Source organism: Streptomyces sp. WMMB 714, from assembly GCF_900090125.1.
Taxonomy (GTDB): Bacteria; Actinomycetota; Actinomycetes; order Streptomycetales; family Streptomycetaceae; genus Streptomyces; species Streptomyces daqingensis.
The window spans coordinates 1-54204 of sequence record NZ_FMHJ01000019.1; the positions used below are offsets into that span (position 1 = coordinate 1).

Here is a 54204-nt window from a genome sequence, read left to right on the forward strand (position 1 = left end):
ACTCAGAAGCATCTCGTCGCGGCGGCGGCGTACGGACTCTCGCGCCCAGTTGGGTCTCTACCTGAAGGCATGGAACGCGTGGGTCTCCGGGAAACCCATCAAGAGTCTGCGATTTCAGGAGGGAGAGCAGCTTCCCCGCCCGGTCGTTGGCCAGCGATTGGCATGAGATGGACGTCTGGGCGGTCCGGTGGGGCTCCTGTGGGGCAGAGGCTCCGTGCACCGGACAATCCCCAGGTCAGCGTACGTCTCCGCAACAGACTGTAAATCTGCCGGCTCAGCCTTCCCAGGTTCGAATCCTGGCGCCGCCACAGCCCAGAAGAGGCCAGTGACCAGCAAGTATGCGGTCACTGGCCTCTTCTGCTGCTCGCGGCAGCATGACTCGTGCTGCAGCGCGGTCAGACCAGCACGCGGCAGTAGAGCCTGTGGGCGAGGGGCCGAGCCCGTCCGGCCACTGCTGCAAGCTCGTTGAGGAAGTCCGCGAGTGAGCCGGGATCGGTGGCACCGTGGAACTCCTCCGCCTGCGCCCACGGTATGCAGATCTCCGCCAGCCGTTCGCAGGGTGCCGCCGCCAAGGCGTCGCGCATCTCGTCGGGAAGAGTAAGGACGCAGATGTTCTCTGCCTCTGGGCTCGTCACCAGGTCACAGAACCGGGGATATTCGATGACCCGCGAGAAGGGTTCACGAACCAGCAGTGCCACCGCCTGACTGAGCAGGACAGCGGGGTCGATCGCCTTGACGCAGACCGTGTCGAAACCGGCGTCCTCAGGCCCCTCCGCAAAGGCTGATGCCGCTGCTCGGTCATCGGGCGCGCTGAAGTAGTCGTAGAAGACGGCCATGCTGAGGAGTCTGGCAGCGCGATCTGACAGCCGGTGGCTACGTCGATGCGGCGGTCGTCGTTCCTGAGCGTGCACGCACCTTTGACCGGACGCCGAGCAACTCCGCATGCTGCACGGCGAATCAGCAGGGCCACGGGACGTCGGTTCTGTCGCACTGCCACGAACTAGCCGTGTTCGCAATCCCGCTGTCGAGTTCGCAGCTCCTGCTCGTGCGACGGTGAATCCCGCGCGCCCCGTTGTGTAGAAAATCGAACATACGATCTACTCGACGGCATGGATGCCAACGCCTTCCCTCGTGATCTCCTGGAGGCCCAGACGGCCTGGTACGCCACGTACTGGCGGCTCGCGAACGCCGCGTCCGACCAAGGCACGACCGGGCACCGACGGCGGCTGCAGCAGCTCTCCCGCCTCATCGCCGACCACCCCTACTGGCAGACCCCCGCCGGTACGCCCGCGGCCCGGATGGCGCTCAAGGAACTCGCCCGCACCCATGTGCGCCCATGAGGAAGACCGCTCCCGCCGCCCCGCCCGGACGCGCCCCTCAACAGCCCGTGGCCGCCCGCGAGTTACCGCGAGCGGCCACGGAGCGGAACGGTCCCGGGCCGGCACGTCCGGCCCGGGACCGTCGCTCGGGTTGCTAGGTGGACGCCTGTGATCGTGTGTTCATTCCCGCGCACAGAGCCCAGATGATGAACACGTCTATCGCCAGCGTGATCACTGCCCAGAGCGGGAAGTAGGGCAGCCACATGAAGCTCGCGATCATGCCGAGACCGGCCAGCACAATGCCGATCCACCGTGCCCACGTGGCCCCCGTCATCATCACGGCGAGGCCCGCCACCGCTATGGCGGCGCCGAGGAAGAGATGGACCCATCCCCAGCCCGTGAGGCTGTAGTCGAATGCGTAGTTGCTCGTCGAGGCGAATACGGCGTCCTCGCGCAGGGCTGCGACACCGGAGGAAACGGCGAGCAATCCGCCGAAGAACATCAGAGCACCGGCCAGCCTCGTCCAGCCGCTGAACATCGTCGTCGGTTTGCCGGTATGGCGCACCGCGGTGCCCGAATGCGCTCCACCACTGGCGGCATGAGTTGCCATGTCGAGACCCTCCTCCTGCAAGGTCTGCCTTCACCTGTTCAGGTGCTTATGTCCTAGTCTGACATAGTGTCGGCAGCCTGCTACCCGAGACGTTCTCGCAGGTCAGGACGGCATTCCGAAGCTCAGCGCAGCGAACCGTCCGCCGCCACCGAAGGCCGTGCCGCCGCTCAAGGACGCGGCCTCCCGCCGGGCGGCGGACCCCGCGCTCCCCGCCGGTACGTGACGCACCACCGGACATCCACGTGCGGGACGTGGCACGCCGGCGGCCGTCCGGATGTTTCCCGCCCGTCGCGGGCGGCCAGACGCGTACCAGCCGCAACCCGCACCAGGGCGGACGCGAGTCCGCGAGTCGAGCCGTCCGCAGCGCCTTCCGTCAGGTGCACAGCAGGCAGGGCGAGGAGGAGCAGAGTGACCACAGACGCGTCCGATGGAGCGTCCGGCGGAGAGGTGCGAAACGCCGCGCGTGCGTTTCTGCCGGGAGCCGCCGACTGCCGTCGTGCGCTGCGCCGCACGCCCGTGTCCATCTGGAATGACGACGTGACCGACTGGGCCGCGGCGCTCACCTACTACGCCGTCCTCGCGATCTTCCCGGCGCTGCTCGTCACCGTCTCGGCGACGGGCCTCGCCGGCGCAGACGCGACGCAGCAGCTCATCACCCGCGTGACCACCGTCCTGCCCGCCGAGTCCGGGGAACTCATGGCCGGCGCGCTGAAGGACATGGCGGGACGCCGCGGCGCCGCCTGGCTGCTGGCCGTCTTCGGGACGGCCGCGTCGCTGTGGTCCGCCTCCAGCTATCTCAGCGTCTTCCGCCGCGCGCTGCACGCCATGCACGGCGTGCAGGACCACCGGCCGGTGTGGCGGACGGTGCCGCGCATCGTCCTCACGGCGCTCGCGCTCCTGGCGCTGCTCGTCTCCAGCGTCTTCGTGCTGGTTCTCAGTGGCGAGCTCGCACGTACGGCGGGCAGCCTGCTCGGCATGGACGAGGTGGCCGCGGACGCCTGGAACACCGCGAAGTGGCCCTTGCTGCTGTGCCTCGCCGCGGTTCTCGTGCTGGTCCTCTTCCGCACCGGCCCGCCCGGCACCCGGGGCGTCCGCAACAGGGTGCCGGGCGGCGCGCTCGCCGTGCTTCTGTGGCTGGTCGCCTCGCTCGGGTTCGCTCTGTACGCGACGCGCGTGGGCACCTACCACCGGATGTACGGGTCCCTGGCGGGGATCGTCGTCTTCCTCATCTGGCTGTGGATGTCGAACCTCGCACTGCTGACCGGCGCCCAGTTCAACGCCGAGCTGCTCAAACTACGTGCGGGACGGAGGAGTTGAGCACTCCACTCCGCGCATGCGCCCGCCCCGGGCGCCCCGCGCTCAGCCGCCCGCGACGGACGCGACGGCCTCCTCGACGAGGGTGTCACCGCTGATCATCTCGAGTGTGAGCCCCGCCGTTCCCGGCGCGTGCAGCAGCGCGCCCAGGACCGCGGCAACGTCGTCGCGCGGCACCTCGTCCCGTCCGGTCTTCTCCGCCAGCCGGACGCGGCCCGTGCCGGGGCCGTCGGTCAGGCGCCCCGGGCGCAGCACCGTCCAGTCGAGACCGTTCCTGGCCCGCACGGCGTCGTCCGCGGCGCCCTTTGCCCGCAGATACACGGCGAAGACGGGGTCCATCTCCGGAGGCGGCTCGGTGAGTCCGGCGTCGGCGCCCATGGCCGAGATCATCAAGTACCGCCGTACGCCCGCGCGTTCGGCGGCGTCGGCGAGCAGCACCGCCGCCGCGCGGTCCACGGTCTCCTTCCGCCCGGCGCCGCTCCCGGGGCCCGCTCCGGCGGCGAAGACGACGGCGTCGGCGCCCTCCAGGTGCGAGGCGACCTCGTCCGGCGAGGCCGATTCCAGGTCGCACACGACGGGTTCGGCGCCCGCCGCGCGCAGATCCTCGGCGTGATCAGGGTTGCGGATCAGTCCCGCGACTTCTTCTCCCCGCCCGGCGAGCAGCCGCTCCAGCCGCAGCGCGATCTGACCGTGTCCTCCAGCGATGACTGTGCGCATGCCCTCGACCGTACGCCTCCGAGCCCCGGCGGCGTCGCGCGACGTGACGGCGGCCCGTGAGCCGCGGCCGAGAGCCGCCACCGCCGTATGACCGCGCGTCAGCCCTGCGACTGACGAGGCAGATCGAACTCGGACGTCCCCGTGAAGTCGCAGAACTCCCGCACCGCGCTCGTCCGCGACACCACACGCCCCCGGTGCACCACGATCCGGCTGTACGCGAGGGACAGCGCTCCGGAGAGCTCCGTCCCGCGCACGGCCAGCAGTTCCGCGGGGAAGCCCGCCTCCACCCGTACCTCCGGCAGTCCCATCGCGGCACGCGCCTGCCCGCAGACCATGTCGTAGGCGGCTTCCGGACGTGCCTCGCCGTGCGACGCGAGCAGGTACGCCGCCTCCAGCGGGTCGCCCCTGCCGACGGGGTTCGCGGCGTCCCGAAGCGCTCCGCTCCCCGCCGCCACCGGGACGCCCGCCGAGGTGAGCAGCCGTACGGGCGCAGTACGGGACGGGAGCGCGGGCGAGGGGCGCTCCATCACGCCGCAGCCGCCCTGCGGCAGGCAGACGACCGTGACGCCCGCGGCCGCCAGCCGCTCCGCGATCCGGGCGGCCTGCTTGTGCGGCAGCCTGGCCAGCCCCGCGCACGGTCCGACCGCCACCCCCGGGCGCAGCCCGCCGGCAGCGGCGGCCAGCCTCGACAGCCGGGCCGGGTCGTCGCCGTCCGTGTGCAGGTCGACGCCGCAGCCGTGCTCGGCGGCGACCTCGAGGACGGCGTCCACGTAGCCGGCCGGGTCGGGGTCCAGGTCGGGGCAGCCGCCGATGACGGTCGCACCCATCTTCACCGCGTCCCGCAGCATCGACAGGTTGTCGGCCCCGGCCACGCCCGTCAGCAGCCGCGGCACCGCCACCGTGCTCAGCTCCACGAGCCCGCGGAGCGCACGCCGTGCCTGCAGTACGGCCTCCAGCGAGCGGAGTCCGGCGACGTCGCCGATGTGCACGTGCGTCCGGGTGGCGGTCGCGCCCTGGCCGAGCTGGAGCAGCGCGGCCTCGGTCGTACGGCGCTGCACGTCCTCGGGGGCGCTGCGCGGCGGCCCGTCGGAGTGCGGCGGGACGGCGGTGAGCGCCGTGTCGTAGTGCGCGTGGGGGTCGGCGGGCGCGGGCAGGAGCAGGTAGCCGGAGAGGTCGACGCGCGTGCCGCCGGGCGGTTGCGGTCCTGCGGCGAGGCTGCCCGCCGTACCGACCGCTTCGATGCGGCCGTCGCCGAGGCGGACGTCGACGGTGCGGCCGTCGGCGAGCCGGGCGCTGCAGAGCATCACCGTCCGGGTGCCGGGTGCGCTATCGGTGCCGCCTTCGCGCTGGCCGCCCGCCCCGGAACCGGTGCCGCGTGCGGCCTTCCGGCGGGGTGCCTTCCCCGCGCCGCTCCGGCCGCCGGGCTTGCCGGCCGCGTCCTTCCCCGCGCCGCCGGTACGGCCGTCTCCGGAGGAGCCGTTGCTCCCGCCGGTGTCACGAGGTTCCTCGCGGGGGCCGTCGCCGTCCCTTGGCTCCTGTGGCTGGCTGTCGGCCATCGCACTCCCCACGTAGGCGGATGATCATGATCACGCAGCGTGAGTCGAGAGTAGGGCTCGCGTAGTGCACCGGCGAGGAAGAGGGGAATAGTCGTACTGACGTGGTGCGAGCGGGTGTTGGCCCCTCGCCCGGCCTCCGGAGACGTTCCGCGGGCGGCGCGCGGAGGGCTCCGGACGGGGCCTGGGCGGGTCCTGTACGGATTTCACCTTTGGCTGTCAGGCGTGTAATGTCTTCACCGCTCGCCCCAATAGCTCAGTCGGCAGAGCGTCTCCATGGTAAGGAGAAGGTCAACGGTTCGATTCCGTTTTGGGGCTCTGATGTGTGGGATCTCCCGTCGGGAAGATGGGGGTTCGCACATCTTGGCGGTGTAGCTCAGTCGGTAGAGCAAGCGGCTCATAATCGCTGTGTCACCGGTTCAAGTCCGGTCACCGCTACTTCACCGAATGTAGCCGATTGTGGGTTCGGTCCTTCGATCGGCTACTCTTCCTGCGTTCTAGCCCATCTGTCCGTCAAGGAGCACTCACGTGGCTGCCACCGACGTCCGCCCGAAGATCACGCTGGCCTGCGTGGAGTGCAAGGAGCGGAACTACATCACCAAGAAGAACCGGCGCAACAACCCGGACCGTCTTGAGATGAAGAAGCACTGCCCGCGCTGCAACGCCCACACGGCGCACCGCGAGACGCGCTGAACCAGGCCCTTCGACGAGGCCGTCCCCGGCTCAGGGGGCGGCCTCGCGTCGTTCCCCGTGCCCGCCCCGCCCGGCCCCGGCACACGGTTCACCCATCGCCTTCAGGAGGTGCCGCGCCCATGGCGCTCGACCAGTCCTTCGTCGGACGGACCTATCCGCCCACCCCTCCTTACGAGGTGGGCCGCGAGAAGATCCGCGAGTTCGCCGAGGCCGTCGGCGACACCAATCCGGCCTACACGGACCCGGAGGCCGCAGCGGCGCTGGGCCACCCCGATGTGATCGCCCCGCCCACCTTCGTCTTCGCGATCACCTTCAAGGCCGCCCGGCAGGTGACCGAGGACCCTCAACTGGGCCTCGACTACGACCGGGTCGTCCACGGCGACCAGAAGTTCGTCCACGTGCGCCCCGTGCGCCCGGGGGACCGGCTCACGGTCTCGACCACCATCCAGGCGATCAGGTCGATGGCGGGCAACGACATCCTCGACGTCCGGGGGGACGTGCACGACGAGGCGGGCGAACTCGTCGTCACCGCGTACACGAAGCTGGTGGCGCGCGGCCCCGAGGCCGATGCGCCAGCGGCGGAGACAAAGGGAGCGTGACCTGATGTCAGCGAAGATCGCGTACGCCGACGTCGAGGTCGGCACCGAACTGCCCGCGCGTACCTTCCCCGTCGACCGCGAGCGCCTCGTCCGCTATGCGGGAGCGTCGGGAGACTTCAACCCCATTCACTGGAACGAGCGGTTCGCCAAAGAGGTCGGCCTGCCGGACGTCATCGCGCACGGCATGTTCACGATGGCGGAGGCGATCCGCGTCGTGACGGACTGGACGGGCGATCCGGCCGCGGTGGTGGAGTACGGCGTGCGCTTCACCCGGCCCGTGGTCGTGCCGGACGACGAGAAGGGCGCCGAGATCGAGGTGCACGGCAAGGTCGCGGCCAAGCTCGACGACGAGCAGCGCACCGTGCGCGTGGATCTGACGGTGAGCAGCGCCGGACAGAAGGTCCTGGGCATGTCCCGCGCGGTGGTGCGGCTCGCGTGACGGGGCGCGCGCCGTCCGGCCAGGACGGCGCCCCCGTACGGGCTCTCGTACGCTGGAGCGCGTGCAGGAACTCCATGACGCCCCCCTGGCCCCGCTGACCACCTTCCGCCTGGGCGGCCCCGCTGCCCGCCTCCGTACGGCCGCCACCGACGAGCAGGTGATCGCGGCCGTGCGGGAGGCCGACGCCGAAGGCACCCCGCTGCTGATCGTGGGAGGCGGCAGCAACCTCGTCATCGCCGACGAAGGCTTCCCCGGCACCGCCCTGCTCATCGCGACCACCGGTTTCTCGCTCTCCGGCACGGACCTGGAACTCGCCGCGGGGGAGAACTGGTCGGACGCCGTCGCCCGCACTGTCGAAGCCGGCCTCGCCGGTGTCGAGTGCCTGGCGGGCATCCCGGGATCGGCGGGCGCGACGCCCATCCAGAACGTGGGGGCGTACGGGCAGGAGGTGTCCTCCACCATCACCGAGGTCGTCGCGTACGACCGCCGCGCCGGCGAGACCGTCACCCTCTCCAACGAGGAGTGCGGGTTCTCCTACCGGCACAGCCGCTTCAAGGCGGACCCGTCCCGCTACGTGGTGCTCCGCGTCCGCTTCTCGCTGGAGGACGCGGACGGGCTCTCCTCGCCGCTGAAGTACGCCGAGACCGCCCGGGTGCTCGGAGTCGAGCCCGGCGACCGGGTCTCCGCGCAGACGGCCCGGGAGACGGTGCTCAAGCTCCGGGCCGGCAAGGGCATGGTGCTCGACCCCGAGGACCACGACACCTGGTCCGCCGGGTCCTTCTTCACCAACCCGGTGCTGGACGAAGCCGAGTTCACCGCCTTCAAGGCCCGTGTCGCGGAACGCCTCGGCGGCGATGTCGCCGCTCCCGCCTTCCCGGCTGACGATGGGCGCACGAAGACCTCCGCGGCCTGGCTCATCGACCGTGCCGGGTTCGGCAAGGGGTACGGAAAGGGCCGCGCCCGCATCTCCACCAAGCACACCCTGGCGCTCACCAACCGGGGCGACGCCACGACTGCCGATCTGCTGGCACTGGCCCGTGAGGTACGCGACGGCGTCCGTGAGACCTTCGGCGTCACGCTGGTCAACGAACCGGTCACGGTCGGCTGCGAGTTGTGAACGGACGGGCACCCGGCACGCGGCCCCTCATGCCGGGTGCCCTGGCGGCCTCTCCGCGTGCGCGGGGGCGCCGGGCGATGCACCAATCCGCCCCCTGACTTCCGTCGGCGCCCGCCCGCACATGGCCTCCCCGCCTCCGCACGCCGCAGATCAGCCTGCGGCCAGCCACTTGTCGATGTCGCTGAGCACCTCCTCGCGGACCCGGTCCGGCATCGCCGCCGCGCGGACCGACTGCCGTGCCAGCTCCGCCAGTTCGCTGTCCGTGAAGCCGTGGGTGTCCCGCGCGATGCCGTACTGCGCCGCGAGGCGCGACCCGAACAGCAGCGGGTCGTCGGCGCCCAGCGCCATCGGCACCCCCGCGTCCCAGAGCTTGCGCAGCGGTACGTCCTGGAGCTTGTCGTACACCCCGAGCGCGACGTTCGACGCGGGGCAGACCTCGCACGTCACGTTCCGTTCGGCCAGCTGCGCCATCAGCCGGGGGTCCTCCGCCGCCCGCACGCCGTGTCCCAGGCGCGAGGCGTGCAGGTCGTCCAGGCAGTCGCGGACGCTGCTCGGGCCGGACAGCTCGCCGCCGTGCGGTGCGGCGAGCAGTCCGCCGTCCCGCGCGATGGCGAAGGCGCGGTCGAAGTCCCGGGCGAAGCCGCGCCGTTCGTCGTTGGAGAGCCCGAAACCGACGATGCCGCGGTCCCGGTAGCGCACGGCGAGCCGGGCGAGCGTACGGGCGTCCAGAGGGTGCTTCATGCGGTTCGCGGCGATCACGATCCGCATGCCCAGCCCTGTCTCGCGGACGGCGGCGTCGACCGCCTCGACGATCGTCTCCAGGGCGGGGATCAGGCCGCCCAGCCTGGGCGCGTACGACGTCGGGTCCACCTGGATCTCAAGCCACCGCGACCCGTCCCGCACGTCCTCCTCGGCGGCCTCGCGCACGAGCCGGTGGATGTCCTCCGGCGAGCGCAGGCAGGAGCGTGCGATGTCGTAGAGGCGCTGGAACCGGAACCAGCCGCGTTCGTCGGTCGCCCGCAGTTTCGGGGGCTCACCGCCGCTGAGCGCCGCCGGAAGGTGGACGCCGTACTTGTCGGCGAGCTCCAGCAGCGTCGAGGAACGCATCGAACCGGTGAAGTGCAGGTGCAGATGAGCCTTGGGGAGGGCGTGCAGATCTCGGACAGCCATCCGCAGATTTTGCCGTACGCGCACTCGGCCCGGAAGCCGCACATCCCTGAACGAGCGCTTGCCCGAACATGAGGACGGTCCCCCGGCGACGCCGGAGGACCGTCCTCGGAATGTGCCTGCCGTCCGCCGCGTCAGTCGCGGGCCTCGCCGAGCAGCTTCTGCATGCGGGAGACGCCCTCGGCCAGGTCCTCGTCGCCGAGCGCGTACGACAGCCGCAGGTAGCCCGGGGTGCCGAAGGCCTCACCGGGAACCACCGCGACCTCCGCCTCCTCGAGGACGACCTCCGCGAGCTCCACGCTGGTGGCGGGCCGCCTGCCGCGGATCTCCTTGCCCAGCAGGCCCTTCACGGACGGGTACACGTAGAAGGCGCCCTCCGGCTCGGGGCAGAAGAGACCGTCGATCTCGTTCAGCATGCGCACGATGGTGCGGCGCCGGCGGTCGAAGGCCGTGCGCATCGCGGACACCGCCTCCAGATCGCCGGAGACGGCCGCGAGCGCGGCGACCTGCGCGACATTGCTCACGTTGGAGGTGGCGTGGGACTGCAGGTTCCCCGCCGCCTTGATCACGTCCTTCGGCCCGACGATCCAGCCCACGCGCCAGCCGGTCATGGCGTAGGTCTTGGCCACGCCGTTGACGACGACGCACTTGTCACGCAGGGCGGGGACGACGGCGGGGAGTGAAGTGAACTCCGCGTCGCCGTAGACGAGATGCTCGTAGATCTCGTCCGTCATCACCCACAGCCCGTGCTCGACGGCCCACTGCCCCACGGCTTCCACCGCGGCCCGCGGATACACCGCGCCGGTCGGGTTGGAGGGCGAGACGAAGACGACCATCTTCGTACGTTCCGTGCGGGCCGCCTCCAACTGCTCCACGGTGACCTGGTAGTTGGAGGTCTCGTCGGCCACGACGGGCACCGGGACGCCGCCGGCCAGCCGGATGGACTCGGGGTACGTCGTCCAGTACGGCGCCGGCACGATGACCTCGTCGCCCGGGTCGAGGAGGGCAGCGAAGGACTCGTAGATGGCCTGCTTGCCGCCGTTGGTGACCAGCACCTGGGCCGGCTCGATCTCGTAGCCGGAGTCGCGCAGCGTCTTCTCGGCGATCGCGGCCTTCAGCTCGGGCAGGCCCCCGGCGGGCGTGTACCGGTGGTTCCTGGTGTCACGGCAGGCCTCGGCCGCGGCGTCCACGATGTATCCGGGCGTCGGGAAGTCCGGCTCTCCCGCGCCGAAGCCGATCACCGGCCGTCCGGAGGCCTTGAGGGCCTTCGCCTTCGCGTCGACGGCGAGCGTCGCGGATTCGGAGATCGACCCGATGCGGGCCGAGACGCGTCGTTCGGTAGGGGACTGTGCAGGTGGCGTTGCAGCGCTCATAGGGGCATGTTCCCAGACGCCCCCTGCCCCCGGCACCGGGGACGGCGCTGTGTGTGCAGCATTACGTGTTCGACGCCCGGCCGTGGAGGACGTACACTCCTACGTCGTTGGCCCCGACCGCCTCTCGGCTCGCGAACACCGAGCAGTCGTTCCGATGCGGTAAGTTGGGGAATCGCAAAGGGTCGTAGCTCAATTGGAAGAGCACTGGTCTCCAAAACCAGCGGTTGGGGGTTCGAGTCCCTCCGGCCCTGCTCCACACACCGTCAAAAGGGCGTGTGTGCGCGTACGTACTGAATTGCACCGCCGTGTGGCCGGGCCGGACGCCGCATGGCAACGACCCGGATCAGGTGAGGACGAGTGACGGAGATCACGGATACCACCGAGGTCCCCGAGCCCGGCGGCTCGTCGGAGGGCGACAGGCCCCGTCGCGGGGGCAAGCGTGGAAAGAAGGGCCCCCTGGGCCGCCTCGCTCTGTTCTACCGGCAGATCGTCGCCGAACTCCGCAAGGTCGTCTGGCCCACCCGGCAGCAGCTGACGACGTACACCTCCGTGGTGATCGTCTTCGTGGTCATCATCATCGGTTTCGTGAGCGTGATTGACTACGGGTTCACCGAGGCCATCAAGTACGTTTTCGGCTGAGCCCGCCAGGCCCCGCTGCGCGGCGCTTTCCGTACGTTGGAATCCACGAAGCCAGGAAGAAGCAGCCACGTGTCTGATCCGAACCTGAACGATGCCGTCGAGCCTGCAGAGGGCGACGACACCGCGCGCGACATCGTCGAGGCGGCGGACGACAGCGCGGACCAGGCGGACGCCGGCGTAGCCGGAGCGGGCGTGGAAGAGGCCGCAGCCGATCTCGAGAAGGACGAGGCCGACGAGGCCGGGTCCGCCGAGGAGGGCGCGGCGGCCGAGGGCGAGGCCGAGGAGGCCGAGATCGCCGACCCCGTCGCGGAACTCCGCGACGAGCTGCGCCATCTTCCCGGCGAGTGGTACGTGATCCACACCTACGCGGGCTACGAGAACCGCGTGAAGACGAACCTCGAGCAGCGCGCCGTCTCCCTGAACGTCGAGGACTACATCTTCCAGGCAGAGGTGCCGCAGGAAGAGGTCGTCCAGATCAAGAACGGCGACCGCCGCACCGTCCGGCAGAACAAGCTTCCGGGCTACGTCCTCGTTCGGATGGACCTCACGAACGAGTCCTGGGGCGTCGTACGCAACACCCCCGGTGTCACCGGTTTCGTCGGCAACGCCTACGACCCGTACCCGCTGACCCTCGACGAGATCGTCAAGATGCTCGCCCCCGAAGCCGAGGAGAAGGCCGCCAAGGCCGCCGCGGCCGACGAGGAGGGCAAGCCGGCGGGCGGCCCGGGCCGGAAGGTCGAGGTCCAGGTGCTGGACTTCGAGGTGGGCGACTCCGTCACGGTCACGGACGGTCCGTTCGCGACGCTGCAGGCGACGATCAACGAGATCAACGCGGACTCGAAGAAGGTCAAGGGCCTCGTCGAGATCTTCGGCCGCGAGACCCCGGTCGAGCTCAGCTTCGACCAGATCCAGAAGAACTGAGTCGCACCGACCGCTTCCGGCAGCTCCTGTGCGGCCTCCTGGCCGTCTGAGCTGCCGGTTTCAGTGCGCACCACGGTACGGGCTATCGTGGTGCGGTATGCCTCCATGCGGATGACGGATGGAGGCGAATCACCTCTCACTAAAGACCCGGAGAGAGCATGCCTCCCAAGAAGAAGAAGGTCGCGGGGCTGATCAAGCTCCAGATCCAGGCCGGCGCCGCCAACCCGGCCCCGCCGGTTGGCCCGGCGCTGGGTCAGCACGGCGTCAACATCATGGAGTTCTGCAAGGCCTACAACGCGGCGACCGAGTCGCAGCGCGGCTGGGTCATCCCCGTGGAGATCACGGTCTACGAGGACCGCTCCTTCACGTTCATCACGAAGACGCCGCCGGCGTCGAAGATGATCCTGAAGGCCGCGGGCGTGGACAAGGGCTCCGGCACCCCGCACACCACCAAGGTCGCCAAGATCACCCGTGACCAGGTGCGCGAGATCGCCACCACGAAGATGCCCGACCTGAACGCCAACGACCTGGACCAGGCGGAGAAGATCATCGCCGGTACCGCTCGTTCGATGGGCGTGACGGTCGAGGGCTGACCGGCCCCAGACCTGTGGGAGGGCCCGCGCAGGCCCGGACCACGACTCCGTACCCGTCGTGAGGCGAGCGCCGCACGACGCCACTGTCAGGAGCAGAAGTGAAGCGCAGCAAGTACTTCCGCGAAGCGGACGCGAAGATCGACCGGGAGCGTCTCTACGCCCCGCTCGAGGCCGTCCGTCTCGCCAAGGAGACCTCCACGAAGAAGTTCGATGCGACCGTCGAGGTGGCCATGCGTCTGGGCGTCGACCCGCGCAAGGCCGACCAGATGGTCCGCGGCACCGTGAACCTGCCGCACGGCACCGGCAAGACCGCCCGGGTCCTGGTCTTCGCGACCGGTGACCGTGCAGCCGCCGCGGAGGCCGCCGGCGCCGACATCGTCGGCGCCGACGAGTTGATCGACGAGGTCGCCAAAGGCCGTCTGGACTTCGACGCCGTCGTCGCCACGCCGGACCTGATGGGCAAGGTCGGCCGCCTCGGCCGCGTGCTCGGTCCGCGTGGTCTCATGCCGAACCCGAAGACCGGAACCGTCACCCCGGATGTCACGAAGGCTGTCAACGACATCAAGGGCGGCAAGATCGAGTTCCGGGTGGACAAGCACTCGAACCTCCACTTCATCATCGGCAAGGCCTCCTTCGACGACACGCAGCTCGTCGAGAACTACGCCGCGGCCCTCGAAGAGGTGCAGCGGCTGAAGCCGTCGGCCGCCAAGGGCCGTTACGTCAAGAAGGCCTCCATCACCACGACGATGGGCCCCGGCATCCCGGTCGACCCCAACCGCACCCGCAACCTCCTCACCGAGGAGGACCCGGCCGCCGTCTGAGCCGAGCTCGGCGCCACGGGCGTGATCCGAACCCACTGGGCCCTGTCCTCCGCGGAGGACAGGGCCCAGTGGCGTTGTACGTCCTGACTACGGGCGGGATAGGCTCGTGCGCCGACAGTGCAAGTTCACACCAGGGGGATCTGATGCGTCAGGCTCGAATCGCCGCTGCTGCGGCCTCAGTTGCTCTGATGGCCGGGCTCACGGCCTGCGGCGGCTCCGACAGCGCCGGAGGCGGCGGGTCGGACAAGGACGACCTCTCGCCGGCCCAGGCGGTGCTCGCCGAGCTGAAGCAGGCGTCGAAGAACACCGATGAGCAGGATTCGGCCAAGGTCGAGTCCGAGCAGACGCAGCACACGCCGCAGGGCGAGATGTCCACGAAGTCGGAGGGCGCGCTCGACTGGTCTGGCGGCGGCACCACCGCCGAGATGACGGTCACGCAGCAGGGCGCCGCGGCCAAGAAGCTGCCGACGAGCGGCAAGCCCATGCCGGCGAAGTACACCGAGGACGCCATGTACCTCAACATGGGCGACGACTTCGCGTCCACGGCGGGCAAGGGCAAGCACTGGCTGAAGTACGACTACGACAAGCTCGCCGAGCAGGCGGGACCGTCGGGCGCGCTCATCAAGGACCAGATGCAGAACAACAACCCCGCCCGCTCCGTGGAGCTGCTGCTGGCCAGCGGCAAGGTGAAGAAGATCGGGGCCGAGAAGGTCAAGGGCAAGGAGACCGACCACTACCGCGGCACGCTCAAGGTCGACGAGCTGGCGCGGATGCAGTCCAAGAAGTTGACCGAGAAGGAGCTGGACCAGCTGTCCGACCAGCTGAAGCAGCAGGGTTTCAAGACCCAGACGGTCGACCTGTGGATCGACGGTGACGACCTGCTCGTGAAGAAGCAGGAAACGGCCAAGGGCACGAACGGCGACCTGGACTCGACGGCCTACTACTCGGACTACGGCACCGAGGTCGACGTCGAGCCTCCGGCGGCGTCCGACACGCTCTCCTTCGAGGACGTGCTCGGCTCGGGGAGCTGACACGGGCCGGGGAGTCCCGGCAGGCAGAAGCAGTACGCGGGCGGCCCGGCAGCGGATTTGGAGCTGGCGGGACGTTCGCGTAATCTCATACGAAGCCAAAGACCGCTGGTCGTCATCTTGCTCAATCGGGAGCACGGTGACCGAAGGATCCGCTAGCTGCGGACGACCCGCGTAGGTGAATGAGGAAGCTCCCGTGGCATGCACGTCGCCATGGTCGAGCCACGCCCCATGCGCCTGCGCTGGGGCGTTTCGTCGTTCCAGCCCCTTCCGAGCGGTCCTCATCACCCGGAAGGAGGCCGAGGCTCATGGCGAGGGACCAGGTCGCTCCCGACAAGATCGCCGCCGTTGAGGAGATCACGAACAAGTTCCGTGACTCCAACGCCGCAGTGGTCACCGCGTACACCGGGCTTTCGGTGGCTCAGCTCAAGGAGCTGCGCCGCTCGCTCGGTGAGAACGCCCAGTACCGCGTGGTGAAGAACACGCTGACCAAGATCGCGGCGAACGAGGCCGGGATCAACGAGCTCGACGAGTTCTTCCAGGGCTCGTCGGCCGTCGCCTTCGTCACCGGTGACCCGGTCGCGGCGGCGAAGGGTCTCCGTGACTTCGCCAAGGACAACCCCGCCCTGGTCATCAAGGGCGGGATCGTCGACGGCGCGCTGTACAGCGCCGACGACCTCAACAAGCTCGCGGCGCTCGAATCCCGCGAGGTGCTGCTCGCCAAGCTGGCCGGGGGCATGAAGGCGTCCATGGCGAAGGCCGCGGCCACCTTCGAGGCTCCGCTGACGAAGTTCGCCCGCACCGCGGACGCGCTGCGCAGCAAGGTCGAGCAGGGCGGTGCCGAGTAATTCGGCTCCCGTCGAGGCCGGGTAGGCAACCGCGTCCGGCCGCAGCGGGCCGAAAGCCCGCCGATACATACACACGGCACCAGCCGAACTAGTGGAAGGACCGCCATCATGGCGAAGCTCAGCCAGGACGAGCTGCTCGAGCAGTTCAGCGAGATGACCCTCCTCGAGCTCTCCGAGTTCGTGAAGAAGTTCGAGGAGAAGTTCGACGTCGAGGCCGCCGCTCCGGCCGCCGTCGCCGTCGCCGCTCCGGGTCAGGGTGGTGGCGATGCCGCCGCCGCCGAGGAGCAGGACGAGTTCGACGTCATCCTCACCGGTGCCGGCGACAAGAAGATCCAGGTCATCAAGGTCGTGCGTGAGCTGACCTCGCTGGGTCTGAAGGAGGCCAAGGAGCTCGTGGACGGCACCCCGAAGCCGGTCCTCGAGAAGGTCGCCAAGGACGCCGCCGAGAAGGCCAAGGAGTCCCTCGAGGGCGCCGGCGCCTCCGTCGAGGTCAAGTGACCTGCCGAGTCGTATGACTCTCCAGCCAGGGGCGATCACCCAGCCGGGTGGTCGCCCTTCGGCGTCCCTGGAAGGCTCGCGGGCCTCCCGGAACGGGCGGGTATGGTGATCTTCGGGCTCGTGGGGCCCTTGACGAACCGCACTCGGCGCGCGATTCTCTGGGACGCGCCACACATCGATCTGTGTTCCGAGGCATGGATCGAAGGCGAAGCGGGAAGTGTTGCGGCAAGCACGTTCCGCCCCGACGATCCGAGGCCGTCGGGACGGGCCGCGGCGGAGATGAACAACTAGGGGGCCCTCCCGGAGGGAACGAGGGACGGGGTCCCCCCGGAGGAGAGATTGCCACCGGCTGGAGGCGGAGACCGGGAAGTTACCCGGTCCCCGGAAATCTGCTCTGGACATCAGTGGGCCTTGTGGCTACACTGACCCTTTGCGCTGCCTGTTAGCTGCTCCCTGCCCGTCACCAGGGGCCACCGGTATGCGCGTAGAGAGTCCGAGCCCTCGGAAGGACCCCCTCTTGGCCGCCTCGCGCACTGCCTCGACTGCCAATTCGAACAACGGCGCCAGCACCGCCCCGCTGCGTATCTCTTTTGCAAAGATCAAGGAGCCCCTCGAGGTTCCGAACCTCCTCGCGCTCCAGACCGAGAGTTTTGACTGGCTGCTCGGTAACGAAGCCTGGAAGTCCCGGGTCGAGGCGGCGCTGGAAAGCGGAAACGACGTCCCGACCAAGTCCGGTCTGGAGGAGATTTTCGAGGAGATCTCCCCGATCGAGGACTTCTCCGGGTCGATGTCGCTGACGTTCCGCGACCACCGTTTCGAGCCGCCGAAGAACTCGATCGACGAGTGCAAGGAGCGTGACTTCACTTACGCCGCTCCGCTCTTCGTCACCGCTGAATTCACCAACAACGAGACCGGTGAGATCAAGTCCCAGACGGTCTTCATGGGCGACTTCCCGCTCATGACCGGCAAGGGCACCTTCGTGATCAACGGCACCGAGCGTGTCGTCGTCACGCAGCTCGTCCGCTCGCCGGGTGCTTACTTCGACAGCTCCATCGACAAGACGTCCGACAAGGACATCTACTCCGCCAAGATCATTCCTTCCCGGGGTGCCTGGCTGGAGATGGAGGTCGACAAGCGCGACATGGTCGGTGTGCGCATCGACCGCAAGCGCAAGCAGTCCGTGACCGTGCTGCTCAAGGCCCTCGGCTGGACGAACGAGCAGATCCTCGAGGAGTTCGGCCAGTACGAGTCGATGCGGGCCACCCTGGAGAAGGACCACACCCAGGGCCAGGACGACGCGCTTCTCGACATCTACCGCAAGCTGCGTCCGGGCGAGCCCCCGACGCGTGAGGCCGCGCAGACGCTGCTCGAGAACCTGTACTTCAACCCGAAGCGGTACGACCTGGCCAAGGTCGGCCGGTACAAGATCAACAAGAAGCTCGGCGGGCACGAGTCGCTGGACTCCGGCGTGCTCACCACCGCCGACATCATCGCCACGATCAAGTACCTGGTGAAGCTGCACGCGGGCGAGACGGAGTCGACGTCGGCCGAGGGCGACCACATCGTCATCGAGACCGACGACATCGACCACTTCGGCAACCGCCGCCTGCGCAACGTCGGCGAGCTCATCCAGAACCAGGTCCGTACCGGCCTCGCCCGTATGGAGCGCGTCGTCCGTGAGCGGATGACCACTCAGGACGTCGAAGCGATCACGCCGCAGACGCTGATCAACATCCGGCCGGTCGTCGCCTCCATCAAGGAGTTCTTCGGCACCAGCCAGCTGTCGCAGTTCATGGACCAGACGAACCCGATCTCCGGGCTCACCCACAAGCGCCGTCTCAACGCGCTCGGCCCGGGTGGTCTGAGCCGTGAGCGGGCCGGCTTCGAGGTCCGTGACGTGCACCCCTCGCACTACGGCCGCATGTGCCCGATCGAGACGCCCGAAGGCCCGAACATCGGTCTGATGGGTTCGCTCGCCTCGTACGGCCGGGTCAACGCGTTCGGCTTCGTCGAGACCCCGTACCGGAAGGTCGTCGACGGCGTCGTCACCGACGAGGTGCACTACCTGACGGCCGACGAGGAGGACCGCTTCGTCATCGCCCAGGCGAACGCGCCGCTCACCGAGGAGATGCGGTTCGCCGAGGACCGCGTCCTGATCCGCCGCCGCGGCGGCGAGGTCGACCTGATCCCCGGTGACGACGTGGACTACATGGACGTCTCGCCGCGCCAGATGGTGTCGGTCGCGACCGCCATGATCCCCTTCCTCGAGCACGACGACGCCAACCGCGCGCTCATGGGGTCGAACATGATGCGGCAGGCCGTGCCGCTCATCAAGACCGAGTCGCCGCTGGTCGGCACCGGCATGGAGTACCGCTGCGCGGTCGACGCCGGTGACGTCATCAAGGCCGATAAGGACGGCGTCGTCCAGGAGGTCTCCGCCGACTACGTCACGGTGACCAACGACGACGGCACGTACACCACGTACCGCGTCGCCAAGTTCACCCGCTCCAACCAGGGCACCTCCTTCAACCAGAAGGTGCTCGTGGACGAGGGCGCCCGCGTCGTCGAGGGACAGGTGCTGGCAGACGGCCCGTCCACCGACGAGGGCGAGCTGGCGCTCGGCAAGAACCTGCTGGTCGCGTTCATGCCGTGGGAGGGCTACAACTACGAGGACGCGATCATCCTCAGCCAGCGCCTGGTGCAGGACGACGTCCTCTCCTCGATCCACATCGAGGAGCACGAGGTCGACGCCCGCGACACCAAGCTGGGCCCCGAGGAGATCACCCGGGATATCCCGAACGTCTCCGAGGAGGTCCTGGCCGACCTGGACGAGCGCGGCATCATCCGCATCGGCGCCGAGGTCGAGGCCGGCGACATCCTGGTCGGCAAGGTCACCCCGAAGGGTGAGACCGAGCTGACCCCGGAGGAGCGCCTTCTCCGCGCGATCTTCGGTGAGAAGGCCCGCGAGGTCCGTGACACCTCCCTGAAGGTGCCGCACGGCGAGACCGGCAAGGTCATCGGCGTCCGCGTCTTCGACCGCGAGGAGGGGGACGAGCTTCCCCCGGGCGTGAACCAGCTGGTGCGCGTCTACGTGGCCCAGAAGCGCAAGATCACCGACGGTGACAAGCTCGCAGGCCGTCACGGCAACAAGGGCGTCATCTCCAAGATCCTTCCGGTCGAGGACATGCCGTTCCTCGAGGACGGCACCCCCGTCGACGTCATCCTCAACCCGCTCGGCGTCCCGTCCCGGATGAACCCGGGACAGGTGCTGGAGATCCACCTGGGCTGGCTCGCCTCCCAGGGCTGGAACGTTGCGGGCATCGACGAGGAGTGGGCGCGCCGTCTGCAGCAGATCGGCGCGGACGACGTCGAGCCGGGCACGAACGTCGCCACACCGGTCTTCGACGGTGCGCGCGAGGACGAGATCACCGGCCTGTTCCAGGCCACGGTCCCGAACCGCGACGGCGACCGGATGGTGCTGCCCTCCGGTAAGGCCCACCTGTTCGACGGCCGTTCCGGCGAGCCTTTCCCGGACCCGATCTCCGTCGGCTACATGTACATCCTCAAGCTGCACCACCTGGTCGACGACAAGCTGCACGCCCGCTCGACCGGCCCGTACAGCATGATCACCCAGCAGCCGCTGGGCGGTAAGGCCCAGTTCGGTGGCCAGCGCTTCGGTGAGATGGAGGTGTGGGCCCTGGAGGCGTACGGCGCCGCGTACGCGCTGCAGGAGCTGCTCACCATCAAGTCCGACGACGTCACCGGCCGGGTGAAGGTCTACGAAGCCATCGTCAAGGGCGAGAACATCCCCGAGCCGGGCATTCCTGAGTCGTTCAAGGTGCTCATCAAGGAGATGCAGTCGCTCTGCCTCAACGTGGAGGTGCTGTCCTCGGACGGCATGTCCATCGAGATGCGTGACACCGACGAGGACGTCTTCCGCGCGGCGGAGGAGCTCGGTATCGACCTGTCCCGGCGTGAGCCGAGCAGCGTCGAAGAGGTCTGACGGGCTTGGCCGGAACGCGACCACCAGGCGTTCCGGCCTCCCCCTCGGCCCTGGGGGCCTGGAGGCTCCGGCCTCCAAACCCCGTTCAGACCATTCATCGACACAACCCTGAGAGGGATTGACGAGAGTGCTCGACGTCAACTTCTTCGACGAACTGCGGATCGGCCTCGCCACCGCCGACGACATCCGTCAGTGGTCGCACGGCGAGGTCAAGAAGCCGGAGACCATCAACTACCGCACGCTCAAGCCCGAGAAGGACGGACTCTTCTGCGAGAAGATCTTCGGTCCGACCCGGGACTGGGAGTGCTACTGCGGCAAGTACAAGCGCGTCCGCTTCAAGGGCATCATCTGTGAGCGCTGCGGCGTCGAGGTGACCCGCGCCAAGGTGCGCCGTGAGCGGATGGGCCACATCGAACTGGCCGCGCCCGTCACGCACATCTGGTACTTCAAGGGCGTCCCGTCCCGTCTGGGCTACCTGCTCGACCTCGCCCCGAAGGACCTGGAGAAGGTCATCTACTTCGCGGCGTACATGATCACGTACGTCGACGAGGAGCGCCGTACGCGCGACCTGCCCTCCCTGGAGGCGCACGTCGGCGTCGAGCGTCAGCAGATCGAGCAGCGCCGCGACGCCGACCTCGAGGCCCGGGCCAAGAAGCAGGAGTCCGACCTGGCCGAGCTCGAGGCCGAGGGCGCCAAGGCGGACGTCCGCCGCAAGGTGCGCGAGGGCGCCGAGCGCGAGATGAAGCAGCTCCGCGACCGCGCGCAGCGCGAGATCGACCGTCTCGACGAGGTGTGGTCGCGCTTCAAGAACCTGAAGGTCCAGGACCTGGAGGGCGACGAGCTGCTCTACCGCGAGCTGCGCGACCGCTTCGGGACCTACTTCGACGGCTCCATGGGCGCCGCTGCTCTGCAGAAGCGCCTGGAGACGTTCGACCTGGACGAGGAGGCGGAGCGCCTCCGCGAGATCATCCGTACCGGCAAGGGCCAGAAGAAGACCCGTGCGCTCAAGCGCCTCAAGGTCGTCTCCGCCTTCCTGCAGACCAGCAACAGCCCCAAGGGCATGGTGCTCGACTGCGTGCCGGTGATCCCGCCGGACCTGCGTCCGATGGTCCAGCTGGACGGTGGCCGTTTCGCGACCTCCGACCTGAACGACCTCTACCGCCGCGTCATCAACCGGAACAACCGTCTGAAGCGTCTGCTCGACCTCGGTGCGCCCGAGATCATCGTGAACAACGAGAAGCGGATGCTCCAGGAGGCCGTCGACGCGCTCTTCGACAACGGCCGCCGCGGCCGCCCGGTCACGGGCCCCGGCAACCGTCCGCTGAAGTCGCTGTCCGACATGCTCAAGGGCAAGCAGGGCCGCTTCCGTCAGAACCTGCTCGGTAAGCGCGTCGACTACTCGGCCCGTTCCGTGATCGTCGTCGGCCCGCAGCTCAAGCTGCACCAGTGCGGTCTGCCGAAGGCGATGGCGCTGGAGCTGTTCAAGCCGTTCGTGATGAAGCGCCTGGTCGACCTGAACCACGCGCAGAACATCAAGTCGGCCAAGCGCATGGTCGAGCGCGGGCGCACGGTCGTGTACGACGTGCTGGAAGAGGTCATCGCGGAGCACCCGGTGCTGCTCAACCGCGCACCGACCCTGCACCGTCTCGGCATCCAGGCCTTCGAGCCGCAGCTGGTCGAGGGCAAGGCCATTCAGATCCACCCGCTCGTGTGCACCGCGTTCAACGCGGACTTCGACGGTGACCAGATGGCCGTGCACCTGCCGCTGTCGGCGGAGGCGCAGGCCGAGGCCCGCATCCTGATGCTGTCCTCGAACAACATCCTCAAGCCGGCCGACGGCCGTCCGGTGACCATGCCCACGCAGGACATGGTGCTCGGGCTGTTCTTCCTCACCACCACCGAGGAGCAGCGCGAGACGGTCGGCGACGGCAGGTCGTTCAACTCCACCGCCGAAGCGATCATGGCCTTCGACGCCGGGGAGCTCTCGCTCCAGGCCGAGATCGACATCCGCTTCCCGATCGGCTCCGTGCCGCCGGCGGACTGGACGCCGCCGATGCCCGAGCAGGGCGAGCCCGAGTGGCAGCCTGGTGACGGCTTCCGGCTGCGGACGACGCTGGGCCGCGCGCTCTTCAACGAGCTGCTGCCCGAGGAGTACCCGTACGTCGAGTACTCGGTCGGCAAGAAGGAGCTCTCGCAGATCGTCAACGATCTGGCCGAGCGCTACCCGAAGGTGACCGTCGCCGCGGCGCTGGACAACCTGAAGTCGGCCGGTTACTACTGGGCGACCCGTTCGGGCGTCACCATCGCCATCTCGGACGTCGTCGTCCCCGACGCCAAGCCGGAGATCATCGCCGGTTACGAGGCGCAGGACGAGAAGGTCCAGAAGCAGTACGAGCGCGGTCTGATCACCAAGGACGAGCGCACGCAGGAGCTCATCGCGATCTGGACGAAGGCGACCAACGAGGTCTCCGAGGCGATGAGCGAGAACTTCCCGAAGACGAACCCGATCTTCATGATGGTCGACTCGGGCGCCCGAGGGAACATGATGCAGATGCGTCAGATCGCGGGTATGCGCGGTCTGGTGTCCAACGCGAAGAACGAGACCATCCCGCGGCCCATCAAGGCGTCGTTCCGTGAGGGTCTCTCCGTGCTGGAGTACTTCATCTCCACGCACGGTGCCCGTAAGGGTCTCGCGGACACCGCTCTGCGTACCGCCGACTCCGGCTACCTGACGCGTCGCCTCGTCGACGTCTCGCAGGACGTGATCATCCGCGAGGAGGACTGCGGCACCGACCGCGGCCTCAAGCTGGAGATCGCGGCCAAGGGCGCCGACGGCGTGCTGCGCAAGGCGAACGACGTCGAGACGAGCGTGTACGCGCGCTGCCTCGCCGAGGACATCGTCGTCGACGGCAAGGTGCTGGCCCCGGCGGGCACCGACCTGGGCGACGTGCTCATCGACGAGCTGGTGCGGCACGGCGTGGAGACGGTCAAGACCCGCTCGGTCCTCACCTGCGAGTCGGCGGTCGGCACGTGCGCCATGTGCTACGGGCGTTCGCTGGCCACCGGCAAGCTGGTCGACATCGGCGAGGCCGTCGGCATCATCGCGGCCCAGTCCATCGGTGAGCCCGGCACCCAGCTGACGATGCGTACCTTCCACACCGGTGGTGTGGCCGGTGACGACATCACGCAGGGTCTGCCGCGTGTCGTCGAGCTGTTCGAGGCCCGTACGCCCAAGGGCGTGGCGCCGATCTCCGAGTCGGCCGGCCGGGTCCGCATCGAGGAGACGGAGAAGACCAAGAAGGTCGTCGTCACCCCGGACGACGGCTCGGACGAGACCTCGTACGCCGTGTCGAAGCGTGCACGTCTGATGGTGGGCGAGGGCGACCACGTGAGCGTCGGCCAGGCGCTGACGGTGGGTGCCACCAACCCGCACGACGTGCTGCGCATCCTCGGCCAGCGTGCGGTCCAGGTGCACCTGGTCGGCGAGGTCCAGAAGGTCTACAACTCGCAGGGCGTGTCGATCCACGACAAGCACATCGAGATCATCATCCGGCAGATGCTGCGCCGCGTGACGATCATCGAGTCCGGCGACGCCGAGCTGCTGCCGGGCGAGCTGGTGGAGCGCACGAAGTTCGAAGGTGAGAACCGTCGGGTCGTGCAGGAAGGCGGCCACCCCGCCTCCGGCCGTCCGCAGCTGATGGGTATCACCAAGGCTTCGCTGGCCACCGAGTCGTGGCTGTCGGCGGCGTCCTTCCAGGAGACGACCAGGGTCCTCACCGACGCGGCGATCAACGCCAAGTCGGACTCCCTGATCGGCCTCAAGGAGAACGTCATCATCGGTAAGCTCATCCCGGCCGGTACGGGCCTGTCCCGCTACCGCAACATCCGGGTGGAGCCCACCGAGGAGGCCAAGGCCGCGATGTACTCGGCCGTCGGCTACGACGACATCGACTACTCGCCGTTCGGTACGGGCTCCGGCCAGGCCGTTCCGCTCGAGGACTACGACTACGGGCCGTACAACGCCTGAGCCGGTCCGGCGGCCTGCGCCGAAGTCATAGCTCTGCTACAGAGGGCGGTCACCCCTACCCGGGATGGCCGCCCTCTGTGCAATATGAGGTTCTGGGGGTGGTGCGGATGCTGGCGGGAAACGCGGACCGGGACCGAGCGGGCGATGTGCTCAAGGCCGCCTACGCGGAGGGCAGGCTGACGAAGGACGAGTACGACTACCGCATCGGCCGTGCCATGGCCGCGCGCACGATCGAGGAGCTGCAGCAGCTCACCGCGGACGTCCCCAACGGCCCCAGCGCCCTGCCGCCCACCTATCAACGGCCCCAGCCGCACCCGCAGGGGCAGCTGATGCCTCTGCAGCAGCAGCCGATCGTCCCGTACGCTCCTCCGCACAGGCCGCAGAACGGCGCGGCGACGGCGGCGCTGGTCTGCGGGATCGTCTCGCCGCTGGTGTGGGGGCTTTCGGCCATCCCCGCGGTGATCCTCGGGCACAAGGCGCGGAACGAGATCAGGCGTACCGGTGAGCAGGGCGAGGGCGCCGCGACGGTGGGGCTCGTTCTCGGCTGGCTGTGGATCGCACTGGGCGCGCTGCTGATGCTGTTCGTCGTGGGCTGAGGGCCCCTGCGAGCTGCACTTCGGCTGCGTGGATACTTGTTTTGACCGGGGACGACGCGATAGGTACGCTCTGACCTTGTGCCTGGGGTGCCCCCTGCGCTCCCGTAAGCGGATCTGACGCTCGGGAAAAGAGTCGGCGGCACCGGAATCTGCATGCCTTTCACCTGAGAGGTCCCTCGTTTCAGCGCGAGACCGTGCAGTCTCCGACACACCCGACCTCGTGGGTCGGGGATGTGGCCCAGGTTAGTTTTACCGAGACGGCACACAGAAACCGGAGAAACTGTGCCTACGATCCAGCAGCTGGTCCGGAAGGGCCGGCAGGACAAGGTCGAGAAGAACAAGACGCCCGCACTTGAGGGTTCCCCTCAGCGTCGTGGCGTCTGCACGCGTGTCTTCACCACCACCCCGAAGAAGCCGAACTCGGCCCTGCGTAAGGTCGCGCGTGTGCGTCTGACCAGTGGGATCGAGGTCACGGCCTACATTCCGGGTGAGGGCCACAACCTGCAGGAGCACTCCATCGTGCTCGTGCGCGGCGGCCGTGTGAAGGACCTGCCGGGTGTTCGCTACAAGATCATCCGCGGCTCCCTCGACACGCAGGGCGTCAAGAACCGCAAGCAGGCTCGCAGCCGCTACGGCGCCAAGAAGGAGAAGTAAGCATGCCTCGTAAGGGCCCCGCCCCGAAGCGCCCGGTCATCATCGACCCGGTGTACGGCACTCCTCTGGTGACCTCCCTCATCAACAAGGTGCTGCTGAACGGCAAGCGTTCCACCGCGGAGCGCATCGTCTACGGCGCCATGGAGGGCCTGCGTGAGAAGACGGGCAACGACCCGGTCATCACGCTGAAGCGCGCGCTGGAGAACATCAAGCCGACCCTCGAGGTCAAGTCCCGTCGTGTCGGTGGCGCCACCTACCAGGTGCCGGTCGAGGTCAAGCCCGGCCGCGCCTCCACTCTCGCGCTGCGCTGGCTCGTGGGCTACGCCCGCGCCCGCCGTGAGAAGACCATGACCGAGCGCCTGCTGAACGAGCTGCTCGACGCCTCCAACGGCCTCGGCGCAGCAGTGAAGAAGCGCGAGGACACCCACAAGATGGCCGAGTCCAACAAGGCCTTCGCGCACTACCGCTGGTAGTCGCAGACCCCATCGAGACCGAGAGAAGACTGAAGCCTTATGGCTACCACTTCACTTGACCTGGCCAAGGTCCGGAACATCGGGATCATGGCCCACATCGACGCGGGCAAGACGACGACCACCGAGCGGATCCTGTTCTACACCGGTCGCAGCTACAAGATCGGTGAGGTCCACGACGGCGCCGCCACGATGGACTGGATGGCCCAGGAGCAGGAGCGCGGCATCACGATCACGTCTGCCGCGACGACCACTCACTGGCCGCTCAACGACGTCGACTACACCATCAACATCATCGACACCCCGGGGCACGTCGACTTCACCGTCGAGGTGGAGCGTGCGCTGCGTGTGCTCGACGGTGCGGTGACGGTGTTCGACGGCGTGGCCGGCGTCGAGCCGCAGTCCGAGACCGTCTGGCGGCAGGCGGACCGGTACGGCGTGCCGCGTATCTGCTTCGTCAACAAGCTCGACCGGACCGGCGCGGAGTTCCACCGCTGCGTCGACATGATCGTGGACCGCCTCGGCGCGGTGCCGCTGGTCATGCAGCTTCCGATCGGGACCGAGGCGGACTTCAAGGGCGTCGTCGACCTCGTCAGCATGAAGGCGATGGTCTGGTCGCCCGAGGCGAAGATGGGCGAGATGTACGACACCGTCGACATCCCGGCCACGCACCTCGAGGCCGCCGACGAGTGGCGCGGCAAGCTGCTCGAGGCCGTCGCGGAGAACGACGAGGAGATGATGGAGCTGTACCTGGAGGGCCAGGAGCCCACCGAGGAGCAGCTCTACACGGCGATCCGCCGCATCACTCTCGCCTCCACCGGCGCCGAGGGCACGATCACGGTCACCCCGGTGTTCTGCGGCACCGCGTTCAAGAACAAGGGCGTGCAGCCCCTGCTCGACGCGATCGCCCGCTACCTTCCCTCCCCGCTGGACGTCGAGGCCATCGAAGGCCACTCCGTCAAGGACTCGGAAGAGGTCCTGACGCGGAAGCCGTCCGAGGAGGAGCCGATGTCGGCGCTCGCTTTCAAGATCGCGAGCGACCCGCACCTCGGCAAGCTGACCTTCATCCGTGTCTACTCCGGCAAGCTGACCACCGGCTCGCAGGTGATGAACTCGGTGAAGGGCAAGAAGGAGCGCATCGGCAAGATCTACCGGATGCACGCGAACAAGCGTGAGGAGATCGAGTCGGTGGGTGCCGGCGACATCGTCGCCGTCATGGGTCTCAAGCAGACCACCACCGGCGAGACCCTCTGCGACGCGAGCAACCCGGTGATCCTGGAGTCGATGGAGTTCCCGGCTCCGGTGATCGAGGTCGCCATCGAGCCGAAGTCGAAGGGCGACCAGGAGAAGCTGGGCGTCGCGATCCAGCGGCTGGCCGAGGAGGACCCGTCCTTCCAGGTCAAGACCGACGAGGAGACCGGCCAGACGATCATCGCGGGCATGGGCGAGCTGCACTTGGACGTGCTGGTCGACCGCATGAAGCGCGAGTTCAAGGTCGAGGCCAACGTCGGCAAGCCGCAGGTGGCGTACCGCGAGTCGCTGCGCAAGCCGGTCGACAAGGTGGACTACACCCACAAGAAGCAGACCGGTGGTTCCGGTCAGTTCGCGAAGGTGCAGATCGCTGTCGAGCCGCTCGAGGGTGACGGATACGAGTTCGTCAACCAGGTCACCGGTGGCCGCATCCCCAGGGAGTACATCCCGTCCGTGGATGCCGGCTGCCAGGAGGCCATGGAGTTCGGTGTGCTGGCGGGCTACCCGCTGACCGGCGTCCGCGTGACGCTGCTCGACGGTGCCTTCCACGACGTCGACTCCTCCGAGATGGCGTTCAAGATCGCCGGTTCCATGGCGTTCAAGGATGCCGCCCGGAAGGCGAGCCCGGCCCTGCTGGAGCCCATGATGAAGGTCGAAGTCACCACGCCCGAGGAGTACATGGGCGACGTGATCGGCGACATCAACTCCCGCCGTGGCCAGGTTCAGTCCATGGACGACAGGAGTGGCGCCAAGCTCGTCACCGGCCTGGTCCCGCTGTCGGAGATGTTCGGTTACGTCGGCGACTTGCGCAGCAAGACCTCCGGCCGCGCCAACTACTCCATGCAGTTCGACTCCTACGCCGAGGTTCCGCGGAGCGTCGCAGAGGAGATCATCGCGAAGGCCAAGGGCGAGTAACTCGACGTTCCTCACCCATTAGGCTGGAGCAAAGGCATTCGGGGCACTCCGGCACAGACCGTACGGCTCGTCCGGCGGCTGTGCCGGGGTCCCGGCCGCCAGCCCCCCAGGGAACCGGTCAAGGGCAACCCCCTCGGGGTCCTGGCCAGTTCATAACGACCACCTGAACCCCTCCGCAGAATGTGGAGGGTGTACAGCACCAGTCCACAGGAGGACCCCAGTGGCGAAGGCGAAGTTCGAGCGGACTAAGCCGCACGTCAACATCGGCACCATCGGTCACATCGACCACGGTAAGACGACTCTTACCGCGGCGATCACCAAGGTGCTGCACGACAAGTACCCGGAGCTGAACGAGGCTTCCGCGTTCGAGAACATCGACAAGGCGCCGGAAGAGCGCCAGCGCGGTATCACCATCTCCATCGCGCACGTCGAGTACCAGACGGAGAACCGTCACTACGCGCACGTGGACTGCCCGGGTCACGCGGACTACATCAAGAACATGATCACCGGTGCCGCCCAGATGGACGGTGCCATCCTCGTGGTCGCCGCCACCGACGGCCCGATGCCGCAGACCAAGGAGCACGTCCTCCTGGCCCGCCAGGTCGGCGTTCCCTACATCGTGGTCGCCCTCAACAAGGCGGACATGGTGGACGACGAGGAGATCATGGAGCTCGTCGAGCTCGAGGTCCGTGAGCTGCTCTCGGAGTACGAGTTCCCGGGTGACGACGTCCCCGTCGTCAAGGTCTCGGCGCTCAAGGCCCTTGAGGGCGACGCCGAGTGGGCCGACTCCGTCGTCAAGCTGATGGACGCCGTCGACGGCGCGATCCCGCAGCCCGAGCGTGACGTCGAGAAGCCGTTCCTGATGCCGATCGAGGACGTCTTCACGATCACCGGTCGCGGCACGGTCGTCACCGGCCGTATCGAGCGCGGTGTGCTGAAGGTCAACGAGAATGTCGACATCATCGGCATCAAGGAGACCAAGACCTCGACGACCGTCACCGGCATCGAGATGTTCCGCAAGCTCCTCGACGAGGGCCAGGCCGGTGAGAACGTCGGTCTGCTCCTCCGTGGCATCAAGCGCGAGGACGTCGAGCGCGGCCAGGTCATCATCAAGCCGGGTTCGGTCACGCCGCACACCGAGTTCGAGGCGCAGGCGTACATCCTGTCGAAGGACGAGGGTGGCCGTCACACCCCCTTCTTCAACAACTACCGTCCGCAGTTCTACTTCCGCACCACGGACGTGACCGGCGTCGTGACCCTCCCCGAGGGCACCGAGATGGTCATGCCGGGCGACAACACCGAGATGAGCGTCCAGCTCATCCAGCCCGTCGCCATGGAAGAGGGCCTGAAGTTCGCCATCCGTGAGGGTGGCCGTACGGTGGGCGCCGGCCAGGTCACCAAGATCAACAAGTGACCTCGACGCACTAGCGTTCCCGGCCATCGATGCTGGGGGAGAGGGCCCGTACGACTCCGGTCGTGCGGGCCCTCTTCGTTGCCCGTCTACGATGGACGAGCCGGCGCGCACCTCTGCCACGGGGGCGCGACCCACTCTCTCCTGGAGCGACTTCATGCTGCGCACCATGTTCAAATCCAAGATCCACCGTGCGACGGTGACACAGGCGGACCTGCACTACGTGGGATCCGTCACCGTCGACGCCGAACTCATGGACGCCGCCGACCTGTTGGCGGGTGAGCTCGTCCACATCGTCGACATCACGAACGGCTCGCGGCTGGAGACGTACGTGATCGAGGGCGAGCGCGGCTCCGGTGTGATCGGTGTCAACGGAGCCGCGGCGCACCTGGTTCACCCCGGTGATCTGGTCATCCTCATCAGCTACGCGCAGGTCGACGACGCGGAGGCGCGATCACTGCGGCCCGCCGTCGTGCACGTCGACGCGGACAACCGGATCGTCGGACTGGGTGCGGACGCCGGTGAGCCGGTACCGGGCAGTGACTCGGTGAGGAGCCCGCTGGCCGTTCCGGCCTCGACGGTGAGCTAGGCAATAGCGCTCTGGCCTGCGGCGCCCGGGAAACTCATCGGCGACTCCTCAGCAGGTGTTGCCGGTTGCTCACTGTGTGGATCCGGGCGCCTCGGAACGCGGAGACAGCGCACTCGAAGTGCTGAACGCCACACGGGGATTCGCCCGGTGGAATCCATCGAAAGCCGTGAACACGGGCCTGTCGGCCGCTGTGGGCTCGATTGGCATGAGCCAAACGCCTTATGGCACACTGTGCAGGTTGCTCGGTTGAGTGCCGATGCTGTGCGCCTCCCGCCGGGAGGACTGGAAGCGAGTCCCAGAGTATTCGTCGCTCCTTATCAGGAGCGGAAGTACGGGAATCTTCCGGGAAGTGCAGGAGGGGCTTCCAGCCAGGCACCTGGTGGGTCTGTACCCCCGGTTCTTCCTCTCGCAGGGAACACACCGCGATTCGTCGCGGCTCGCTGCCGGAAGGAAGCCGACACGCCCGACCGCGTGGGTCGGACGGGTCGATCGGAGGACAGAACCCACGGGTTCCAGAGCGTTACGAGAGACAGGACTACGAAGTAGCCATGGCGGGACAGAAGATCCGCATCCGGCTCAAGGCCTACGACCACGAGGTCATCGACAACTCGGCGAAGAAGATCGTCGAGACGGTGACCCGCACTGGAGCGTCGGTCGCGGGCCCGGTGCCGCTGCCCACAGAGAAGAACGTGTACTGCGTCATCAAGTCGCCGCACAAGTACAAGGACGCGCGCGAGCACTTCGAGATGCGCACCCACAAGCGTCTGATCGACATCCTCGACCCGACGCCCAAGACCGTTGACTCGCTGATGCGCCTGGACCTCCCGGCCGGCGTCGACATCGAGATCAAGCTCTGAGGGGTGCGGGAAGAAGATGGCTAAGCAGATCAAGGGAGTCCTGGGCGAGAAGCTCGGCATGACCCAGGTCTGGGACGACAAGAACCGCGTCGTTCCCGTGACCGTCGTCAAGGCCGGGCCCAATGTCGTGACCCAGGTCCGCACCGCAGACAAGGACGGCTACGAAGCCGTTCAGATCGCCTTCGGCGAGATCGACCCGCGCAAGGTGAACAAGCCCCTCAAGGGCCACTTCGCCAAGGCCGACGTCACTCCCCGCCGCCACCTCGTCGAGCTGCGTACCGCTGACGCCAGCGAGTACACCCTCGGCCAGGAGATCACCGCCGACACCTTCGAGTCGGGCGGCAAGGTGGACGTGACCGGTAAGTCCAAGGGCAAGGGCTTCGCCGGTGGCATGAAGCGCCACGGCTTCCGCGGCGGCAAGGCTTCGCACGGTGCGCACCGCGTGCACCGCAAGCCCGGCGCCATCGGCGGCTGCGCCACCCCCGGCCGTGTCTTCAAGGGCACGAGGATGGCCGGCCGCATGGGCAACGAGCGGGTCACCACCCAGAACCTGACCGTCCATGCCGTTGACGCGGAGAAGGGCCTGCTGCTCATCAAGGGCGCAGTCCCCGGTCCGAACGGCGGCCTCGTCCTGGTCCGTACAGCGGCCAAGGGGGCCTGAGGTAACCGATGAGCACCATTGACATCCTTTCGCCGGCCGGCGACAAGACCGGGACCGTCGACCTCCCCTCGGAGATCTTCGACGTGCAGGTCAGCGTTCCGCTGATCCACCAGGTCGTCGTCGCGCAGCTGGCCGCTGCCCGACAGGGCACGCACAAGACCAAGACCCGCGGCGAGGTCCGCGGCGGTGGCAAGAAGCCGTACCGCCAGAAGGGCACCGGCCGCGCCCGCCAGGGCTCGACCCGCGCGCCGCAGTTCGCCGGCGGTGGCGTCGTGCACGGCCCCGTCCCGCGTGACTACTCGCAGCGGACCCCGAAGAAGATGAAGGCGGCCGCTCTGCGCGGTGCCCTCTCGGACCGGGCCCGTCACAGCCGGGTGCACGTCGTCTCCGGCGTCGTCGAGAACGAGATCTCGACGAAGGCCGCCAAGACGCTGCTGGGCAAGATCAGCGAGCGCAAGCACGTGCTGCTGGTCGCCGAGCGCGGCGACGAGCAGGCATGGCTGTCCGCTCGCAACCTGCCCCAGGTGCACATCCTGGAGCCGGGACAGCTGAACACGTACGACGTGCTGGTCTCCGACGACGTGGTCTTCACGAAGGCCGCCTTCGAGTCCTTCGTGGCCGGCCCGCAGAAGGCCGCCACCTCTGAGCTCGAAGGGAGCGACGCCTGATGAGCGAGGCGAACGCCGCAACGGCCACCAGCAAGACGTTCACGGACCCCCGTGACATCTTGATCAAGCCGGTGGTCTCGGAGAAGAGCTACGCACTGCTGGACGAGGGCAAGTACACCTTCATCGTCGACCCGCGTGCCAACAAGACCCAGATCAAGCAAGCCGTCGAGGCGGTCTTCTCGGTCAAGGTCAGCGGGGTCAACACCCTCAACCGCCAGGGCAAGCGCAAGCGCACCCGCACCGGTTACGGCAAGCGCGCCGACACCAAGCGCGCTGTGGTGACCCTCGCCGAGGGCGACCGTATCGACATCTTCGGCGGCCCGGTCTCCTGACGGAGACAGGACCGTCCGATATCGGACGAGGACTGAGAAATGGGTATCCGCAAGTACAAGCCGACGACTCCGGGCCGTCGTGGCGCCAGTGTCGCCGACTTCGTCGAGGTCACGCGGTCCACGCCGGAGAAGTCGCTGGTCCGCCCGCTGCACAGCAAGGGCGGCCGTAACAACGCCGGTCGTGTGACCGTTCGCCACCAGGGTGGTGGCCACAAGCGCGCCTACCGCGTGATCGACTTCCGTCGTCACGACAAGGACGGCGTGCCGGCAAAGGTCGCGCACATCGAGTACGACCCGAACCGCACCGCACGCATCGCACTGCTGCACTACGTCGACGGCGAGAAGCGCTACATCCTCGCCCCGGCCGGCCTGAAGCAGGGCGCGCGCGTGGAGAACGGCCCCGGGGCCGACATCAAGCCGGGCAACAACCTGGCGCTGCGCAACATCCCGGTCGGTACGACCATCCACGCCATCGAGCTGCGGCCCGGCGGCGGCGCGAAGTTCGCCCGGTCCGCCGGTGCGTCCGTGCAGCTGCTGGCGAAGGAGGGCCGCATGGCCCACCTGCGCATGCCGTCCGGTGAGATCCGCCTGGTCGACGTCCGCTGCCGCGCCACTGTCGGCGAGGTCGGCAACGCCGAGCAGTCGAACATCAACTGGGGCAAGGCCGGCCGAATGCGCTGGAAGGGCGTCCGCCCGACCGTCCGCGGTGTGGTCATGAACCCGATCGACCACCCGCACGGTGGTGGTGAGGGTCGTACCTCCGGTGGCCGCCACCCGGTTTCGCCGTGGGGTCAGAAGGAGGGCCGTACGCGCTCGCCGAAGAAGGCCAGCAACAAGTACATCGTCCGCCGCCGCAAGACGAACAAGAAGCGCTAGGAGGCGGGTTTTAGATGCCGCGCAGTCTCAAGAAGGGGCCCTTCGTCGACGACCACCTGACCAAGAAGGTGGACGCCCAGAACGAGGCCGGCTCCAAGAACGTCATCAAGACCTGGTCCCGCCGCTCCATGATCGTCCCGGCCATGCTCGGCCACACGATCGCGGTGCACGACGGCCGCAAGCACGTCCCGGTGTTCGTCACCGAGTCGATGGTCGGCCACAAGCTCGGCGAGTTCGCGCCGACCCGCACCTTCCGCGGCCACGTCAAGGACGACCGCAAGTCGCGTCGTCGCTGATGGCGGGTGTGAAGACTATGACTGACACCGAAGGGACAACCATGGAAGCCAGGGCCTCCGCGCGCTACGTGCGCGTCACGCCCATGAAGGCCCGCCGGGTGGTGGACCTTGTCCGTGGCATGGCTGCCACGGAGGCTCAGGCGGTCCTGCGCTTCGCCCCGCAGGCCGCGAGCGTGCCGGTGGGCAAGGTGCTGGACAGCGCAATCGCCAACGCCGCCCACAACTACGACCACACGGACGCCGACAGCCTCTTCATCTCCGAGGCCTACGTCGACGAAGGCCCGACCCTGAAGCGGTTCCGGCCGCGCGCCCAGGGGCGTGCCTACCGGATCCGCAAGCGGACGAGCCACATCACCGTGGTCGTGAGCAGCAAGGAAGGAACCCGGTAATGGGCCAGAAGGTAAACCCGCACGGGTTCCGCCTCGGCATCACCACCGACTTCAAGTCGCGGTGGTACGCCGACAAGCTCTACAAGGACTACGTCAAGGAAGACGTCGCGATCCGCAAGATGCTCACGCAGGGCATGGAGCGGGCCGGCATCTCCAAGGTCGAGATCGAGCGCACCCGCGACCGTGTCCGGGTCGACGTGCACACCGCGCGTCCGGGCATCGTCATCGGCCGCCGCGGCGCGGAGGCCGACAGGCTCCGGGGCAACCTGGAGAAGCTGACCGGCAAGCAGATCCAGTTCAACATCCTCGAGGTCAAGAACCCCGAGACGGATGCGCAGCTGGTGGCCCAGGCCGTCGCCGAGCAGCTGTCCTCCCGCGTCTCCTTCCGTCGCGCCATGCGCAAGAGCATGCAGACGACGATGAAGGCCGGCGCGAAGGGCATCAAGATCCAGTGTGGTGGCCGTCTCGGCGGCGCCGAGATGTCCCGCTCGGAGTTCTACCGCGAGGGCCGCGTGCCCCTGCACACGCTCCGCGCGAACGTCGACTACGGCTTCTTCGAGGCCAGGACCACCTTCGGCCGCATCGGCGTGAAGGTCTGGATCTACAAGGGTGACGTCAAGAACATCGCTGAGGTCCGCGCCGAGAACGCCGCCGCCCGTGCGGGCAACCGCCCGTCGCGTGGTGGCGGTAACGACCGCCCCCGTCGTGGTGGCGAGCGTGGCGGTCGCGGCCGTAAGCCGCAGCAGCAGAGCGCACCCGCCGAGGCCCCCAAGGCCGAGGCAGTGGCTCCCGCTGGTGCGGCCGCAGAACCCGGCGCTGCCGGGAAGGAGGGCTGACCGCCATGCTTATCCCGCGCAGGGTCAAGCACCGCAAGCAGCACCACCCGAAGCGCTCGGGCATGGCCAAGGGTGGCACCGAAGTCAGCTTCGGTGAGTACGGCATCCAGGCAGTCACCGCTGCCTATGTGACGAACCGGCAGATCGAGGCAGCTCGTATCTCCATGACCCGTCACATCAAGCGTGGTGGCAAGGTCTGGATCAACATCTACCCGGACCGCCCGCTCACGAAGAAGCCCGCCGAGACCCGCATGGGTTCCGGTAAGGGTTCTCCGGAGTGGTGGGTCGCGAACGTCAAGCCTGGGCGCGTGATGTTCGAGCTGTCCTACCCGAACGAGAAGATTGCCAAGGAGGCGCTCACCCGCGCCGCCCACAAGCTTCCGATGAAGTGCCGCATCGTTCGGCGCGAGGCAGGTGAGTCGTGATGGCGGCCGGGACCAAGGCCTCCGAGCTGCGTGAGCTGGGCGACGAGGAGCTTCTCGGCAAGCTTCGCGAGTCCAAGGAAGAGCTGTTCAACCTCCGCTTCCAGGCGGCGACCGGGCAGTTGGAGAACCACGGCCGCCTCAAGGCCGTGCGTAAGGACATCGCCCGGATCTACACCCTGATGCGTGAGCGCGAGCTGGGCATCGAGACGGTGGAGAGCGCCTGATGAGCGAGACGAATGTGACTACAGCAGACAAGAGCGGCTCCGCCGCGGGCAAGCAGGAGCGCGGCTTCCGCAAGACCCGTGAGGGTCTGGTCGTCAGCGACAAGATGGACAAGACCGTCGTCGTCGCCGTCGAGGACCGCGTGAAGCACGCGCTGTACGGCAAGGTCATCCGCCGTACCAACAAGCTCAAGGCTCACGACGAGCAGAACGCCGCCGGGGTCGGCGACCGTGTCCTCCTCATGGAGACCCGGCCGCTGTCCGCGACCAAGCGCTGGCGCATCGTCGAGATCCTCGAGAAGGCGAAGTAACCAGTTCCGTCCAGGAATTGGCAGGCAAACAGCCTGGGGACCCCCAGGACAGTTCCGCCAGGCTCGGCAGGGCGCGCCCGTCTCGGGCGTGACCCTGCCGGGAACCGGCAGACGATCAGGAGATAGACGTGATCCAGCAGGAGTCCCGGCTGCGCGTCGCCGACAACACGGGTGCGAAAGAGATTCTCACCATCCGTGTGCTCGGCGGTTCGGGCCGGCGCTACGCGGGCATCGGTGACGTCGTCGTCGCTACCGTCAAGGACGCGATCCCCGGCGGGAACGTGAAGAAGGGCGACATCGTCAAGGCCGTCATCGTGCGCACCGTGAAGGAGCGCCGCCGGCCCGATGGCTCGTACATCCGCTTCGACGAGAACGCGGCGGTCATCCTCAAGAACGACGGTGACCCTCGCGGCACCCGCATCTTCGGCCCCGTGGGCCGGGAGCTGCGCGAGAAGAAGTTCATGAAGATCATCTCGCTCGCGCCGGAGGTGCTGTAACCGATGAAGATCAAGAAGGGCGACCTGGTCCAGGTCATCACCGGCAAGGACAAGGGCAAGCAGGGCAAGGTCATCGTGGCCTACCCCCGCGAGGACCGCGTCCTGGTCGAGGGTGTCAACCGGGTCAAGAAGCACACCAAGGCCGGCCAGACCGCTCGTGGTTCGAAGACGGGCGGAATCGTGACGACCGAGGCTCCGGTCCACGTGAGCAACGTGCAGCTCGTGGTGGAGAAGGACGGCAAGAAGGTCGTCACCCGCGTCGGATACCGCTTCGATGACGACGGCAACAAGATCCGCGTTGCCAAGCGGACCGGTGAGGACATCTGATGACTGCCACCACAGAAGCACCGCGCCTCAAGCAGCGCTACCGCTCCGAGATCAAGGGCAAGCTGCACGACGAGTTCAAGTACGAGAACGTCATGCAGGTTCCCGGTCTCACCAAGATCGTGGTCAACATGGGTGTGGGCGACGCCGCCCGCGACTCCAAGTTGATGGACGGAGCCGTCCGCGACCTGGCCACGATCACCGGCCAGAAGCCGGCCGTGACCAAGGCCCGTAAGTCCATCGCGCAGTTCAAGCTGCGTGAGGGCCAGCCGATCGGTGCCCACGTGACGCTGCGTGGCGACCGGATGTGGGAGTTCCTCGACCGCCTGCTGTCGCTCGCGCTGCCGCGCATCCGCGACTTCCGCGGTCTGTCGCCGAAGCAGTTCGACGGCAGGGGCAACTACACCTTCGGTCTCACGGAGCAGGTCATGTTCCACGAGATCGACCAGGACAAGATCGACCGGGTCCGGGGCATGGACATCACCGTGGTCACCACGGCGACCAGCGACGACGAGGGGCGTGCCCTGCTTCGTCACCTCGGATTCCCGTTCAAGGAGAACTGATCATGGCGAAGAAGGCTCTGATCTCCAAGGCCAGCCGCAAGCCGAAGTTCGCTGTCCGCGCGTACACGCGCTGCCAGCGCTGCGGCCGTCCGCACTCCGTCTACCGCAAGTTCGGCCTGTGCCGTGTGTGCCTTCGCCAGATGGCGCACCGCGGCGAGCTGCCGGGCGTGACCAAGAGCTCCTGGTAACCCTCCAGGCCGTACGGGAAGCGCTCCACAGGGGCGTCTCCCGGCGGCAGGATCCTCCGGGATCCAGGGTCAACCAGGGCTCTCGGTAAGAGCATCAAGGCCGTCGGGGGTCCATCCGCACATGGCTTAGGCTTGTGTGGTTGGGCGCTCGCCGTCCATGACCGTCTTACTACGCCGTAGGTCCCCGCACCCCACCCGTCCCGTCTGCGAAGCACGGGGAGAGGGAGGGCGCATACAGGAAACCCCGGCGAGAGAGGCCGAAGGCCATCACATGACCATGACCGATCCGATCGCAGACATGCTGACACGTCTGCGGAACGCGAACTCGGCGTACCACGACTCTGTCGCGATGCCGCACAGCAAGATCAAGTCGCACATCGCGGAGATCCTCCAGCAGGAGGGCTACATCACCGGCTGGAAGACCGAGGACGCGCCGGTCGGCAAGAACCTCGTTCTCGAGCTGAAGTTCGGGCCCAACCGCGAGCGCTCGATCGCCGGCATCAAGCGGATCTCGAAGCCCGGCCTGCGGGTCTACGCAAAGTCCACCAACCTGCCGAAGGTGCTCGGCGGCCTGGGCGTGGCGATCATCTCCACGTCGCACGGTCTCCTCACCGGCCAGCAGGCGCAGAAGAAGGGCGTGGGTGGGGAAGTCCTCGCCTACGTCTGGTAACGGAAGGGAACGGAGGAAAAGCAATGTCGCGAATCGGCAAGCTCCCCATCCAGGTTCCCGCCGGTGTGGACGTCACCATCGATGGCCAGGCGGTCGCCGTGAAGGGGCCCAAGGGTTCCCTCTCGCACACCGTTGCCGCGCCCATCGAGATCGCGAAGGACGATGACGGCAAGCTCGTCGTCACCCGTCCCAACGACGAGAGCCGGAACAGGGCCCTGCACGGTCTGTCCCGCACGCTGGTGGCGAACATGATCACTGGCGTGACCAACGGATTCAGCAAGGACCTCGAGATCAGCGGCGTCGGTTACCGCGTCCAGGCGAAGGGCTCCAACCTGGAGTTCTCGCTGGGCTACAGCCACCCGATCCTGGTCGAGGCGCCGGAAGGCATCTCGTTCAAGGTCGAGTCGCCGACCAAGTTCTCGGTCGAGGGCATCGACAAGCAGAAGGTCGGCGAGGTCGCAGCCAACATCCGCAAGCTGCGCCGCCCGGACCCGTACAAGGCCAAGGGCGTCAAGTACGCGGGCGAGACCATCCGCCGCAAGGTCGGAAAGGCTGGTAAGTAGCCATGGCATACGGCGTGAAGATCGCTAAGGGCGACGCCTACAAGCGCGCCGCCGCCAAGCGCCGTCACATCCGCATCCGCAAGAAGGTCTCGGGCACGCCCGTACGCCCTCGTCTTGTGGTGACGCGCTCCAACCGTCACATGGTCGCCCAGGTCGTCGACGACCTGGCCGGACACACGCTGGCTTCGGCGTCGTCGCTCGACTCGTCGATCCGTGGTGACGGCGACAAGAGCACGCAGGCCAAGCAGGTCGGCGCACTGGTCGCCGAGCGTGCCAAGGCCGCCGGTGTCGAGGCCGTCGTGTTCGACCGCGGCGGCAACAAGTACGCAGGGCGGATTGCCGCTCTGGCTGACGCCGCCCGTGAGGCCGGGCTCAAGTTCTGAGTGCGGTTCCTACGCAGCGGACGTAAACGAGAGAGGTAATTCCAATGGCTGGACCCCAGCGCCGCGGTGGCGGCGCCGGTGGCGGCGAGCGTCGGGACCGCAAGGGCCGGGACGGCGGCGCCGCCGCCGAGAAGACCGCGTACGTTGAGCGCGTCGTCGCGATCAACCGCGTGGCCAAGGTAGTCAAGGGTGGACGTCGCTTCAGCTTCACCGCGCTGGTCGTGGTGGGCGACGGTGACGGCACCGTGGGTGTCGGATACGGCAAGGCCAAGGAGGTGCCGGCCGCCATCGCCAAGGGCGTCGAGGAGGCCAAGAAGCACTTCTTCAAGGTCCCCCGCATCCAGGGCACCATTCCGCACCCGATCCAGGGTGAGGAGGCCGCGGGTGTCGTTCTGCTCAAGCCGGCTTCGCCCGGTACCGGTGTGATCGCCGGTGGCCCGGTGCGTGCCGTGCTGGAGTGCGCGGGCATCCACGACGTGCTCAGCAAGTCGCTCGGCTCCGCGAACCCGATCAACATCGTGCACGCCACGCGTGCGGCTCTGCAGGGCCTTCAGCGCCCCGAGGAGATCGCCGCCCGCCGTGGCCTGCCGCTCGAGGACGTGGCGCCTGCCGCACTGCTGCGGGCGCGTGCCGGGGTGAGTGCGTAATGGCTCGCTTGAAGATCACGCAGACTCGTTCCGTCATCGGTACGAAGCAGAACCACCGGGACACGCTGCGGACCCTCGGTCTCAAGCGGGTCCGTGACGTGGCCGTACGTGAGGACCGTCCTGAGGTGCGCGGCATGGTGCACACCGTGCGCCACCTCGTCACGGTCGAGGAGGTCGACTGAGATGGCGGAGAACAACCCGCTGAAGGTCCACAACCTCCGGCCGGCCCCGGGCGCCAAGACCGCCAAGACCCGTGTGGGTCGTGGTGAGGCGTCCAAGGGCAAGACCGCTGGACGTGGCACCAAGGGCACCAAGGCCCGTTACCAGGTTCCGGAGAACTTCGAGGGCGGGCAGATGCCGCTGCACATGCGGCTGCCCAAGCTGAAGGGCTTCCGCAACCCCGCCCACAAGCAGTTCCAGGTCGTGAACCTGGACAAGCTGGCCGAGCTCTACCCCAAGGGTGGCGAGGTCACGGTGGCCGATCTGGTCGCCAAGGGCGCTGTTCGCAAGAACGAGCTCGTCAAGGTGCTCGGCACCGGCGATGTCTCCGTGGCACTGACGGTGACCGTCAACAAGGTCTCCGGTTCCGCCAAGGAGAAGATCGCCGCTGCCGGCGGCACCGTCAACGAGCTTGACTGAGTTCGCTGACTGACTGGCCGGGGATGTCCCAACGGGGCGTCCCCGGTCCGTCGTTCCATGGCGGGCACCGTCGCCGGTAAGGTGGCGGGCACTGTTGGTATCTGTCGACCCCCAAGACCGTCACCTCTCGCGCGCCAGACGCGGGGGGCGCAGGAGGCACCGTGCTCACCGCGTTCGCCCGGGCTTTTCAGACGCCCGACCTGCGAAAGAAGCTGTTGTTCACGCTCGGCATCATGGTGCTCTTCCGTTTGGGGCAGCACATCCCGGTGCCGGGTGTCAGCTTTGAGAACGTCAACCAGTGCATGAACGAGGCCAAGGGAAGCCAGGGCCTCTTCGGGCTGGTCAATATGTTCAGCGGTGGCGCACTGCTGCAGTTGACCGTTTTCGCGCTCGGCATCATGCCGTACATCACAGCGAGCATCATTCTTCAGCTGCTGGTCGTGGTCATTCCGCGGCTCGAGGCGCTGAAGAAGGAGGGCCAGGCCGGCCAGGCCAAGATCACGCAGTACACGCGTTATCTGACGGTCGCGCTCGCCATCCTTCAGGCGACGGGTCTCGTCGCCACCGCACGCAGCGGCACCCTCTTCCCTCAGTGCCAGGTGCGGGACCAGATCGTCCCTGACCAGTCGATCTTCACGACCGCCACGATGGTCATCTGCATGACTGCGGGCACCGCCTTCATCATGTGGCTCGGTGAGCTCATCACCGACAAGGGCATCGGCAACGGCATGTCCATCCTGATGTTCGTGTCGATCGCTGCCGGCTTCCCCAGCGCGCTGTGGCAGATCAAGACGCAGGGCGACCTGGCCGGCGGCTGGATCGAGTTCGGAATCGTCATCATCTGCGGCCTGGCGATGGTGGGGCTCGTGGTGCTCGTCGAGCAGGCGCAGCGCCGCATTCCCGTGCAGTACGCGAAGCGGATGATCGGGCGCCGGAGTTACGGCGGTACGTCCACCTACATTCCGTTGAAGGTCAATCAGGCCGGTGTGATTCCGGTCATCTTCGCGTCGTCGCTGCTCTACATCCCGGCGCTGATCGTGCAGTTCAGCAACTCGCAGGCCGACTGGGCGCAGTGGATTCAGGCCCACTTCGTCAAGGGTGACCACCCGATTTACATCGTCACGTACTTCGTGCTGATCATTTTCTTCGCCTTCTTCTACGTCGCCATCTCCTTCAACCCCGAAGAAGTTGCCGACAACATGAAGAAGTATGGTGGCTTCATCCCGGGCATCCGGGCAGGTCGGCCCACTGCGGAGTACCTGAGCTATGTGCTGAACCGCATCACATGGCCGGGTGCGCTGTATCTGGGTCTGATCGCCCTGGTGCCGACCGTCGCGCTGATCGCGTTCGGTGCCCAGCAGGACTTCCCGTTCGGCGGGACGAGCATTCTGATCATCGTGGGCGTCGGACTCGAGACCGTGAAGCAGATCGAGAGCCAGCTTCAGCAGCGCAATTACGAAGGGTTCCTCCGCTGATGCGTATCGTCCTCGTCGGGCCGCCTGGCGCGGGTAAGGGAACGCAGGCCGCGTTCCTCGCCGAGAACCTGTCGATCCCGCACATCTCGACGGGCGACATCTTCCGCGCCAACATCAGCCAGGGCACGGAGCTCGGCCGGCAGGCGCAGGAGTACATGCGCGCCGGCCAGCTCGTACCCGACGAGGTCACCATCGGCATGGCGAAGGACAGGATGGCCGAGCAGGACGCCACTGACGGCTTCCTTCTCGACGGCTTTCCGCGCAACATCGCACAGGCCGAGGCGCTGGACCGCATCCTGGACGAGAACGGCCAGAAGCTGGACGCCGTCCTCGACCTGGAGGTCCCGGAGGAAGAGGTCGTGAAGCGGATCGCTGGCCGGCGTATCTGCCGCAGCGACAGCAGCCACGTCTTCCACGCCGAGTACAGCGCCCCCAAGACGGAGGGCGTGTGCGACGTGTGCGGCGGCGAGCTGTACCAGCGGGACGACGACCGCGAGGAGACCGTCCGCAAGAGGCTGGCGGTCTACCACAGCGAGACCGAACCGATCATCGACCACTACAAGCGTCAGGACCTGGTCACCACGATCTCCGCCCTGGGCAAGGTCGGTGAGGTGACCGAGCGTGCGATGAACGCTCTGCGGCAGAGCGATTCGGTCGCCGAGTGACCGGGCTGTTCTGACCGGCCGATGCCGGAATCCGTCCTGCGGTCGCGGTACCCCGACAGGGGGGCCGCGGCCGTTTGGCGATACGGCACACTTGGTGAAGCAGAAGCGCTGCATCCGTCCGGACGCAGACAGCAGGACGCAGGCGAGGAGAGGCACCGCACATGGTGGAGATCAAGACCCCGGAGCAGATCGCGAAGATGCGCGAGGCGGGGCTGGTCGTCGCCGCGATGCACGACGCCTGCCGTGCCGCCGCGGTCCCCGGCGCCAGCACGAAGGATCTGGACGAGGTCGCGGCGAAGGTTCTCGCGGACCACGGGGCGAAGCCCAACTTCCTCGGCTACGGCGGATTCCCGGGCAACATCTGCACCTCGGTCAACGACATCGTCGTGCACGGCATCCCTGACCGGGAGACGGTGCTGAAGGACGGCGACCTGCTCTCCATCGACGCCGGTGCGATCGTGGACGGTTGGCACGGCGACGCCGCCATCACCGTCTTCGTCGGGGAGGGCCACACCGCCGAGCAGCGCGAACTGAGCCGGGTCACCGAGGAGTCCATGTGGGCCGGGCTCGCCGCCATGCGCAAGGGCAACCGCCTCGTGGACATCTCGAAGGCGGTCGAGGGCTACATCCGGCGGCAGCCGCGTCCGGCGTCCGGCTCGTACGGGATCGTCGAGGACTACGGCGGCCACGGCATCGGCTCGCAGATGCACATGGACCCGCACCTGCTGAACTACGTCGACCGTCGCCGCGGCCGGGGGCCGAAGCTCGTGCCCGGGATGTGTCTCGCGATCGAGCCGATGGTGACCCTGGGGACGCCCAAGACGCACGTGCTCTCCGACGACTGGACGGTCAAGACGGACGACGGCAGCTGGTCGAGCCACTGGGAGCACTCGGTGGCTCTGACGGAGGACGGCCCCCTCGTCCTCACCGCTCCCGACGGCGGCAGGGCGAAGCTCGCCGAGCTGGGGGTCACGGCAGCCCCGGACCCGCTGGCCTGAGCCGGCGGCCGCCGGCGGCGGGGCGAATCGGACAGTCGCCCCACCCGTTTCCACTTGGCGCCACCCCTGCATGATGATCATGGTTGCCGGGGAGACTGCCCGAATTCGTCTTTGCGGGGGCCGTGCCGTAGACTGGCTCGTCGGTCCCGGGGTTTTCGTATGCCCGGGGTCACCCCAGGTAGCCGATCCCGGAAGGTGAAGCGCTAGAGCATGGCCAAAAAACAAGGGGCCATCGAGATCGAGGGCACGGTCGTCGAATCTCTGCCGAATGCGATGTTCAAGGTGGAGCTTCAGAACGGTCACCAGGTTCTCGCGCACATCAGCGGCAAGATGCGGATGCACTACATCCGTATCCTTCCCGACGACCGGGTCGTGGTGGAGCTTTCTCCGTACGACCTGACCCGCGGGCGGATCGTCTACCGCTACAAGTAGCTCGACAGATCGAGCCGTCGGCCTGCTGACGCGGGCGGCGGCCTGACCCGGAGAACCTCATCCCATGAAGGTCAAGCCGAGCGTCAAGAAGATCTGCGACAAGTGCAAGGTGATCCGCCGTCACGGCCGGGTCATGGTCATCTGCGACAACCTGCGCCACAAGCAGCGCCAGGGCTGACGCGACTCCGACCGAGCCTTCGCACCACTCGCACTCTTCGCGCGACGCAAGCGAAAAGTACATACGCAGACGCCCGACCCCCCGCCTGAGAATTCTTGCCGGTGGGGACGACACCCTCGGTCGGAGGCCGAGGACCCTGGACGTACGGATCGTGCGGCAGGGGACGGTGCTGCGGCAGACCTCCGCAAAGCAATCAGGAGCCAAGGAATGGCACGCCTCGCAGGCGTCGACCTCCCGCGCGAGAAGCGCGTCGAGGTCGCCCTCACCTACGTCTTCGGCATCGGTCGCACCCTTGCCCAGCGGACCCTCGGTGAGACCGGCGTCAACCCCGACACCCGTGTGCGCGATCTCGGCGAGGAGGACCTCGTCAAGATCCGCGAATACGTGGACAACAATCTCCAGGTCGAGGGTGACCTCCGCCGTGAGATCCAGGCCGACATCCGCCGCAAGGTCGAGATCGGCTGCTACGAGGGTCTGCGGCACCGCCGCGGCCTCCCGGTCCACGGGCAGCGCACCAAGACCAACGCCCGCACCCGCAAGGGCCCGCGTCGCGCGATCGCCGGCAAGAAGAAGCCGGGCAAGAAGTAGTCCTCACCGGACACGCTGCAAGCGGTCCGTGTTGCAGGACCGACGACCTCCACAGGAGTAAATCCATATGCCTCCGAAGGGCCGTACGGCCGGCGCCAAGAAGGTGCGCCGCAAGGACAAGAAGAACGTCCCCGCCGGGCACGCTCACATCAAGAGCACGTTCAACAACACCATCGTTTCGATCACTGACCCGACCGGCAACGTGATCTCCTGGGCCTCCGCCGGCCACGTCGGCTTCAAGGGCTCCCGGAAGTCGACGCCGTTCGCGGCGCAGATGGCTGCCGAGAACGCCGCACGCCGCGCTCAGGAGCACGGCATGCGCAAGGTGGACGTCTTCGTGAAGGGTCCCGGCTCCGGCCGTGAGACCGCGATCCGCTCACTCCAGGCCACGGGCCTCGAGGTCGGTTCGATCCAGGACGTGACCCCGACCCCGCACAACGGCTGCCGCCCGCCCAAGCGTCGCCGAGTCTGACCAGCTGAAACAGGAGATCTGAGACAATGGCGCGTTACACCGGGGCCGACTGCAGGCGCTGCCGTCGGGAGAAGCAGAAGCTCTTCCTCAAGGGGAGCAAGTGCGAGAGCGCGAAGTGCCCGATCGAGATCCGTCCTTACCCCCCGGGTGAGCACGGTCGCGGGCGCACCAAGGACTCCGAGTACCTGCTGCAGAAGCGTGAGAAGCAGAAGGCAGCTCGTATCTACGGCGTCCTGGAGAAGCAGTTCCGCGGGTACTTCAACGAGGCCAACCGTCAGCAGGGCAAGACTGGTGAGAACCTGCTGCGCATCCTCGAGACCCGCCTCGACAACGTGGTCTACCGGGCCGGCTTCGCCAAGTCCCGCGACCACGCCCGTCAGCTCGTCAAGCACGGGCACATCACCGTGAACGGCCGCAAGAACGACATCCCGTCGGCTCGCGTGTCCGTGAACGACATCGTCGAGGTCCGCGAGTCCTCCCGTAACCTGACGCCTTTCCAGGTGGCGGCTGCGGAGGCCGGCGAGAAGACGGTTCCGGCCTGGCTGGAGTCCATTCCGTCGAAGATGCGGATCCTCGTCCACTCGCTGCCCGAGCGCCAGGTGATCGACACCCAGGTGCAGGAGCAGCTGATCGTCGAGCTCTACTCCAAGTAAGGCTCGTAAGGGACGGGTGGTACGGGGCCTGAACGCTCCGTGCCGCCCGTACCCTGTCAGTACGGCATCAAATAGCGGTTGCCGAAGACTGGAGGCATCACCTCATGCTGATCGCTCAGCGCCCGTCCCTGACCGAAGAGGTCGTCGACGAATTCCGCTCACGGTTCGTGATCGAGCCGCTGGAGCCGGGTTTCGGCTACACCCTCGGTAACTCCCTGCGTCGCACGCTTCTCTCCTCGATCCCCGGCGCGGCTGTCACCAGCATCCGGATCGACGGCGTCCTGCACGAGTTCACGACCGTGCCGGGCGTCAAGGAGGACGTCACCGACCTGATCCTCAACATCAAGTCCCTCGTCGTCTCCTCGGAGCACGACGAGCCGGTCGTGATGTACCTGCGCAAGCAGGGCCCCGGCCTCGTCACCGCCGCGGACATCGCGCCGCCGGCCGGCGTCGAGGTGCACAACCCCGACCTGGTCCTCGCCACGCTCAACGGCAAGGGCAAGCTGGAGATGGAGCTGACCGTCGAGCGCGGCCGCGGCTACGTCTCCGCCGTGCAGAACAAGCAGATGGGCCAGGAGATCGGCCGTATCCCGGTCGACTCCATCTACTCGCCCGTGCTGAAGGTCACGTACAAGGTCGAGGCGACCCGTGTCGAGCAGCGCACCGACTTCGACAAGCTGATCGTCGACGTCGAGACGAAGCAGGCCATGCGTCCCCGCGACGCCATGGCCTCGGCGGGCAAGACGCTCGTCGAGCTCTTCGGCCTGGCCCGCGAGCTGAACGTCGACGCCGAGGGCATCGACATGGGCCCGTCCCCGACGGACGCCGCGCTCGCCGCCGACCTGGCACTGCCGATCGAGGAGCTGGAGCTGACGGTCCGCTCCTACAACTGCCTCAAGCGCGAGGGCATCCACTCCGTGGGCGAGCTCGTGGCGCGTTCCGAGGCCGACCTGCTCGACATTCGCAACTTCGGTGCCAAGTCGATCGACGAGGTCAAGGCGAAGCTGGCCGGCATGGGTCTCGCCCTGAAGGACAGCCCGCCCGGATTCGACCCGACGGCCGCCGCCGACGCCTTCGGCGCGGACGACGACACGGACGCCGGGTTCGTGGAGACCGAGCAGTACTGATCTGTTCCGCGGTGCGGTGACCGGCGGCCGAGGCCGTCGGTCACACCCGTGAGAGCGGGGCCTTCGGGCCCGCTCCCTGGCCGGGAATCCGCCCGGTCCGGGATTCCCCTCGGCCCTCGCGGACGAGGGGGCACCCCCTTCCGGTACCTGATACGGCCGGAACTGCCACCGGTACCTGACACGGCCGGTGCAGCAACAGTGAAGGAGAAGCACGATGCCGAAGCCCACCAAGGGTGCCCGCATGGGCGGCAGCGCCTCGCACCAGAAGGCCATGCTGGCGAACCTCGCCACGGACCTTTTCGAGTACGGGCGCATCACCACCACCGAGGCGCGGGCCCGCCGTCTGCGTCCCGTGGCGGAGCGTCTGATCACCAAGGCGAAGAAGGGCGACCTTCACAACCGCCGCCAGGTCATGCGCACGGTCAAGGACAAGAGCGTGGTCCACACGCTGTTCACCGAGATCGGCCCGCGCTACGAGAACCGGCCGGGCGGCTACACCCGCATCACCAAGATCGGTCCCCGTCGCGGCGACAACGCCCCCATGGCGGTCATCGAGCTGGTGGAGGCCCTCACCGTGCAGCAGCAGGCTGTCGGTGAGGCCGAGGCGGCCACGAAGCGGACCGCCAAGGACGCTGCGGGCGACAAGGCCGCCGCGGACCTGAAGAAGGACGCCACGGCGGACGAGGCCGAGGCCGAGTCCAAGGCCGAGGGCGACGAGGCCGCGGCTGAGGAGTCCAAGGACTCCTGACGCGCTCGCAGAGCTCGTGAGCGGGCCCGTCCCCTTCGGGGGGCGGGCCTGTTCCTCTTACGCGGAGAGGATCGCTGCGTGACGGACGTGGTGGAGCCCGGCAAGGTCCGGGTGCGGCTCGACCTGAGCTATGACGGCAAGGAGTTCTCGGGGTGGGCGAGGCAGCGCGCCCGGCGCACCGTGCAGGAGGAGCTGGAGAGCGCGCTCCGCGTGGTGATGCGGCTCGGGGCTGAGGAGGGGGAACAGGTCGAGCTGACGGTCGCGGGCCGTACGGACGCCGGTGTGCACGCGCGCGGGCAGGTGGCGCACGTCGACCTGCCGGAGGCGGTGTGGGCCGAGCACAGCGAGCAGCTGCTGCGGCGCCTCGCGGGACGGCTGCCGGCGGACGTGCGGGTGTGGCGGGTCGGCGCCGCGCCTCCGCACTTCAACGCCCGCTTCTCCGCGGTCTGGCGGCGCTACTCGTACCGCGTCAGCGACCATCCGGCCGGGGTGGACCCGCTGCTGCGCGGGCACGTCCTGTGGCACAACTGGCCGCTGGACGTGGACGCGATGAACGAGGCGGCACGGATGCTGCTGGGGGAGCACGACTTCGCGGCCTACTGCAAGAAGCGCGACGGTGCCACGACCATCCGCACGTTGCAGGAGCTCAGCTGGACGCGCCGTACGGACGGAGTGCTGGAGGCGACGGTCAAGGCGGACGCGTTCTGCCACAACATGGTGCGTTCGCTGGTAGGGGCGATGCTCTTCGTCGGGGACGGGCACCGCCCGCCGGACTGGCCGGGGCAGGTGCTCGCCGCCGGTGTACGGGACTCCGCGGTCCATGTCGTACGGCCGCACGGGCTCACGCTGGAGGAGGTCGGCTACCCCGCGGACGGGGAGCTGGCGGCGCGCAACCTGGCGGCCCGCAACAGGCGTTCGCTGCCCGTCGCCGGGGCGGGGAACGGCACGGCTGCCGGCTGCTGCTGAGCGGGAAGCCGCCCGCCGCGTGCCGGTCGCGGCCCCGTGCCGGTCGCGGCCCCCGGAGCGCTACCCGGGGGAGGCCCCCACGGCCTTGGCCGCCTGCTCCTTGCCGCGCTGCTGGAGGCGCGCGTACGCGTACGTCGAGCCGTCGCGGCCGGCCTGCTCCGCCTGCTTGTCGGAGTTCGTGGACGGCTTGCCGTTGGTGCGCCCGGAGATCGTGAAGTAGGCGTACCGGCCGTAGGAGTTGGCCGTCGTACGGCACGTGACGGTGCGGCAGAAGTCGGGGACGCCCTTGCCCGGCAGGGCGACGAGGTTTGGCTTGTACCCCGACTTCACCGTGTTGGCGGTCTTGGCGTCGTCGAACGCGGCGATGCCGACGGTGACGGCCAGGCCGTTCCGCGTGAACGTCGCCCTGTAGAGGCTGATGCAGTCGTTCTTGCTGAGCACCGGTCCGAGACCCGCGTGGGCCGCGTCCGTGCAGCCCTTGCTGGTGTCGGTGGCGGCCCGCTTGTAGGGGCGGCCGTTGATCTTGATGGTCCTGTTCGGGAAGAGCGTGGCCGTACTGAGGGGGGCCTTGTCGCGCCTGGCGTCCGACACGAAGTCGCGGGGCGGTGGAGGGGGCGGCGGCTCGTCCTTGAACGTCGGCTCCGGCTGGCCCGCGGTGCTCGACGGCAGGTCCTCGGGGGTGGGCAGGTCGCCCGACGGCTTGTCCGACGCGGTGCCGCTGCCCCCGCTGTCGACGACGGCCACCGCCACTATGCCGGCGACGGCCACGGTGGCCAGCGCGCTGACACCGATGATCGTCCAGCGTCGCCGCCGCGCCCGGCTGCGTTCCGTCCGCTCGGCCAGTGCCGCCCAGTCGGGAGTCGAACCGTCTCCCTGGCCCCAATCGGGGCCACCCTGCCCAAAGCTCATGGGCGCATCTTATTCGGTTGGATTCCGGGTGATGCCAGCGCGAGAATCCACAAACATGGGGCACCTCGAAGTCGCGCATCTCGACCACCGTCTGCCGGACGGGCGGCTGCTGCTCGCCGACGTCTCCTTCCGGGTGGGCGAGGGCGCCTCGGTCGCGCTGGTCGGGCCGAACGGCGCGGGCAAGACGACCCTGCTGCGCGTCGTCTCCGGTGAACTCGCCCCGCAGAGCGGGACGGTGACGACCAGTGGGGGACTGGGAGTGATGCCGCAGTTCATCGGCGTCGGCACCGACGGCGACGACGAACGCACCGTCCGGGATCTGCTGGTCTCGGTGGCGCCGCCCCCGATCCGCGAAGCCGCCGAAGCGGTGGACGCGTCCGAACTGGCCGTCATGGAGGCCCCGTCGGACGACGAGGCCACCCAGATGCGGTACGCGCAGGCCCTCGCCGACTGGGCGGAGGTGCAGGGCTACGAGGCCGAGACCCTGTGGGACAAGTGCACCACCGCGGCGCTCGGCATCCCGTACGAGAAGGCGCAGTGGCGCACGCTGAACACCCTCTCCGGCGGCGAGCAGAAGCGGCTCGTGCTGGAGTCGCTGCTGCGCGGCGGCGACGAGGTCCTGCTGCTGGACGAGCCGGACAACTATCTGGACGTGCCGGGGAAGCGCTGGCTGGAGGAGCGCCTGCGGGAGACCCGCAAGACCGTGCTGTTCATCTCCCACGACCGCGAACTGCTCGCCCAGGCCGCCGACAAGATCGTCAGCGTGGAGCCCAGCCCGGCCGGCAGCGAGGTGTGGGTGCACGGCGGCGGGTTCCGCACCTACCACGCGGCGCGGCAGGAGCGCTTCGCCCGCTACGAGGAGCTCCGCCGGCGCTGGGACGAGAAGCGGGCGCAGCTGAAGAAGCTGGTGCTGGACATGCAGCAGTACGCGGCCCGCAGCCACGAGATGGCCTCCCGGTACCAGGCGGCCAGGACCCGGCTGCGGAAGTTCGAGGAGGCGGGGCCGCCGCCGGAGCCACCGCGCGAGCAGCGCATCACGATGCGGCTGCGCGGCGGACGTACCGGTGTGCGAGCCGTGACGTGCGAGGACCTGGAGCTGACCGGGCTGATGAAGCCCCTGTCCCTGGAGGTCTTCTACGGCGAGCGTGTCGCGGTCCTGGGTTCGAACGGCTCCGGCAAGTCGCACTTCTTGCGGCTCCTCGCGGACGGCCCGGACGGCACCGCCGTGGCCCACACCGGCAAGTGGAGGCTGGGCGCCCGCGTGGTGCCCGGGCATTTCGCGCAGACGCACGCGCATCCGGAACTGGCGGGGCGCACCCTGCTGGACGTGCTGTGGACCGAGCACTCCCTCGACAAGGGCGCCGCGATGTCCGCCCTGCGCCGCTACGAGATGACCGGGCAGGCCGAGCAGCCCTTCGACCGGCTCTCGGGCGGGCAGCAGGCGCGCTTCCAGATCCTGCTGCTGGAACTGGCGGGGACGACGGCGCTGCTGCTGGACGAGCCCACCGACAACCTGGACCTGGAGTCCGCGGAGGCGCTCCAGCAGGGGCTGGAGGCGTACGAGGGCACGGTGCTGGCGGTGACGCACGACCGCTGGTTCGCCCGGTCCTTCGACCGCTTCCTGGTCTTCGGCTCGGACGGCGTCGTACGGGAGACGCCGGAGCCGGTGTGGACGGAGGGGAGAGTGCGGCGGCAGCGCTGAGCAGGCGCTTCCAGGCTCGCGACCATGGACACCATCGTGGACTCCTTGCGGATCAGACCGGGAACCCCCGCCGACGCACCGGCCATCCTGGCCATGCTCGACTCGGCCGTGGCGTGGATGAACGCGCGCGGCAACACCGAGCAGTGGGGCACGACGCCGCACTCGCAGAGGCCCGGATGGGCCGCGCGGGCAGTGCGGTACACGACCGAGAACGCGGCGTACGTCGCGGAGCTGGACGGCGCGCCCGCCGGCGTACTGGTGCTGGACTCGGGGCCGGACCCGGACATGCCGGTCCCGCGGGCCGGCGAGCCCGAGCGGTACGTCCGCCTGCTGGTCTCCGACCGGCGGTACGCCGGTCTGGGCGTCGGCGCGGCGCTGCTGGCCCATGCCGCCGAGGAGACCCGGCGGGCCGGCCTGAGGCTGCTGCGGGTCGACTGCTGGGCGGGCGGTGGGGGCGAACTCGTCGCGTTCTACGAGCGGAACGGCTTCGTTCCGACCGAGCGGTTCCTGTCGGACGCATGGCCGGGACAGGTGCTGGCCATGCGGGTCGCCTGACGGGAGCGGCGTGCCGCGCGGCGCCGTACGCGCACGGTCTTCGGTGGCGGCCGTCCGCCGGGCACGGGCCGTGCCGCGGACGGAGAACGGGCGGTCACAGCCCGTGCCGCCCCGCTTTGACCCGTACGGGTGCGCACCGGTAAGCTGCCGGTTCGTTGTGTGTATTGGCTTGCTCATTCTCACGTGGGAGGGCCTTACACCCGGCCCACCGGCCGATGACCAGCGACCAGCACCCGCGGCCCGCGTCACCGCGGTGTGGTCAAGCCTGTCGTGATCTGCCAGGTGGCCTTGTCAGGACCTTTCTCCGGGGCCCCGTGCTCAGGGAGATCCGTCACCCGACCCCTCGCGGGGCCGGGGAGACCCCACCTAGAAGCGAAGGCTAAGACCGTGCGTACGTACAGCCCCAAGCCCGGCGACGTCCAGCGCCAGTGGCATGTCATCGACGCGCAGGACGTTGTCCTGGGCCGTCTGGCCACCCAGGCCGCCACCCTTCTCCGGGGCAAGCACAAGCCGGTGTACGCGCCTCATGTCGACACCGGTGACTTCGTCATCATCATCAACGCCGACAAGGTGCACCTGTCCGGCAACAAGCGGACCCAGAAGATGGCCTACCGCCACTCCGGTTACCCGGGTGGTCTGCGGTCCGTCCGCTACGACGAGCTGCTGGAGAAGAGCCCGGAGAAGGCCGTCGAGAAGGCGGTCAAGGGCATGCTCCCCAAGAATTCGCTGGGCCGTCAGATGCTCTCCAAGCTGAAGGTCTACGCGGGCGACCAGCACCCGCACAGCGCCCAGCAGCCGGTGCCGTTCGAGATCAGCCAGGTCGCGCAGTAAGTCCGGCCACCAACCGACACAGAGAGAAGTTGAGGAGAATCGTGGCCGAGACCACTGCTGAGACCCCCGTCGAGGGCGTCGAGGAGTACACGACCGAAACCCCTGAGGCGCCGGAGGAGTTCACCTCCGAGTCCCTCGCATCCCGCTTCGGCGACCCGCAGCCCGCTGCCGGCACCGGCCGCCGCAAGAACGCCGTGGCCCGCGTCCGCATCGTCCCGGGCAGCGGCCGCTGGAAGATCAACGGCCGCACCCTCGAGGGCTACTTCCCGAACAAGGTGCACCAGCAGGAAGTCAACGAGCCCTTCAAGGTGCTCGAGCTCGACGAGCGCTACGACGTCGTCGCCCGCATCAACGGCGGCGGCATCTCGGGTCAGGCGGGCGCGCTGCGCCTCGGCGTCGCCCGTGCGCTGAACGAGGCGGACACGGACAACAACCGTGGCCCGCTGAAGAAGGCCGGCTTCCTGACCCGTGACGCTCGCGCCGTCGAGCGCAAGAAGGCCGGTCTGAAGAAGGCCCGTAAGGGAACGCAGTACAGCAAGCGCTGAGGCGCTGCACCGGCTGCACTGCTCACCGCAGCTGTGCGAACCGCCCCGGGGGTACGAAACCGTGCCCCCGGGGCGTTCGTCTATGAGGAGGATGCGCAGTCCGGCTGCGGGGTGCGTGAGCGCGCCGTGGTGCGGGGAAGCGCCGTGGACGGGCGTGCGGCGGATACCTTGCACGGACCGGATGGACCGGGCGGCCCGGACGCGTCCGGGAGCATGCGGGGGCGGACGGCGGCAGGCCGGCATCGCGCCGGTTCCGCGTCCGCCCGGCGGGCGGCTTCATACAGCTCGCATACGGGCCGGGCTCCCGCCACCCGGCCTGGTGCTCGTACTCGACTCGGACTCGGAGGAACCACAAGTGGGACGACTCTTCGGTACGGACGGCGTGCGCGGTGTCGCCAACGAAGGCCTGACGGCCGAGCTCGCGCTCGGTCTGTCCGTCTCGGCGGCCCATGTGCTCGCCGAAGTGGGCTCGTTCGAAGGCCACCGGCCGGTGGCCGTGGTCGGACGGGATCCGCGTGCCTCCGGAGAGTTCCTGGAGGCGGCGGTGGTGGCGGGCCTCGCCAGCGCCGGAGTCGACGTCCTGCGGGTGGGTGTGCTGCCGACTCCCGCGGTCGCGTATCTGACGGGTTCGCTGGGGGCGGACCTCGGCGTGATGCTCTCCGCCAGCCACAACCCGATGCCGGACAACGGCATCAAGTTCTTCGCGCAGGGCGGCCACAAGCTCGCCGACGAGCTGGAGGACCGCATCGAGTCGCTGTACCGGGAGCACGGCGCCGGTCAGCCCTGGGCCCGTCCGACGGGCGCGGGCGTGGGGCGGGTCCGCGACTACGACGAGGGCTTCGACAACTA

At 68.1% G+C, this 54204-nt stretch carries 65 protein-coding genes and 4 tRNA genes (1 of these 69 only partly in view); 62 read left to right on the forward strand and 7 right to left on the reverse strand.

Annotation, left to right across the window (positions count from 1 at the left end):
- The first annotated feature begins 202 nt into the window (after positions 1–202).
- Positions 203–308, forward strand: a tRNA-Tyr gene (locus tag H181DRAFT_RS29590).
- Between the two features lie 87 nt (positions 309–395).
- Here the strand turns inward: H181DRAFT_RS29590 and H181DRAFT_RS26625 are convergent.
- Positions 396–836 (reverse strand): hypothetical protein, encoded by a 441-nt coding sequence (locus H181DRAFT_RS26625; RefSeq protein ID WP_045867013.1) that lies wholly within the window; start codon positions 834–836, stop codon positions 396–398.
- 273 nt (positions 837–1109) lie between these two features.
- Between H181DRAFT_RS26625 and H181DRAFT_RS26630 the strand changes: the two genes are divergently transcribed.
- Complete coding sequence (locus tag H181DRAFT_RS26630; protein ID WP_045867014.1) at positions 1110–1340, forward strand: hypothetical protein; 231 nt, start codon at positions 1110–1112, stop codon at positions 1338–1340.
- 133 nt (positions 1341–1473) lie between these two features.
- Here H181DRAFT_RS26630 and H181DRAFT_RS26635 read toward each other — a convergent pair whose 3' ends face one another.
- A complete protein-coding gene (locus H181DRAFT_RS26635; protein ID WP_045867015.1) occupies positions 1474–1929 on the reverse strand; it encodes a DUF7144 family membrane protein in 456 nt (151 codons plus the stop codon).
- A 537-nt stretch (positions 1930–2466) separates the two neighbouring features.
- Between H181DRAFT_RS26635 and H181DRAFT_RS26640 the strand changes: the two genes are divergently transcribed.
- Positions 2467–3246, forward strand: a complete 780-nt coding sequence (locus tag H181DRAFT_RS26640; RefSeq protein ID WP_368073303.1) for a YihY/virulence factor BrkB family protein — start codon at positions 2467–2469, stop codon at positions 3244–3246.
- Between the two features lie 42 nt (positions 3247–3288).
- On the opposite strand, the gene H181DRAFT_RS26645 is transcribed toward H181DRAFT_RS26640, so the two are convergent.
- Both H181DRAFT_RS26645 and H181DRAFT_RS26650 read right to left on the reverse strand, forming a co-directional pair.
- Positions 3289–3960 (reverse strand): SDR family oxidoreductase, encoded by a 672-nt coding sequence (locus tag H181DRAFT_RS26645; protein ID WP_045867080.1) that lies wholly within the window; start codon positions 3958–3960, stop codon positions 3289–3291.
- 98 nt (positions 3961–4058) lie between these two features.
- Positions 4059–5516: an amidohydrolase family protein gene (locus H181DRAFT_RS26650; RefSeq protein ID WP_254666983.1), complete on the reverse strand. Its 1458-nt coding sequence runs from the start codon at positions 5514–5516 to the stop codon at positions 4059–4061.
- A 242-nt stretch (positions 5517–5758) separates the two neighbouring features.
- Between H181DRAFT_RS26650 and H181DRAFT_RS26655 the strand changes: the two genes are divergently transcribed.
- The 6 genes from H181DRAFT_RS26655 (at position 5759) to H181DRAFT_RS26680 (ending at position 8361) form a co-directional block, all read left to right on the forward strand.
- Positions 5759–5831 (forward strand) — tRNA-Thr (locus H181DRAFT_RS26655).
- A gap of 47 nt (positions 5832–5878) precedes the next feature.
- Positions 5879–5951 (forward strand) — tRNA-Met (locus H181DRAFT_RS26660).
- Between the two features lie 90 nt (positions 5952–6041).
- On the forward strand, positions 6042–6206 hold the full coding sequence (gene rpmG / locus H181DRAFT_RS26665) for a 50S ribosomal protein L33 (protein ID WP_003948671.1): 165 nt from the start codon (positions 6042–6044) through the stop codon (positions 6204–6206).
- 119 nt (positions 6207–6325) lie between these two features.
- The gene (locus H181DRAFT_RS26670; RefSeq protein WP_045867017.1) at positions 6326–6805 is read left to right on the forward strand and encodes a MaoC family dehydratase N-terminal domain-containing protein; all 480 of its coding nucleotides are present in this window, start codon (positions 6326–6328) and stop codon (positions 6803–6805) included.
- A 4-nt stretch (positions 6806–6809) separates the two neighbouring features.
- Positions 6810–7244, forward strand: a complete 435-nt coding sequence (locus tag H181DRAFT_RS26675) for a MaoC family dehydratase (protein WP_045867018.1) — start codon at positions 6810–6812, stop codon at positions 7242–7244.
- A gap of 61 nt (positions 7245–7305) precedes the next feature.
- Complete coding sequence (locus H181DRAFT_RS26680; protein ID WP_045867019.1) at positions 7306–8361, forward strand: UDP-N-acetylmuramate dehydrogenase; 1056 nt, start codon at positions 7306–7308, stop codon at positions 8359–8361.
- Between the two features lie 150 nt (positions 8362–8511).
- On the opposite strand, the gene H181DRAFT_RS26685 is transcribed toward H181DRAFT_RS26680, so the two are convergent.
- Entirely contained in the window at positions 8512–9531 is a 1020-nt protein-coding gene (locus tag H181DRAFT_RS26685; protein ID WP_045867020.1) for an adenosine deaminase, read from the reverse strand.
- Between the two features lie 131 nt (positions 9532–9662).
- The gene (locus H181DRAFT_RS26690) at positions 9663–10901 is read right to left on the reverse strand and encodes a pyridoxal phosphate-dependent aminotransferase (RefSeq protein WP_045867021.1); all 1239 of its coding nucleotides are present in this window, start codon (positions 10899–10901) and stop codon (positions 9663–9665) included.
- A 178-nt stretch (positions 10902–11079) separates the two neighbouring features.
- Here H181DRAFT_RS26690 and H181DRAFT_RS26695 point away from each other — a divergent pair.
- The 48 genes from H181DRAFT_RS26695 to truA all read left to right on the forward strand — a co-directional run bounded on the left by H181DRAFT_RS26695 (position 11080) and on the right by truA (position 48813).
- Positions 11080–11152: transfer RNA gene (locus H181DRAFT_RS26695), tRNA-Trp, on the forward strand.
- Between the two features lie 115 nt (positions 11153–11267).
- Positions 11268–11540 (forward strand): preprotein translocase subunit SecE, encoded by a 273-nt coding sequence (secE, locus tag H181DRAFT_RS26700; RefSeq protein ID WP_368073305.1) that lies wholly within the window; start codon positions 11268–11270, stop codon positions 11538–11540.
- Positions 11541–11609: 69 nt separating this feature from the next.
- On the forward strand, positions 11610–12461 hold the full coding sequence (nusG, locus tag H181DRAFT_RS26705) for a transcription termination/antitermination protein NusG (RefSeq protein ID WP_045867023.1): 852 nt from the start codon (positions 11610–11612) through the stop codon (positions 12459–12461).
- 158 nt (positions 12462–12619) lie between these two features.
- Complete coding sequence (gene rplK / locus H181DRAFT_RS26710) at positions 12620–13054, forward strand: 50S ribosomal protein L11 (protein ID WP_028433846.1); 435 nt, start codon at positions 12620–12622, stop codon at positions 13052–13054.
- A gap of 98 nt (positions 13055–13152) precedes the next feature.
- Entirely contained in the window at positions 13153–13875 is a 723-nt protein-coding gene (rplA, locus tag H181DRAFT_RS26715; RefSeq protein ID WP_045867024.1) for a 50S ribosomal protein L1, read from the forward strand.
- Between the two features lie 188 nt (positions 13876–14063).
- Complete coding sequence (locus tag H181DRAFT_RS26720; RefSeq protein ID WP_254666984.1) at positions 14064–14906, forward strand: SCO4651 family lipoprotein; 843 nt, start codon at positions 14064–14066, stop codon at positions 14904–14906.
- Positions 14907–15211: 305 nt separating this feature from the next.
- Complete coding sequence (gene rplJ / locus H181DRAFT_RS26725; protein ID WP_045867026.1) at positions 15212–15751, forward strand: 50S ribosomal protein L10; 540 nt, start codon at positions 15212–15214, stop codon at positions 15749–15751.
- Between the two features lie 108 nt (positions 15752–15859).
- Positions 15860–16249: a 50S ribosomal protein L7/L12 gene (gene rplL, locus H181DRAFT_RS26730; protein WP_045867027.1), complete on the forward strand. Its 390-nt coding sequence runs from the start codon at positions 15860–15862 to the stop codon at positions 16247–16249.
- A gap of 517 nt (positions 16250–16766) precedes the next feature.
- Positions 16767–20252: a DNA-directed RNA polymerase subunit beta gene (gene rpoB, locus H181DRAFT_RS26735; RefSeq protein ID WP_045867028.1), complete on the forward strand. Its 3486-nt coding sequence runs from the start codon at positions 16767–16769 to the stop codon at positions 20250–20252.
- 127 nt (positions 20253–20379) lie between these two features.
- A complete protein-coding gene (locus H181DRAFT_RS26740; RefSeq protein ID WP_045867029.1) occupies positions 20380–24279 on the forward strand; it encodes a DNA-directed RNA polymerase subunit beta' in 3900 nt (1299 codons plus the stop codon).
- A 107-nt stretch (positions 24280–24386) separates the two neighbouring features.
- Entirely contained in the window at positions 24387–24875 is a 489-nt protein-coding gene (locus H181DRAFT_RS26745; protein WP_045867082.1) for a DUF1707 and DUF4190 domain-containing protein, read from the forward strand.
- 282 nt (positions 24876–25157) lie between these two features.
- Positions 25158–25529: a 30S ribosomal protein S12 gene (gene rpsL, locus H181DRAFT_RS26750; RefSeq protein ID WP_003948652.1), complete on the forward strand. Its 372-nt coding sequence runs from the start codon at positions 25158–25160 to the stop codon at positions 25527–25529.
- Between the two features lie 2 nt (positions 25530–25531).
- Entirely contained in the window at positions 25532–26002 is a 471-nt protein-coding gene (gene rpsG / locus H181DRAFT_RS26755; RefSeq protein ID WP_045867030.1) for a 30S ribosomal protein S7, read from the forward strand.
- Positions 26003–26041: 39 nt separating this feature from the next.
- Positions 26042–28165 carry an elongation factor G gene (gene fusA, locus H181DRAFT_RS26760; RefSeq protein WP_045867031.1) on the forward strand — a complete coding sequence of 708 codons (2124 nt, stop codon included), beginning with the start codon at positions 26042–26044 and terminating at the stop codon, positions 28163–28165.
- 220 nt (positions 28166–28385) lie between these two features.
- Positions 28386–29579, forward strand: a complete 1194-nt coding sequence (gene tuf / locus H181DRAFT_RS26765; protein WP_045867032.1) for an elongation factor Tu — start codon at positions 28386–28388, stop codon at positions 29577–29579.
- Between the two features lie 154 nt (positions 29580–29733).
- Positions 29734–30165: an aspartate 1-decarboxylase gene (gene panD / locus H181DRAFT_RS26770; protein WP_045867033.1), complete on the forward strand. Its 432-nt coding sequence runs from the start codon at positions 29734–29736 to the stop codon at positions 30163–30165.
- Between the two features lie 548 nt (positions 30166–30713).
- Positions 30714–31022: a 30S ribosomal protein S10 gene (gene rpsJ, locus H181DRAFT_RS26775; RefSeq protein ID WP_016909683.1), complete on the forward strand. Its 309-nt coding sequence runs from the start codon at positions 30714–30716 to the stop codon at positions 31020–31022.
- Positions 31023–31038: 16 nt separating this feature from the next.
- A complete protein-coding gene (gene rplC / locus H181DRAFT_RS26780) occupies positions 31039–31683 on the forward strand; it encodes a 50S ribosomal protein L3 (RefSeq protein ID WP_045867034.1) in 645 nt (214 codons plus the stop codon).
- A gap of 8 nt (positions 31684–31691) precedes the next feature.
- Positions 31692–32351 carry a 50S ribosomal protein L4 gene (rplD, locus tag H181DRAFT_RS26785; protein WP_045867035.1) on the forward strand — a complete coding sequence of 220 codons (660 nt, stop codon included), beginning with the start codon at positions 31692–31694 and terminating at the stop codon, positions 32349–32351.
- The gene (gene rplW, locus H181DRAFT_RS26790) at positions 32351–32683 is read left to right on the forward strand and encodes a 50S ribosomal protein L23 (RefSeq protein WP_045867036.1); all 333 of its coding nucleotides are present in this window, start codon (positions 32351–32353) and stop codon (positions 32681–32683) included. The genes rplD and rplW overlap by 1 nt, the downstream gene beginning before the upstream one ends.
- 39 nt (positions 32684–32722) lie before the next feature.
- Entirely contained in the window at positions 32723–33559 is an 837-nt protein-coding gene (gene rplB, locus H181DRAFT_RS26795; RefSeq protein ID WP_045867037.1) for a 50S ribosomal protein L2, read from the forward strand.
- Between the two features lie 14 nt (positions 33560–33573).
- Positions 33574–33855 carry a 30S ribosomal protein S19 gene (gene rpsS / locus H181DRAFT_RS26800; protein WP_028433864.1) on the forward strand — a complete coding sequence of 94 codons (282 nt, stop codon included), beginning with the start codon at positions 33574–33576 and terminating at the stop codon, positions 33853–33855.
- 41 nt (positions 33856–33896) lie between these two features.
- Positions 33897–34244: a 50S ribosomal protein L22 gene (gene rplV, locus H181DRAFT_RS26805; RefSeq protein WP_045867038.1), complete on the forward strand. Its 348-nt coding sequence runs from the start codon at positions 33897–33899 to the stop codon at positions 34242–34244.
- Entirely contained in the window at positions 34244–35080 is an 837-nt protein-coding gene (rpsC, locus tag H181DRAFT_RS26810; protein ID WP_045867039.1) for a 30S ribosomal protein S3, read from the forward strand. The genes rplV and rpsC overlap by 1 nt, the downstream gene beginning before the upstream one ends.
- A gap of 5 nt (positions 35081–35085) precedes the next feature.
- Positions 35086–35505: a 50S ribosomal protein L16 gene (gene rplP / locus H181DRAFT_RS26815; RefSeq protein ID WP_045867040.1), complete on the forward strand. Its 420-nt coding sequence runs from the start codon at positions 35086–35088 to the stop codon at positions 35503–35505.
- Positions 35505–35729, forward strand: coding sequence for a 50S ribosomal protein L29 (rpmC, locus tag H181DRAFT_RS26820; protein ID WP_028433254.1), 225 nt, complete (start codon positions 35505–35507; stop codon positions 35727–35729). Before rplP ends, rpmC begins: the two co-directional genes overlap by 1 nt.
- Positions 35729–36037, forward strand: a complete 309-nt coding sequence (gene rpsQ, locus H181DRAFT_RS26825; RefSeq protein WP_045867041.1) for a 30S ribosomal protein S17 — start codon at positions 35729–35731, stop codon at positions 36035–36037. Before rpmC ends, rpsQ begins: the two co-directional genes overlap by 1 nt.
- Positions 36038–36165: 128 nt before the next feature.
- Positions 36166–36534, forward strand: a complete 369-nt coding sequence (rplN, locus tag H181DRAFT_RS26830; RefSeq protein WP_019354942.1) for a 50S ribosomal protein L14 — start codon at positions 36166–36168, stop codon at positions 36532–36534.
- 3 nt (positions 36535–36537) lie between these two features.
- Positions 36538–36861 (forward strand): 50S ribosomal protein L24, encoded by a 324-nt coding sequence (gene rplX, locus H181DRAFT_RS26835; protein ID WP_028433869.1) that lies wholly within the window; start codon positions 36538–36540, stop codon positions 36859–36861.
- A complete protein-coding gene (rplE, locus tag H181DRAFT_RS26840; protein ID WP_045867042.1) occupies positions 36861–37421 on the forward strand; it encodes a 50S ribosomal protein L5 in 561 nt (186 codons plus the stop codon). Before rplX ends, rplE begins: the two co-directional genes overlap by 1 nt.
- 2 nt (positions 37422–37423) lie before the next feature.
- A complete protein-coding gene (locus tag H181DRAFT_RS26845; protein ID WP_028433259.1) occupies positions 37424–37609 on the forward strand; it encodes a type Z 30S ribosomal protein S14 in 186 nt (61 codons plus the stop codon).
- A gap of 271 nt (positions 37610–37880) precedes the next feature.
- A complete protein-coding gene (rpsH, locus tag H181DRAFT_RS26855) occupies positions 37881–38279 on the forward strand; it encodes a 30S ribosomal protein S8 (protein WP_045867043.1) in 399 nt (132 codons plus the stop codon).
- A 23-nt stretch (positions 38280–38302) separates the two neighbouring features.
- Complete coding sequence (gene rplF, locus H181DRAFT_RS26860) at positions 38303–38842, forward strand: 50S ribosomal protein L6 (RefSeq protein WP_045867044.1); 540 nt, start codon at positions 38303–38305, stop codon at positions 38840–38842.
- Between the two features lie 2 nt (positions 38843–38844).
- Entirely contained in the window at positions 38845–39225 is a 381-nt protein-coding gene (gene rplR, locus H181DRAFT_RS26865) for a 50S ribosomal protein L18 (RefSeq protein WP_045867045.1), read from the forward strand.
- A gap of 44 nt (positions 39226–39269) precedes the next feature.
- Positions 39270–39872, forward strand: coding sequence for a 30S ribosomal protein S5 (rpsE, locus tag H181DRAFT_RS26870; RefSeq protein WP_028433263.1), 603 nt, complete (start codon positions 39270–39272; stop codon positions 39870–39872).
- Complete coding sequence (gene rpmD, locus H181DRAFT_RS26875) at positions 39872–40054, forward strand: 50S ribosomal protein L30 (protein WP_045867046.1); 183 nt, start codon at positions 39872–39874, stop codon at positions 40052–40054. Before rpsE ends, rpmD begins: the two co-directional genes overlap by 1 nt.
- 1 nt (position 40055) lies before the next feature.
- On the forward strand, positions 40056–40511 hold the full coding sequence (rplO, locus tag H181DRAFT_RS26880; protein ID WP_045867047.1) for a 50S ribosomal protein L15: 456 nt from the start codon (positions 40056–40058) through the stop codon (positions 40509–40511).
- A 161-nt stretch (positions 40512–40672) separates the two neighbouring features.
- A complete protein-coding gene (gene secY, locus H181DRAFT_RS26885; protein ID WP_045867048.1) occupies positions 40673–41986 on the forward strand; it encodes a preprotein translocase subunit SecY in 1314 nt (437 codons plus the stop codon).
- Positions 41986–42651 (forward strand): adenylate kinase, encoded by a 666-nt coding sequence (locus tag H181DRAFT_RS26890; protein WP_045867049.1) that lies wholly within the window; start codon positions 41986–41988, stop codon positions 42649–42651. The genes secY and H181DRAFT_RS26890 overlap by 1 nt, the downstream gene beginning before the upstream one ends.
- Positions 42652–42812: 161 nt before the next feature.
- Entirely contained in the window at positions 42813–43649 is an 837-nt protein-coding gene (map, locus tag H181DRAFT_RS26895) for a type I methionyl aminopeptidase (protein ID WP_045867050.1), read from the forward strand.
- 210 nt (positions 43650–43859) lie between these two features.
- The gene (gene infA / locus H181DRAFT_RS26900; protein ID WP_003948620.1) at positions 43860–44081 is read left to right on the forward strand and encodes a translation initiation factor IF-1; all 222 of its coding nucleotides are present in this window, start codon (positions 43860–43862) and stop codon (positions 44079–44081) included.
- Between the two features lie 64 nt (positions 44082–44145).
- A complete protein-coding gene (rpmJ, locus tag H181DRAFT_RS26905) occupies positions 44146–44259 on the forward strand; it encodes a 50S ribosomal protein L36 (protein WP_003956441.1) in 114 nt (37 codons plus the stop codon).
- A 207-nt stretch (positions 44260–44466) separates the two neighbouring features.
- A complete protein-coding gene (gene rpsM, locus H181DRAFT_RS26910; protein WP_045867051.1) occupies positions 44467–44847 on the forward strand; it encodes a 30S ribosomal protein S13 in 381 nt (126 codons plus the stop codon).
- A gap of 67 nt (positions 44848–44914) precedes the next feature.
- Positions 44915–45319 carry a 30S ribosomal protein S11 gene (rpsK, locus tag H181DRAFT_RS26915; RefSeq protein WP_028433270.1) on the forward strand — a complete coding sequence of 135 codons (405 nt, stop codon included), beginning with the start codon at positions 44915–44917 and terminating at the stop codon, positions 45317–45319.
- Positions 45320–45345: 26 nt separating this feature from the next.
- Positions 45346–45972 (forward strand): 30S ribosomal protein S4, encoded by a 627-nt coding sequence (gene rpsD / locus H181DRAFT_RS26920; RefSeq protein WP_045867052.1) that lies wholly within the window; start codon positions 45346–45348, stop codon positions 45970–45972.
- 104 nt (positions 45973–46076) lie between these two features.
- On the forward strand, positions 46077–47099 hold the full coding sequence (locus H181DRAFT_RS26925) for a DNA-directed RNA polymerase subunit alpha (RefSeq protein ID WP_045867053.1): 1023 nt from the start codon (positions 46077–46079) through the stop codon (positions 47097–47099).
- 214 nt (positions 47100–47313) lie between these two features.
- Positions 47314–47847, forward strand: a complete 534-nt coding sequence (gene rplQ, locus H181DRAFT_RS26930; RefSeq protein WP_045867054.1) for a 50S ribosomal protein L17 — start codon at positions 47314–47316, stop codon at positions 47845–47847.
- 78 nt (positions 47848–47925) lie between these two features.
- Positions 47926–48813, forward strand: a complete 888-nt coding sequence (truA, locus tag H181DRAFT_RS26935; RefSeq protein ID WP_045867055.1) for a tRNA pseudouridine(38-40) synthase TruA — start codon at positions 47926–47928, stop codon at positions 48811–48813.
- A 60-nt stretch (positions 48814–48873) separates the two neighbouring features.
- Here the strand turns inward: truA and H181DRAFT_RS26940 are convergent, their stop codons facing one another.
- On the reverse strand, positions 48874–49722 hold the full coding sequence (locus H181DRAFT_RS26940; RefSeq protein WP_175439834.1) for a hypothetical protein: 849 nt from the start codon (positions 49720–49722) through the stop codon (positions 48874–48876).
- 55 nt (positions 49723–49777) lie between these two features.
- Between H181DRAFT_RS26940 and H181DRAFT_RS26945 the strand changes: the two genes are divergently transcribed.
- The 5 genes from H181DRAFT_RS26945 to glmM all read left to right on the forward strand — a co-directional run.
- Positions 49778–51424, forward strand: coding sequence for an ABC-F family ATP-binding cassette domain-containing protein (locus H181DRAFT_RS26945; protein ID WP_045867056.1), 1647 nt, complete (start codon positions 49778–49780; stop codon positions 51422–51424).
- A gap of 24 nt (positions 51425–51448) precedes the next feature.
- Positions 51449–51979 carry a GNAT family N-acetyltransferase gene (locus tag H181DRAFT_RS26950; protein ID WP_045867057.1) on the forward strand — a complete coding sequence of 177 codons (531 nt, stop codon included), beginning with the start codon at positions 51449–51451 and terminating at the stop codon, positions 51977–51979.
- Between the two features lie 387 nt (positions 51980–52366).
- Positions 52367–52810: a 50S ribosomal protein L13 gene (gene rplM, locus H181DRAFT_RS26955; protein WP_045867058.1), complete on the forward strand. Its 444-nt coding sequence runs from the start codon at positions 52367–52369 to the stop codon at positions 52808–52810.
- 41 nt (positions 52811–52851) lie between these two features.
- Positions 52852–53355: a 30S ribosomal protein S9 gene (gene rpsI / locus H181DRAFT_RS26960; protein WP_045867059.1), complete on the forward strand. Its 504-nt coding sequence runs from the start codon at positions 52852–52854 to the stop codon at positions 53353–53355.
- 355 nt (positions 53356–53710) lie between these two features.
- Positions 53711–54204, forward strand: partial view of a phosphoglucosamine mutase gene (gene glmM / locus H181DRAFT_RS26965; protein WP_045867060.1) — the 5' end (the start) only. The gene runs 865 nt beyond the window's last position; only the first 494 of its 1359 coding nucleotides appear in the window; it begins with the start codon at positions 53711–53713; its stop codon lies beyond the right edge, outside the window.

Excerpts from the sequence above, each read along its gene's own strand:
- rpsQ (WP_045867041.1), top strand. The coding sequence starts at position 35,729 with ATGAGCGAGACGAATGTGACTACAGCAGACAAGAGCGGCTCCGCCGCG.
- H181DRAFT_RS26890 (WP_045867049.1), top strand. The coding sequence starts at position 41,986 with ATGCGTATCGTCCTCGTCGGGCCGCCTGGCGCGGGTAAGGGAACGCAG.
- rplJ (WP_045867026.1), top strand. The coding sequence starts at position 15,212 with ATGGCGAGGGACCAGGTCGCTCCCGACAAGATCGCCGCCGTTGAGGAG.
- H181DRAFT_RS26845 (WP_028433259.1), top strand. The coding sequence starts at position 37,424 with ATGGCGAAGAAGGCTCTGATCTCCAAGGCCAGCCGCAAGCCGAAGTTC.
- H181DRAFT_RS26675 (WP_045867018.1), top strand. The coding sequence starts at position 6,810 with ATGTCAGCGAAGATCGCGTACGCCGACGTCGAGGTCGGCACCGAACTG.
- rpsJ (WP_016909683.1), top strand. The coding sequence starts at position 30,714 with ATGGCGGGACAGAAGATCCGCATCCGGCTCAAGGCCTACGACCACGAG.
- rplC (WP_045867034.1), top strand. The coding sequence starts at position 31,039 with ATGGCTAAGCAGATCAAGGGAGTCCTGGGCGAGAAGCTCGGCATGACC.
- rplQ (WP_045867054.1), top strand. The coding sequence starts at position 47,314 with ATGCCGAAGCCCACCAAGGGTGCCCGCATGGGCGGCAGCGCCTCGCAC.
- H181DRAFT_RS26925 (WP_045867053.1), top strand. The coding sequence starts at position 46,077 with ATGCTGATCGCTCAGCGCCCGTCCCTGACCGAAGAGGTCGTCGACGAA.
- rplP (WP_045867040.1), top strand. The coding sequence starts at position 35,086 with ATGCTTATCCCGCGCAGGGTCAAGCACCGCAAGCAGCACCACCCGAAG.
- rplB (WP_045867037.1), top strand. The coding sequence starts at position 32,723 with ATGGGTATCCGCAAGTACAAGCCGACGACTCCGGGCCGTCGTGGCGCC.
- rplW (WP_045867036.1), top strand. The coding sequence starts at position 32,351 with ATGAGCGAGGCGAACGCCGCAACGGCCACCAGCAAGACGTTCACGGAC.
- rplF (WP_045867044.1), top strand. The coding sequence starts at position 38,303 with ATGTCGCGAATCGGCAAGCTCCCCATCCAGGTTCCCGCCGGTGTGGAC.
- rpsM (WP_045867051.1), top strand. The coding sequence starts at position 44,467 with ATGGCACGCCTCGCAGGCGTCGACCTCCCGCGCGAGAAGCGCGTCGAG.
- rplX (WP_028433869.1), top strand. The coding sequence starts at position 36,538 with ATGAAGATCAAGAAGGGCGACCTGGTCCAGGTCATCACCGGCAAGGAC.
- map (WP_045867050.1), top strand. The coding sequence starts at position 42,813 with ATGGTGGAGATCAAGACCCCGGAGCAGATCGCGAAGATGCGCGAGGCG.
- rpmC (WP_028433254.1), top strand. The coding sequence starts at position 35,505 with ATGGCGGCCGGGACCAAGGCCTCCGAGCTGCGTGAGCTGGGCGACGAG.
- H181DRAFT_RS26745 (WP_045867082.1), top strand. The coding sequence starts at position 24,387 with ATGCTGGCGGGAAACGCGGACCGGGACCGAGCGGGCGATGTGCTCAAG.
- H181DRAFT_RS26645 (WP_045867080.1), bottom strand. The coding sequence starts at position 3,960 with ATGCGCACAGTCATCGCTGGAGGACACGGTCAGATCGCGCTGCGGCTG.
- rpsC (WP_045867039.1), top strand. The coding sequence starts at position 34,244 with ATGGGCCAGAAGGTAAACCCGCACGGGTTCCGCCTCGGCATCACCACC.
- rplR (WP_045867045.1), top strand. The coding sequence starts at position 38,845 with ATGGCATACGGCGTGAAGATCGCTAAGGGCGACGCCTACAAGCGCGCC.
- H181DRAFT_RS26625 (WP_045867013.1), bottom strand. The coding sequence starts at position 836 with ATGGCCGTCTTCTACGACTACTTCAGCGCGCCCGATGACCGAGCAGCG.
- rpsK (WP_028433270.1), top strand. The coding sequence starts at position 44,915 with ATGCCTCCGAAGGGCCGTACGGCCGGCGCCAAGAAGGTGCGCCGCAAG.
- H181DRAFT_RS26630 (WP_045867014.1), top strand. The coding sequence starts at position 1,110 with ATGGATGCCAACGCCTTCCCTCGTGATCTCCTGGAGGCCCAGACGGCC.
- rplO (WP_045867047.1), top strand. The coding sequence starts at position 40,056 with ATGGCGGAGAACAACCCGCTGAAGGTCCACAACCTCCGGCCGGCCCCG.
- H181DRAFT_RS26670 (WP_045867017.1), top strand. The coding sequence starts at position 6,326 with ATGGCGCTCGACCAGTCCTTCGTCGGACGGACCTATCCGCCCACCCCT.
- rplL (WP_045867027.1), top strand. The coding sequence starts at position 15,860 with ATGGCGAAGCTCAGCCAGGACGAGCTGCTCGAGCAGTTCAGCGAGATG.
- rpsE (WP_028433263.1), top strand. The coding sequence starts at position 39,270 with ATGGCTGGACCCCAGCGCCGCGGTGGCGGCGCCGGTGGCGGCGAGCGT.
- H181DRAFT_RS26690 (WP_045867021.1), bottom strand. The coding sequence starts at position 10,901 with ATGAGCGCTGCAACGCCACCTGCACAGTCCCCTACCGAACGACGCGTC.
- H181DRAFT_RS26940 (WP_175439834.1), bottom strand. The coding sequence starts at position 49,722 with ATGAGCTTTGGGCAGGGTGGCCCCGATTGGGGCCAGGGAGACGGTTCG.
- panD (WP_045867033.1), top strand. The coding sequence starts at position 29,734 with ATGCTGCGCACCATGTTCAAATCCAAGATCCACCGTGCGACGGTGACA.
- rpsD (WP_045867052.1), top strand. The coding sequence starts at position 45,346 with ATGGCGCGTTACACCGGGGCCGACTGCAGGCGCTGCCGTCGGGAGAAG.
- H181DRAFT_RS26635 (WP_045867015.1), bottom strand. The coding sequence starts at position 1,929 with ATGGCAACTCATGCCGCCAGTGGTGGAGCGCATTCGGGCACCGCGGTG.
- rplV (WP_045867038.1), top strand. The coding sequence starts at position 33,897 with ATGGAAGCCAGGGCCTCCGCGCGCTACGTGCGCGTCACGCCCATGAAG.
- infA (WP_003948620.1), top strand. The coding sequence starts at position 43,860 with ATGGCCAAAAAACAAGGGGCCATCGAGATCGAGGGCACGGTCGTCGAA.
- rpsG (WP_045867030.1), top strand. The coding sequence starts at position 25,532 with ATGCCTCGTAAGGGCCCCGCCCCGAAGCGCCCGGTCATCATCGACCCG.
- rpsH (WP_045867043.1), top strand. The coding sequence starts at position 37,881 with ATGACCATGACCGATCCGATCGCAGACATGCTGACACGTCTGCGGAAC.
- rplD (WP_045867035.1), top strand. The coding sequence starts at position 31,692 with ATGAGCACCATTGACATCCTTTCGCCGGCCGGCGACAAGACCGGGACC.
- fusA (WP_045867031.1), top strand. The coding sequence starts at position 26,042 with ATGGCTACCACTTCACTTGACCTGGCCAAGGTCCGGAACATCGGGATC.
- rpsS (WP_028433864.1), top strand. The coding sequence starts at position 33,574 with ATGCCGCGCAGTCTCAAGAAGGGGCCCTTCGTCGACGACCACCTGACC.
- H181DRAFT_RS26685 (WP_045867020.1), bottom strand. The coding sequence starts at position 9,531 with ATGGCTGTCCGAGATCTGCACGCCCTCCCCAAGGCTCATCTGCACCTG.
- H181DRAFT_RS26720 (WP_254666984.1), top strand. The coding sequence starts at position 14,064 with ATGGCCGGGCTCACGGCCTGCGGCGGCTCCGACAGCGCCGGAGGCGGC.
- rplE (WP_045867042.1), top strand. The coding sequence starts at position 36,861 with ATGACTGCCACCACAGAAGCACCGCGCCTCAAGCAGCGCTACCGCTCC.
- rplK (WP_028433846.1), top strand. The coding sequence starts at position 12,620 with ATGCCTCCCAAGAAGAAGAAGGTCGCGGGGCTGATCAAGCTCCAGATC.
- H181DRAFT_RS26650 (WP_254666983.1), bottom strand. The coding sequence starts at position 5,516 with ATGGCCGACAGCCAGCCACAGGAGCCAAGGGACGGCGACGGCCCCCGC.
- rpmD (WP_045867046.1), top strand. The coding sequence starts at position 39,872 with ATGGCTCGCTTGAAGATCACGCAGACTCGTTCCGTCATCGGTACGAAG.
- H181DRAFT_RS26945 (WP_045867056.1), top strand. The coding sequence starts at position 49,778 with ATGGGGCACCTCGAAGTCGCGCATCTCGACCACCGTCTGCCGGACGGG.
- H181DRAFT_RS26950 (WP_045867057.1), top strand. The coding sequence starts at position 51,449 with ATGGACACCATCGTGGACTCCTTGCGGATCAGACCGGGAACCCCCGCC.
- rpmJ (WP_003956441.1), top strand. The coding sequence starts at position 44,146 with ATGAAGGTCAAGCCGAGCGTCAAGAAGATCTGCGACAAGTGCAAGGTG.